This window comes from Rhizobium sp. BR 315 (assembly GCF_050577975.1).
GTDB lineage: Bacteria > Pseudomonadota > Alphaproteobacteria > Rhizobiales > Rhizobiaceae > Rhizobium > Rhizobium miluonense.
Map to the genome: position 1 here is coordinate 114,887 of NZ_JARWKZ010000004.1, position 56,282 is coordinate 171,168.

The 56,282-nt window shown below is 59.2% G+C and carries 56 protein-coding genes, 5 tRNA genes and 1 pseudogene (2 of these 62 running past the window's edge); 26 read left to right on the top strand and 36 right to left on the bottom strand.

Annotated elements, in window-relative coordinates:
* Positions 1-460: the final stretch of a citrate synthase gene (gene gltA / locus QD409_RS06605; RefSeq protein ID WP_092845187.1), read on the top strand. Its footprint begins 830 nt before the window's first position; only the last 460 of its 1,290 coding nucleotides appear in the window; its start codon lies off the left edge, out of view; the stop codon is at positions 458-460.
* Between the two features lie 28 nt (positions 461-488).
* Here gltA and lpxB read toward each other — a convergent pair whose 3' ends face one another.
* From lpxB to QD409_RS06695, 18 genes are all read right to left on the bottom strand, one after another.
* The gene (lpxB, locus tag QD409_RS06610; protein WP_430762151.1) at positions 489-1,670 is read right to left on the bottom strand and encodes a lipid-A-disaccharide synthase; all 1,182 of its coding nucleotides are present in this window, start codon (positions 1,668-1,670) and stop codon (positions 489-491) included.
* Entirely contained in the window at positions 1,667-2,548 is an 882-nt protein-coding gene (locus tag QD409_RS06615; RefSeq protein WP_430762152.1) for an LpxI family protein, read from the bottom strand. The genes lpxB and QD409_RS06615 overlap by 4 nt, the downstream gene beginning before the upstream one ends.
* Position 2,549: 1 nt before the next feature.
* A complete protein-coding gene (gene lpxA, locus QD409_RS06620) occupies positions 2,550-3,365 on the bottom strand; it encodes an acyl-ACP--UDP-N-acetylglucosamine O-acyltransferase (protein WP_430762153.1) in 816 nt (271 codons plus the stop codon).
* A complete protein-coding gene (fabZ, locus tag QD409_RS06625) occupies positions 3,362-3,835 on the bottom strand; it encodes a 3-hydroxyacyl-ACP dehydratase FabZ (RefSeq protein ID WP_092845179.1) in 474 nt (157 codons plus the stop codon). The genes lpxA and fabZ overlap by 4 nt, the downstream gene beginning before the upstream one ends.
* Positions 3,828-4,895 carry a UDP-3-O-(3-hydroxymyristoyl)glucosamine N-acyltransferase gene (lpxD, locus tag QD409_RS06630; protein WP_430762154.1) on the bottom strand — a complete coding sequence of 356 codons (1,068 nt, stop codon included), beginning with the start codon at positions 4,893-4,895 and terminating at the stop codon, positions 3,828-3,830. The genes fabZ and lpxD overlap by 8 nt, the downstream gene beginning before the upstream one ends.
* A 51-nt stretch (positions 4,896-4,946) precedes the next feature.
* A complete protein-coding gene (bamA, locus tag QD409_RS06635; RefSeq protein ID WP_430762155.1) occupies positions 4,947-7,280 on the bottom strand; it encodes an outer membrane protein assembly factor BamA in 2,334 nt (777 codons plus the stop codon).
* A gap of 201 nt (positions 7,281-7,481) precedes the next feature.
* Positions 7,482-9,155, bottom strand: coding sequence for an RIP metalloprotease RseP (gene rseP / locus QD409_RS06640; RefSeq protein WP_430762156.1), 1,674 nt, complete (start codon positions 9,153-9,155; stop codon positions 7,482-7,484).
* 23 nt (positions 9,156-9,178) lie between these two features.
* A complete protein-coding gene (locus QD409_RS06645; RefSeq protein WP_092845171.1) occupies positions 9,179-10,012 on the bottom strand; it encodes a phosphatidate cytidylyltransferase in 834 nt (277 codons plus the stop codon).
* Positions 10,012-10,758: an isoprenyl transferase gene (locus QD409_RS06650; RefSeq protein WP_092845169.1), complete on the bottom strand. Its 747-nt coding sequence runs from the start codon at positions 10,756-10,758 to the stop codon at positions 10,012-10,014. Before QD409_RS06650 ends, QD409_RS06645 begins: the two co-directional genes overlap by 1 nt.
* Before the next feature lie 105 nt (positions 10,759-10,863).
* A complete protein-coding gene (frr, locus tag QD409_RS06655; protein ID WP_092845167.1) occupies positions 10,864-11,424 on the bottom strand; it encodes a ribosome recycling factor in 561 nt (186 codons plus the stop codon).
* Between the two features lie 55 nt (positions 11,425-11,479).
* The gene (gene pyrH, locus QD409_RS06660) at positions 11,480-12,199 is read right to left on the bottom strand and encodes a UMP kinase (RefSeq protein WP_092845165.1); all 720 of its coding nucleotides are present in this window, start codon (positions 12,197-12,199) and stop codon (positions 11,480-11,482) included.
* Between the two features lie 136 nt (positions 12,200-12,335).
* On the bottom strand, positions 12,336-13,262 hold the full coding sequence (gene tsf / locus QD409_RS06665; protein ID WP_430762157.1) for a translation elongation factor Ts: 927 nt from the start codon (positions 13,260-13,262) through the stop codon (positions 12,336-12,338).
* 377 nt (positions 13,263-13,639) lie between these two features.
* A complete protein-coding gene (gene rpsB, locus QD409_RS06670; protein ID WP_092845161.1) occupies positions 13,640-14,407 on the bottom strand; it encodes a 30S ribosomal protein S2 in 768 nt (255 codons plus the stop codon).
* 187 nt (positions 14,408-14,594) lie between these two features.
* The gene (locus QD409_RS06675) at positions 14,595-15,701 is read right to left on the bottom strand and encodes a hypothetical protein (RefSeq protein WP_430762158.1); all 1,107 of its coding nucleotides are present in this window, start codon (positions 15,699-15,701) and stop codon (positions 14,595-14,597) included.
* Positions 15,701-16,318 (bottom strand): 5-bromo-4-chloroindolyl phosphate hydrolysis family protein, encoded by a 618-nt coding sequence (locus QD409_RS06680; protein ID WP_430762159.1) that lies wholly within the window; start codon positions 16,316-16,318, stop codon positions 15,701-15,703. Before QD409_RS06680 ends, QD409_RS06675 begins: the two co-directional genes overlap by 1 nt.
* 7 nt (positions 16,319-16,325) lie before the next feature.
* The gene (locus tag QD409_RS06685) at positions 16,326-17,900 is read right to left on the bottom strand and encodes a VWA domain-containing protein (protein WP_430762160.1); all 1,575 of its coding nucleotides are present in this window, start codon (positions 17,898-17,900) and stop codon (positions 16,326-16,328) included.
* Positions 17,901-17,905: 5 nt separating this feature from the next.
* On the bottom strand, positions 17,906-18,985 hold the full coding sequence (locus tag QD409_RS06690) for a toxic anion resistance protein (RefSeq protein ID WP_430762161.1): 1,080 nt from the start codon (positions 18,983-18,985) through the stop codon (positions 17,906-17,908).
* Between the two features lie 207 nt (positions 18,986-19,192).
* Complete coding sequence (locus QD409_RS06695) at positions 19,193-20,020, bottom strand: cell envelope integrity EipB family protein (protein WP_430762162.1); 828 nt, start codon at positions 20,018-20,020, stop codon at positions 19,193-19,195.
* Between the two features lie 135 nt (positions 20,021-20,155).
* On the opposite strand from QD409_RS06695, the gene QD409_RS06700 reads away from it, so the two are divergent.
* From QD409_RS06700 to QD409_RS06715, 4 genes are all read left to right on the top strand, one after another.
* Entirely contained in the window at positions 20,156-20,623 is a 468-nt protein-coding gene (locus QD409_RS06700) for a RidA family protein (RefSeq protein ID WP_430762163.1), read from the top strand.
* Entirely contained in the window at positions 20,623-21,342 is a 720-nt protein-coding gene (locus tag QD409_RS06705) for a glycerophosphodiester phosphodiesterase (protein ID WP_430762164.1), read from the top strand. The genes QD409_RS06700 and QD409_RS06705 overlap by 1 nt, the downstream gene beginning before the upstream one ends.
* A 125-nt stretch (positions 21,343-21,467) precedes the next feature.
* Positions 21,468-22,655, top strand: coding sequence for a GNAT family N-acetyltransferase (locus tag QD409_RS06710; RefSeq protein ID WP_430762165.1), 1,188 nt, complete (start codon positions 21,468-21,470; stop codon positions 22,653-22,655).
* Positions 22,656-22,797: 142 nt separating this feature from the next.
* Positions 22,798-23,229, top strand: a complete 432-nt coding sequence (locus QD409_RS06715; RefSeq protein ID WP_430762166.1) for an HIT family protein — start codon at positions 22,798-22,800, stop codon at positions 23,227-23,229.
* Positions 23,230-23,334: 105 nt separating this feature from the next.
* Here the strand turns inward: QD409_RS06715 and clpA are convergent, their stop codons facing one another.
* From clpA to cysE, 5 genes are all read right to left on the bottom strand, one after another.
* Positions 23,335-25,872 carry an ATP-dependent Clp protease ATP-binding subunit ClpA gene (clpA, locus tag QD409_RS06720; RefSeq protein ID WP_430762167.1) on the bottom strand — a complete coding sequence of 846 codons (2,538 nt, stop codon included), beginning with the start codon at positions 25,870-25,872 and terminating at the stop codon, positions 23,335-23,337.
* 10 nt (positions 25,873-25,882) lie between these two features.
* Positions 25,883-26,236: an ATP-dependent Clp protease adapter ClpS gene (gene clpS / locus QD409_RS06725; RefSeq protein ID WP_092845145.1), complete on the bottom strand. Its 354-nt coding sequence runs from the start codon at positions 26,234-26,236 to the stop codon at positions 25,883-25,885.
* 286 nt (positions 26,237-26,522) lie between these two features.
* Positions 26,523-26,888, bottom strand: a complete 366-nt coding sequence (locus tag QD409_RS06730; RefSeq protein WP_092845143.1) for a phasin family protein — start codon at positions 26,886-26,888, stop codon at positions 26,523-26,525.
* A 389-nt stretch (positions 26,889-27,277) separates the two neighbouring features.
* Positions 27,278-27,481, bottom strand: a complete 204-nt coding sequence (locus QD409_RS06735; protein WP_037152189.1) for a DUF3126 family protein — start codon at positions 27,479-27,481, stop codon at positions 27,278-27,280.
* A gap of 124 nt (positions 27,482-27,605) precedes the next feature.
* Positions 27,606-28,469 (bottom strand): serine O-acetyltransferase, encoded by an 864-nt coding sequence (cysE, locus tag QD409_RS06740; protein ID WP_430762168.1) that lies wholly within the window; start codon positions 28,467-28,469, stop codon positions 27,606-27,608.
* 76 nt (positions 28,470-28,545) lie between these two features.
* Here cysE and QD409_RS06745 point away from each other — a divergent pair, with 76 nt between their 5' ends.
* The gene (locus QD409_RS06745) at positions 28,546-29,346 is read left to right on the top strand and encodes an enoyl-CoA hydratase-related protein (protein WP_430762169.1); all 801 of its coding nucleotides are present in this window, start codon (positions 28,546-28,548) and stop codon (positions 29,344-29,346) included.
* Between the two features lie 8 nt (positions 29,347-29,354).
* Here the strand turns inward: QD409_RS06745 and QD409_RS06750 are convergent, their stop codons facing one another.
* Complete coding sequence (locus QD409_RS06750) at positions 29,355-30,140, bottom strand: alpha/beta fold hydrolase (protein ID WP_430762170.1); 786 nt, start codon at positions 30,138-30,140, stop codon at positions 29,355-29,357.
* A gap of 199 nt (positions 30,141-30,339) precedes the next feature.
* Between QD409_RS06750 and QD409_RS06755 the strand changes: the two genes are divergently transcribed.
* Entirely contained in the window at positions 30,340-30,585 is a 246-nt protein-coding gene (locus QD409_RS06755; protein ID WP_037152186.1) for a zinc-finger domain-containing protein, read from the top strand.
* Between the two features lie 29 nt (positions 30,586-30,614).
* Positions 30,615-31,781 (top strand): FAD-dependent monooxygenase, encoded by a 1,167-nt coding sequence (locus QD409_RS06760; RefSeq protein ID WP_430762171.1) that lies wholly within the window; start codon positions 30,615-30,617, stop codon positions 31,779-31,781.
* On the opposite strand, the gene QD409_RS06765 is transcribed toward QD409_RS06760, so the two are convergent.
* Positions 31,782-32,972 (bottom strand): cystathionine beta-lyase, encoded by a 1,191-nt coding sequence (locus tag QD409_RS06765; protein ID WP_430762172.1) that lies wholly within the window; start codon positions 32,970-32,972, stop codon positions 31,782-31,784.
* A 373-nt stretch (positions 32,973-33,345) separates the two neighbouring features.
* Between QD409_RS06765 and QD409_RS06770 the strand changes: the two genes are divergently transcribed.
* From QD409_RS06770 to QD409_RS06785, 4 genes are all read left to right on the top strand, one after another.
* Positions 33,346-34,371 carry an amino acid ABC transporter substrate-binding protein gene (locus QD409_RS06770; RefSeq protein ID WP_092845131.1) on the top strand — a complete coding sequence of 342 codons (1,026 nt, stop codon included), beginning with the start codon at positions 33,346-33,348 and terminating at the stop codon, positions 34,369-34,371.
* A 94-nt stretch (positions 34,372-34,465) separates the two neighbouring features.
* Positions 34,466-35,656, top strand: coding sequence for an amino acid ABC transporter permease (locus QD409_RS06775; RefSeq protein WP_430762173.1), 1,191 nt, complete (start codon positions 34,466-34,468; stop codon positions 35,654-35,656).
* 1 nt (position 35,657) lies between these two features.
* On the top strand, positions 35,658-36,812 hold the full coding sequence (locus QD409_RS06780) for an amino acid ABC transporter permease (RefSeq protein ID WP_430762174.1): 1,155 nt from the start codon (positions 35,658-35,660) through the stop codon (positions 36,810-36,812).
* Positions 36,813-36,830: 18 nt separating this feature from the next.
* Positions 36,831-37,604, top strand: a complete 774-nt coding sequence (locus QD409_RS06785) for an amino acid ABC transporter ATP-binding protein (protein ID WP_092845125.1) — start codon at positions 36,831-36,833, stop codon at positions 37,602-37,604.
* 81 nt (positions 37,605-37,685) lie between these two features.
* On the opposite strand, the gene QD409_RS06790 is transcribed toward QD409_RS06785, so the two are convergent.
* Complete coding sequence (locus QD409_RS06790) at positions 37,686-38,147, bottom strand: Lrp/AsnC family transcriptional regulator (protein ID WP_092845123.1); 462 nt, start codon at positions 38,145-38,147, stop codon at positions 37,686-37,688.
* A gap of 110 nt (positions 38,148-38,257) precedes the next feature.
* On the opposite strand from QD409_RS06790, the gene QD409_RS06795 reads away from it, so the two are divergent.
* Together QD409_RS06795 and QD409_RS06800 are read left to right on the top strand one after the other, a co-directional pair.
* Entirely contained in the window at positions 38,258-38,866 is a 609-nt protein-coding gene (locus QD409_RS06795) for a LysE family translocator (RefSeq protein ID WP_430762175.1), read from the top strand.
* Between the two features lie 91 nt (positions 38,867-38,957).
* The gene (locus tag QD409_RS06800; RefSeq protein ID WP_430762176.1) at positions 38,958-39,119 is read left to right on the top strand and encodes a hypothetical protein; all 162 of its coding nucleotides are present in this window, start codon (positions 38,958-38,960) and stop codon (positions 39,117-39,119) included.
* An 81-nt stretch (positions 39,120-39,200) separates the two neighbouring features.
* Here QD409_RS06800 and QD409_RS06805 read toward each other — a convergent pair.
* From QD409_RS06805 to QD409_RS06825, 5 genes are all read right to left on the bottom strand, one after another.
* Positions 39,201-39,277, bottom strand: a tRNA-Arg gene (locus QD409_RS06805).
* 89 nt (positions 39,278-39,366) lie between these two features.
* Positions 39,367-39,672, bottom strand: a complete 306-nt coding sequence (locus QD409_RS06810; protein WP_092845121.1) for an ETC complex I subunit — start codon at positions 39,670-39,672, stop codon at positions 39,367-39,369.
* A 320-nt stretch (positions 39,673-39,992) separates the two neighbouring features.
* Positions 39,993-40,069, bottom strand: a tRNA-Pro gene (locus QD409_RS06815).
* A gap of 151 nt (positions 40,070-40,220) precedes the next feature.
* Positions 40,221-40,706, bottom strand: coding sequence for a DUF192 domain-containing protein (locus tag QD409_RS06820; RefSeq protein WP_430762177.1), 486 nt, complete (start codon positions 40,704-40,706; stop codon positions 40,221-40,223).
* Between the two features lie 28 nt (positions 40,707-40,734).
* A complete protein-coding gene (locus QD409_RS06825; protein WP_092845117.1) occupies positions 40,735-41,313 on the bottom strand; it encodes a cold-shock protein in 579 nt (192 codons plus the stop codon).
* Positions 41,314-41,510: 197 nt separating this feature from the next.
* Here QD409_RS06825 and QD409_RS06830 point away from each other — a divergent pair, with 197 nt between their 5' ends.
* The 5 genes from QD409_RS06830 (at position 41,511) to QD409_RS06850 (ending at position 43,549) form a co-directional block, all read left to right on the top strand.
* A complete protein-coding gene (locus tag QD409_RS06830; protein ID WP_430762178.1) occupies positions 41,511-41,951 on the top strand; it encodes a VOC family protein in 441 nt (146 codons plus the stop codon).
* 204 nt (positions 41,952-42,155) lie between these two features.
* Positions 42,156-42,950 (top strand): hypothetical protein, encoded by a 795-nt coding sequence (locus QD409_RS06835; RefSeq protein ID WP_092845113.1) that lies wholly within the window; start codon positions 42,156-42,158, stop codon positions 42,948-42,950.
* Between the two features lie 173 nt (positions 42,951-43,123).
* Positions 43,124-43,198 (top strand) — tRNA-Glu (locus tag QD409_RS06840).
* An 82-nt stretch (positions 43,199-43,280) separates the two neighbouring features.
* Positions 43,281-43,355: transfer RNA gene (locus QD409_RS06845), tRNA-Glu, on the top strand.
* Positions 43,356-43,474: 119 nt separating this feature from the next.
* Positions 43,475-43,549: transfer RNA gene (locus QD409_RS06850), tRNA-Glu, on the top strand.
* Positions 43,550-43,609: 60 nt separating this feature from the next.
* On the opposite strand, the gene recJ is transcribed toward QD409_RS06850, so the two are convergent.
* The 4 genes from recJ to QD409_RS06870 all read right to left on the bottom strand — a co-directional run bounded on the left by recJ (position 43,610) and on the right by QD409_RS06870 (position 48,748).
* Positions 43,610-45,415 carry a single-stranded-DNA-specific exonuclease RecJ gene (gene recJ, locus QD409_RS06855; protein WP_430762179.1) on the bottom strand — a complete coding sequence of 602 codons (1,806 nt, stop codon included), beginning with the start codon at positions 45,413-45,415 and terminating at the stop codon, positions 43,610-43,612.
* Positions 45,416-45,472: 57 nt separating this feature from the next.
* On the bottom strand, positions 45,473-46,792 hold the full coding sequence (locus QD409_RS06860; RefSeq protein WP_430762180.1) for a homoserine dehydrogenase: 1,320 nt from the start codon (positions 46,790-46,792) through the stop codon (positions 45,473-45,475).
* Positions 46,793-46,851: 59 nt separating this feature from the next.
* Positions 46,852-48,072 carry an LL-diaminopimelate aminotransferase gene (locus QD409_RS06865; protein WP_092845111.1) on the bottom strand — a complete coding sequence of 407 codons (1,221 nt, stop codon included), beginning with the start codon at positions 48,070-48,072 and terminating at the stop codon, positions 46,852-46,854.
* A 223-nt stretch (positions 48,073-48,295) separates the two neighbouring features.
* Entirely contained in the window at positions 48,296-48,748 is a 453-nt protein-coding gene (locus QD409_RS06870; protein ID WP_430762181.1) for a hypothetical protein, read from the bottom strand.
* Between the two features lie 158 nt (positions 48,749-48,906).
* Here QD409_RS06870 and QD409_RS06875 point away from each other — a divergent pair, with 158 nt between their 5' ends.
* The 7 genes and pseudogenes from QD409_RS06875 (at position 48,907) to QD409_RS06905 (ending at position 55,869) form a co-directional block, all read left to right on the top strand.
* Complete coding sequence (locus tag QD409_RS06875; protein ID WP_430762182.1) at positions 48,907-50,754, top strand: PHA/PHB synthase family protein; 1,848 nt, start codon at positions 48,907-48,909, stop codon at positions 50,752-50,754.
* A gap of 13 nt (positions 50,755-50,767) precedes the next feature.
* Entirely contained in the window at positions 50,768-51,517 is a 750-nt protein-coding gene (gene sfsA, locus QD409_RS06880; RefSeq protein WP_430762183.1) for a DNA/RNA nuclease SfsA, read from the top strand.
* A gap of 2 nt (positions 51,518-51,519) precedes the next feature.
* Entirely contained in the window at positions 51,520-52,356 is an 837-nt protein-coding gene (gene map, locus QD409_RS06885; protein ID WP_092845103.1) for a type I methionyl aminopeptidase, read from the top strand.
* 3 nt (positions 52,357-52,359) lie between these two features.
* Positions 52,360-53,176, top strand: a pseudogene (radC, locus tag QD409_RS06890) (RadC family protein).
* A gap of 255 nt (positions 53,177-53,431) precedes the next feature.
* Positions 53,432-54,019: a dual specificity protein phosphatase family protein gene (locus QD409_RS06895; protein ID WP_430762317.1), complete on the top strand. Its 588-nt coding sequence runs from the start codon at positions 53,432-53,434 to the stop codon at positions 54,017-54,019.
* A gap of 108 nt (positions 54,020-54,127) precedes the next feature.
* Positions 54,128-55,531, top strand: coding sequence for a Si-specific NAD(P)(+) transhydrogenase (gene sthA, locus QD409_RS06900; protein WP_092845097.1), 1,404 nt, complete (start codon positions 54,128-54,130; stop codon positions 55,529-55,531).
* A 116-nt stretch (positions 55,532-55,647) separates the two neighbouring features.
* Positions 55,648-55,869, top strand: a complete 222-nt coding sequence (locus QD409_RS06905; RefSeq protein ID WP_430762318.1) for an endonuclease domain-containing protein — start codon at positions 55,648-55,650, stop codon at positions 55,867-55,869.
* Between the two features lie 140 nt (positions 55,870-56,009).
* Here the strand turns inward: QD409_RS06905 and tig are convergent, their stop codons facing one another.
* A protein-coding gene (tig, locus tag QD409_RS06910) for a trigger factor (protein WP_430762184.1) crosses the window boundary here: on the bottom strand, positions 56,010-56,282 show its final stretch. 1,218 nt of this gene lie beyond the right edge of the window; 273 of the gene's 1,491 nt are visible here — the last part of the coding sequence; its start codon lies off the right edge, out of view; it ends in the stop codon at positions 56,010-56,012.

Consider the following 56,282-nt stretch of genomic DNA (forward strand, 5'->3'; position numbering starts at 1 on the left):
CGAAATCGGCTCGGTCGACCGCATTCCGGAATACATTGCCCGCGCCAAGGACAAGAACGACCCGTTCCGTCTGATGGGCTTCGGTCACCGCGTTTACAAGAACTACGACCCGCGCGCCAAGATCATGCAGAAGACGGCGCACGAAGTTCTCGGCGAACTCGGCATCAAGGACGATCCGCTGCTCGACATCGCAATCGAGCTCGAGCGCATCGCACTGACCGATGAGTACTTCATCGAGAAGAAGCTCTATCCGAACGTCGACTTCTACTCCGGCATCACGCTGAAGGCTCTGGGCTTCCCCACGACCATGTTCACCGTTCTGTTCGCTCTCGCCCGCACCGTCGGCTGGATCGCTCAGTGGAACGAGATGATCGAGGATCCGCATCAGCGCATCGGCCGTCCGCGCCAGCTCTATACCGGCGCACCGCTGCGCGAATACGTTCCGGTTTCCAAGCGTTAAGCCTCGGAAATAACATTAGAAAAGCCGGTCAGAAATGACCGGCTTTTTTGTTGGACAAGACCTCAAGAACGATTGCCGCCGCCTTGTCGCCGGGCGGCTCCTCCGTCTGCATGCGCTGCCACACCAGATCGTAACCGGCAAGCATTGCCGCTTGCTCGGGAGTGTCGGTCGAAAGACGCTCCATGTATCGGGCAAGCAGGCCGGGCCGCAAGACATCATTGATGAGCTCGGGCAGGACGGCGTAGTCGGCAATGAGGTTCGGCAGGGCTGCCGTCCATACCTTGATGCGCGACATCACGAACTTGGCGAGCCACTCCGTCTTGTAAGTCGAAACGACCGGAACGCCGGCCAGACCCAACTCCAGGATCACCGTGCCTGATGCAGCCATTGCGGCATCAGCGAGGGCGAATGCTTGCCACTTTGCACGCTGGCCCACAAGAACTTCCGGCTTGGCACTCCAGCTCTCAAGCAGAGAACGCACCAGAGCCTCCTGCTTCGGCACAGTCGGTAGCAGATAGCGTACGTTATCGTTTCTCCGGCTAAGCTCTTCGGTAGCCCGCTCAAAAACAGGCAGAAGCTGGCGTATTTCCGAGCCACGCGAGCCGGGCAGGAGAAGGACGGTCTTCAGGTCGCTTCCCGCCTTTATATCGCGCAGTGCGCGCTGACGGCGTGTCTCGAGCAGATCGGCATCGACAGTCAGCCGATGGCCGACATAGGTCGTCGCCGGGCCGCCCAGCCGTTGCATGGCTTCCGGCTCGAACGGGAGCACCGCCAGCACATGATCGACATAGGCGAGCATTTTCTGCGCGCGATATTCCTTCCACGCCCATACACTAGGGCAGACGTAGTTGACGATCGGCAGATCAGGGAGCGCCTTGCGCACCCTTTTCGCCACGCGATGCGTGAAATCCGGGCTGTCGATAATGAGGAGAATGTCGGGTTTCGCGGCGATAATGGCATCAGCCGTCTGCCGGATGCGGGCCAGCAGCTTCGGCAGGCGCTTGATCACCTGGATGAAGCCCATGATCGAGAGCTCGGAATAATCGAACAGCGACCGGAGACCCTGGGCCTCCAGCGCCTCACCACCGACGCCGATCAACTCCACAGGGCCGTCATACTGTCGCTTCAGCGCAGCAACGAGATCGCCACCCAGCAGGTCGCCGGAAACCTCTCCCGCTATGACGGCAAGTTTTAGAGGCGCTCCGCTCAAAAGAAGCTCCCTGCGCTCAATCCTCGGTCGATACCGCAGACAAAAATGCCCGCGTTGTCCGCAGCGGCAATCACGGCCTCGCGGTCAAGAACCAGTGCCCTGCCCGCTTCGATCGCGACGCCAGCAAGCCCTGCTTTCTTGGCGTTGAGCACGGTCGAGACGCCGATCGACGGCAGATCGGCACGAACATCCTGTTGCGGCTTGCAAAGCTTGACCAGTACGCCACGACGGCGCCTCGATATGCGCCCTTCGGCGCGCAGTTCGGCAACACGCTCGATCATCTTATCGGTGCCCTCGGCACCCTCGAGCGCGACAACCCGACCACCGACGCTGACTGCGCCCTGCCCGATGTCCAGAAGTCCGAGCGCATCGGCCGCCTTGGCACCCTGCGCGATATCGCGCAGATCCTCATCTGACGGGGAAAGCCTGCCCAGAGGGCCCGTGGTCGCCAGTAAATCGGGGGCAATTTCATGCGCGCCCACGACGCGAACGCCGCCGGCCTCGATCAGACGAATGACCATTTGCAGAACGGCATTGTCGCCGCCGGAAAGAAGCGTTCGTACGGTCGAGGGCAATTCCTTGATGACACGCCACGTGGGATGCACTTCGCGCCAGGCGGGACGCCGCGCCACGCCGCCGGACATGACGACACGATCCACGCCGTAACGGCGAAACGTCGCTTCAAGTCCGGCAAAATTGCCGACACCGAGATTGGCGTGATCGAAGCTGGACCAATCACGATCCGCCTCATTCGTCAGCGCGATGACGACCGGGTCTTCGCCAGCCTGACGAGCGGCCTCGGCGACATAAACGGGCAAAAAGCCACTGCCTGCGATGATCGCCAGCCTGCCCCCGCCGTTTTGGCTGGCCGAAACCACGTCAGCTCTTGCCGCGATTGGGGGACGACAGCGCGCGATCGCTATCGGCTGCGATGAAATCAAGGATCTCCATCGCTTCCTTGCAATCGGCATATTCCTCGCGGATCGCCGCTGCATTGTCCCTAATCGAACCTTCGCCCTCGAAAATGCTCTTGTAGGCACGTCGAACCCGGTGAATGACCGCACGGTCTGTGCCCGCACGCGTCATGCCGACGATGTTGAGACCGGAAAGTACGCCCGGATTTCCGTTCAGCATGCCATAGGGAATGACATCGTAACTTGCGGCAGAAAGGCCGCCGACGAAGGCTTGCCGGCCGATGCGGGTAAACTGATGCACTGCGCAGCCGCCCCCGAGGATGGCCCGGTCTTCAACGACCACATGTCCTGCCAGCATGACGTTGTTCGACATGATGACATTATTGCCGACGCGGCAATCATGCGCCACATGCGAATTAGCCAGGAACAGATTGTTGTTGCCGACAATCGTCTTGCCGCCGAAATCGGCCGTGCCGGTGTTCATCGTGACACCCTCGCGGATCGTGCAGTTCTCACCGACATCCAGCGTCGTCTCTTCGCCGCCGTGGTGAACGCTTTGCGGGTCGCCGCCGACAACCGCCATCGGGAATATCTTCGTTCCCTTGCCAATCGTCGTGCGACCGGTAACGACGGCATGTGTCAGCAAACGAACATCGTCATGCAGCACAACCTTGGAGCCGACGTGGCAGAAAGGTCCGACCTCGACGTTCTCGCCTATAATGGCACCATCCTCAACGACCGCGAGCTTATGGATGCGCGCGCTTTTTGCGATGCTGCTCATGCCTCGTTCTGATCCTTCCGCACGATCATCGCCCCGATATCCGCTTCGGCAACCAGGTTGCCATCGACCTTGGCGTCGCAATGGAATTTCCAGATGGTACCGCGCTGCTTCAGTTTGGCGACATGAAATTCGACACGATCACCCGGAACAACCGGTTTGCGGAAACGGGCGTTGTCGATCGTCATGAAGTAGACGAGATTTCCGCCGATACCATCTTTCCGTGCACAGATCGCACCGGCCGTTTGCGCCATGCCTTCAATGAGCAAAACGCCCGGCATGATCGGCGACCCCGGGAAATGTCCGGTGAATTGCGGCTCATTCGCCGTTACGTTCTTGATGCCGATCGCGGAGTTATCGCTATCGATCTCGATGATCTTGTCGACCATCAGGAAAGGATAGCGATGCGGCAACAGCTTCATTATTTCCAGAACATCGGCCGACGACAATGACGTCTTGGCTTCCTCAGTCATGCTCCGCACTCCCGTCTTTCTTGTCTCTGGCTCCTGACCGCTTCGCGATCTCCGCCGACTCTCTCAGAAAATCCCATAGCGGCCGCGCTGGAATACCAGCATAGCGCTCGCCCGCCGGAATATCATTCATAACACCACTCTTGGCGCCGATCTGCACGCCATCGCCGATGTGGATATGCCCGTTGAGGCCAGCCTGGCCACCGATCTGCACACCATCGCCAACCACCGTACTGCCGGCGATACCGACCTGACTGACGATAGCACAGTGGCGACCGATGCGGACGTTATGTCCGATCTGCACCTGGTTGTCGATCTTGGTGCCCTCACCGATCACGGTGTCATCCATCGTGCCCCGGTCGATCGTCGTATTGGCGCCGATCTCGACGTTGTCCTGGATGATGACCCGGCCAATCTGCACGATCTTGATCATGCCGCGCGGCCCCGGCGCATAGCCGAAGCCATCCTGACCGATGCGCGCGCCATTGTGGATGATGACACCATTGCCGAGATATGCGCAGAGCACGCTCGCGCCGCCGCCGATGCTGCAATTGCGTCCGATCTTCACGCCCGGCCCGATAAGGGCATTGGCGCCGATATAGGTCCCCTCGCCGATCTCAGCGCCCGCACCGATGACCGCACCAGGCTCGACGCCAACATTGGCCTCCAGCTTCGCCGTCGCATCGATTACCGCTGCGGGCGATACGGTCGCCGGATTAGACGTGAACGTAACGGGGCGCATTGCTTCCGGATGCAGCAACGCACCGGCAAGCGCAAAATCCGTATGCGGCTTTTTGGATAGAAGCACCGGAATATGCTCGGGGATGAAAGACTTCAGCGCCGGCAAACAGATGATTGCCGAAGCCTTGCAGGTCTCCAGCTCAGCGCGATTCTTCCGAGAAAGAATGTAGCAAATATCGCCCTCGCCTGCGCGATAGACGGGAGCAATCGATCTGATGACGACCTCCGAAGAGGCCTCATCAGCAAGCTCCACCCCAAGATGCACAGCCAGTTGTTTCAAGCTGACGCCACCATGGGGTGGGAAAAAACCAGTATGTTCCATAAGCACCAGCTCCAGAACGGTGTTCAAGCCCGCAGTTCTGGACTGCCGATATCAGAACTGATTGGCGATGCCAAACCGGAAATTCTGAACCTTGTCGTAGCTTTCCTTGGCGACCGGCACTGCGTAGTCGACACGGATAACACCGAACGGCGAAGACCAGATCAGACCAGCACCGAGCGAAGCTCGAAGCGAGCTGTCGTTGTTCAGCGTATCACCGAAGAGGTTTGCCTTATTGCCATAAAGCGTACCTGCATCAGCGAAAGCTGCTATGCGAAGGCCGATATCCTGCGGGACGCCCGGCATCGGCATGCTCGCTTCAGCCGAAGCGGTGAAGTAGGTCGTACCACCGAGCGGGTCGCCATGCGACGAACGCGGGCCGATACCAGCATTCTCGAAGCCGCGGATTTCACGACCACCGAGGGTGAACTGATCGAAAACGTTCAGCTTGCCATCCGTCGGCATCACGTAACCCGCACCGACCGTCAGCGAGCCGATGATATCGGCTTCGTCGCTGATCATGTGGTAGTAACGAGCCTTGCCGCTCAACTTGTAGAAGTTGGAGTCGCCGCCGAGGCCTGCAAATTCATGCGTGAACTTGGCGATGAGACCTTCACGCGGCAGATTCTGGTCGTCCAGCGTGTTGTAGGTAAAGGTCTGCGAAACCGTCGACTGGGTCCAAGGACCGTTATTGACAAGATTCAGATACGGAGCCGAAAGATTGTTCTGCCAATCATTCGTGCCATCATAGGTCAGACGCTTGTAGTTGTAGCGCAGGGTCGTCGCCAGGTTCTCGGTGATCGGCGCAGTGACGCGCAGCGAGAAGCCTTCTTCCGAATAGTCGTAGAAGTCGTCGCTCGAGGTCTGGTTCTTGAAGATATCAAAACCGGCAGCCAGACGATAACCGAGGAAGTAGGGCTCGGTGAACGAGATATTGTAGGTACGATTGCCTTCCGTACCGGCACCTGCGGCGACGCGGATGTACTGACCGCGGCCGAGGAAGTTCTTTTCTTCAACCGAGGCTTCCAGCAGCAGACCGCCGTTGTTGCCGACAGCGTAACCAGCACCGATCCCGAACGAGCCGGTCGGCTGGTCTTCGACGTTGACGATTACGACGACACGATCCGGAGCACTGCCCTGTGCCGTCGAAACATCGACCTTCGTGAAGTAACCAAGCGCATCGAGGCGACGCTTGGCGCGCGTGATCATTTCCTGGTTGAACGCATCGCCTTCGTTGAGATCGAACTCGCGACGGATGACGTAATCGCGCGTGCGGGTGTTGCCGCGGATTTCGATACGCTCGACATAGGCACGCTCGCCCTGGTCGACCAGATATTCGATACCGATCGTGTGGCCAGTCAGATCGCGGTTGCCGCGCGGCGTGATGCGGGCGAACGGATAACCGGCGGAAGCTACGCGCTTGGAAATGTTCTCGATCGAGGTCTGGATATCCTTGGCGCTGTAAACAGAGCCCTTCTGGGTGATAACGAGACCTTTCAGCTCGTCGGCGTTGATGCCGTCGACCGTCGAAACGACGTTGATATCGCCATAGGTGTAGCGCGGACCTTCATCGACATTGAAGTTCAGCGTGTATTCGTTGCTCTGCTCGTTCAGCGTCGCATCCGCGCTCACGATGCGGAAGTCCGCATAGCCGTGATTGTAGTAGAACTGGCGCAGAGCGTCCTGGTCGGCCTGCTGGCGATCCGGGCTGTAGACGTCCTTACGGGTCAGGAACGACAGGAAGTTGCTCTTCTTGGTGCTGATCACCGAAGCAAGACGGCCGCTGCCGTAAGCCTGGTTGCCCGAGAAGTTGATCTTGTCGATCTTGGTACGATCGCCTTCATTGATGACGAAGGCCACGTTGAGGCGGCCCTGCCCGACCTGCGCGGTCTGCGTCGTCACCTGCACATCGTTACGACCGATGGAGGCGTAGGCGTCCTTGATGGTCTTGATATCGGCCTGGACGGTAGCTTCGTTGTACGGGCCGGCAGAGTGCGTCTGGACGATGCCCTGAAGCTTGTCGTCCTTGATCTTGTGGTTGCCGTTGAAGACCACAGCGTTGATGAGCTGGTTTTCCTTGACCGAGATGACAAGGGTGCTGCCCGAAACGCTAATATGGACATCGGAGAAATATCCGGTGGCATAGAGCTGCTTCACCGAAGAATCGATGTCGCTGGGAGAGAAGCTCTTGCCGGGCTTAATCGTGATATTGTCACGGACAGCCGTTGCCCCGACGCGTTCTGCGCCCCGGACATCGACCCGCTGTATGACAGCGGCTTCCGCGACTGAGGCAGAGGCAAGGGTGATAACACCAGCACCCGACGCAACAACACCAGCAGACAGCGCTACCGCCGACACTGCGTTCAATAATCTTGAACCAGCCTTCATTTTCACTTCTTACCTTTTTTTCAGTCGTCCCCAGCCCCGAGCGAACCCGATTCCGGCCACGTGTGTCGTTTTACCCGCTTTTGACATACAAGCAAGGGAGCAAGTTAATTTCCGTTTACTTCATTTCAAAGCGTGACCCATTCGCCACTACAGCTTTGAAACATCGTAAATAAATCGTAATTTTCCTCTCGCTTTGCCCCTCTAGCCCAGCCGGGAACTAATATCATTCCATGTCGCAAACACCATGAGTGAGAGCACCATCGCAAATCCAATTCGGAAAGCGATATCCTGCGCCCGTGCACCCAGAGGTTTTCCCCTTACGGCTTCAATCGCATAGAACATCAAGTGCCCGCCATCAAGTACCGGCACAGGCATCAAATTTAATAACCCTATTGAAACAGAAAGTATGGCGGCAAACTGGAGCACCGCAGCAAAACCCAAGGTTGCCATTTGTCCCGACATTTGCGCAACCCGAATCGGGCCACCAAGCTGATCGGCCTTCATGTAGCCGCCGATGACGTTGCCGAGATACTCGAAAGTACCGGAGACGATGTTGACGGTCTGCTTCACGCCTTCGCCAAGCGCGCGGAACGGTCCATATGCCTCGTAGCGCAGTTTCAGCGGCTTCTGGCCGTCCGTGATGCCGATGGTGGCGATCTTCGCCGGCGCACCAAAGATATCCGTCTCTTCGGACGTCTTCGGCGTCACTGTCACATCGCGCGTCTGGCCGTTGCGCTCGACGGAGAGCTTGATGGGCTTGTCGGCGTGGGAAGCGGCAAAACGCTGCACTTCGCCGATGGAGCCGACTGCGTGGTCATCAACAGAAAGAATGCGGTCGCCGAGTTCGAGACCGACTGCCGCGGCAGGGCTATCGGAGGCGATCGAGCCAACCAGAGGGTCGATCGGCCCAATGCCGATGCTACCGACATTCTTCTTGTTGCCGGAAGCATCGATATCGGTGAGGGTCCCGGCAACCATCGCAAAATCGCGCATTTGGCCGTTGCGCTGCACCGTCAGCACGATGTTCTTGGCTGGGCGTTCGCTGACGTAGCGTCCGATATCGTAATAGGTCGCGACATTATGGCCGTCGATGGCGATCAGCCGATCTCCGGTTAAGAGGCCGGCCTTGGCGGCCGGTCCGGCCGGCTCGACGGTAGTCACCAGCGGATCGACGAGTGCGATGCCGATGCGGCCCATCTCCATCTTGTTGCCGAATTGATCGGTGTCTTCGACCAGCTTCGGAACGATGCGGAAATCGCGTTTCTGACCGTCGCGCTCGACCGACAGAACGATCGTGCGACCCGGACGCAGACCGACATAGCGCTGCACCTCGTCGAACGTGGTGACATTGACGCCGTCGATGGCCATCAGCCGGTCGCCGGGCTGGATGCCGGCTTCGGCAGCCGCACCATCACGCGTCACCATGGCGACGACGGGATCGGCTGCAGTGCGGCCATAAATACTGAAAAGCGCGGCAAAGATGACGATGGCGAGGAGGAAATTCGCGATCGGGCCCGCAGCAACGGTTGCCGCTCTTTTCCAGAGCTTGGCACCGGCAAAGGACTGGGCGCGCTCCTCTTCCGTCATGGCCGCAAGCTGATCCGCGTCGGTCTTGCTGGAGGCATCTTCGTCGCCAAAAAAGCGCACATAGCCCCCGAGTGGAACAAGCGAAAGCTTCCAGCGCGTGCCGTGCCGGTCGGTAAATCCCGCAATCTCGGGACCGAAGCCGATCGAAAAGGCCATGATGCGGATGCCGGACCAACGGCCGATCAGATAGTGGCCCATCTCATGCACGAAAACGAGCAGCGACAGGACAAAAACAAACGTAATGACGTTGTTCGTCAAGAAACCGATAAAGCCAGCCGCGCTACCCATGCAACGATCCTGTTCGTATTAATTCAGACACCGAGCAGAACGCCGCCCAATGACAAGGTCTCGCCGCTCTTTGTCAGCGATATTACGATAGCCAACAAAAACGCCGCAAAACAAGCAAAAATTAGTCCATCGACCCGATCCATGACGCCGCCATGGCCCGGAATCAGATGGCCGGAATCCTTCACGCCGAAACGGCGCTTGATGAAAGACTCGAATAAATCGCCGATTTGGCTGCAAACGGACAGTGCCAATGCGAGCACCGGAATCCGCAAACCATCGGCGGAAAAGTAACTCCAGACGACAGCGGTTCCGGCCATGACGGCAGCAATGGCGCCACCTATGGCACCCGACCAGGTCTTGCCCGGCGATATGCGCGGCGCAAGCTTTGGGCCGCCAATCGCACGGCCGACGAAATAGGCGAAGATATCGGTTGCCCAGACGGTGGCGAAGATGAACAGCATCAGCACGAAACCGCGAAGATCGTCATCGCGAATCTCGGCAAGGGCGATCGCGGTCAATCCGGAGTAGAACACCCCTGCAGGCAGCCACCAGCTCTTTTGGCGAATGGCGACCATGATCGCGGTGACGATGACAAAGGCAGCCAGCACCTCGAGGGAATAGACCGATTCGCCGGTCACGGTTGCACCGGCAATCACGAGGAGGCCGACCCAGCCGAGCGCATTTCCTTGCGGATCGCTTCCGTGCAGGTCAGATATCGTCGACCACTCGTAATAGACAAGCAAGCTGATCGCCGCCGCCAGGAGCCGGAAACTCAAGCCGCCATACCAAGCGGCCGCAAGAACAAGGACGGCAAGGATGATGCCGGAGATGATGCGCAGCCTAAGTTCGCGGCTCATCAGGACCCCACGGCCGCCGCCGGCTTGGCGGAAAGACCGCCAAATCGCCGATCGCGCGCGGCATATTTCTCCAGCGCTGCAAAGAAAAGATCGCGGCTGAAATCAGGCCAGTATTCCGGCATGAACATGAATTCGGAATAGGCGGCCTGCCAAAGCAGGAAGTTCGACAGCCGCTCCTCGCCGCTCGTGCGGATAATGAGGTCAGGATCGGGAATGCCGGCGGTATCCAAACGCGCGCCAACCAGCTCAGGGCCGATGTCCTGCGGACGCAGCCGCCCGGCCTCCACATCCTTTGCCAGGCTCACGAAGGCACGCGCAATCTCGTCGCGCGAGCCATAGTTGAACGCGATCACCAGCGTAAGAGCAGTGTTGTTCCTCGTGGTTTCCTCGGCTTCGAGCAGCAGCGGCAGGATATCGCCGCGCAGATTGCTGCGGTCGCCTATGACGCGGATCCGCACATTCTGTCGATGAAGCTCGGCAAGGTCTCGCCGGATGAATGCTTTGAGCAGACCGAGCAGATCGCTCACCTCGGTCTCCGGACGACGCCAGTTCTCCGAGGAGAAGGCAAACAGCGTCAGATACTTTATGCCGACATCGCCAGCTGCCCGTACCGTCTCCCGTACCGCCTCCACGCCCTTGCGATGACCCATGGTGCGCGGCAGACCGCGCGCATTGGCCCAACGCCCGTTGCCATCCATGATGATGGCAACGTGTTCAGGTACGACAGAGAACGTAGGAGCTGACATTTGGATCCGGTTTCGTTCGGCAGAAGATGCTCTGGCCTCGTAATCTAGGGCGCCGTCACCGCTTTCAATGTTTCCAACCCGAAAGCGCGACGCCCCAGCGTACGATCAGACGTGCATGATTTCCTTTTCTTTATCGGCTAGCAAGCGGTCGATCTCGGAAATCGTCTCATCCGTCATCTTCTGCACACGCTCGGAGAGGGATCGGCTCTCGTCCTGGCCGATCACGCCGTCCTTTTCGGACTTCTTGAGACCGTCCATACCGTCACGGCGGACGTGGCGAATCGCGACCTTGGCCTTCTCGGCATATTCATGGGCGACCTTCACCAGCGAACGGCGACGCTCTTCGTTGAGCTCCGGCAGCGGGATACGCAGGTTCTGGCCATCGACGATGGGGTTGAGGCCGAGATTGGACTCGCGGATGGAGCGCTCGACGGCGCTGACCATCGACTTGTCCCAGACCGATACGGTCAGCATGCGCGATTCAGGCACGGTGATGTTGGCAACCTGGTTCAGCGGCATGCGCGAGCCATAGGCTTCGATCGTCACCGGATCCAAAATATTGGCGGATGCGCGCCCGGTGCGCAACGAGGCGATGTCGCTCTTGAATGCCGCAATGGCGCCGTCCATGCGACGCTTCAGTTCCTTGAGATCGGTGGCTTCACTCATGTCTATGCTCCCCTGTAACAAGGCGACACCGGTCTCGTCCGGCGCCACAGGAATGTCAGTTGTCTGATACGATGGTCTTGCGGCCGCCGCCGGTCAAGATTTCCGCGAACTCGCCCTTCTCGTGAATGGAGAAGACGATGATCGGAATTGAGTTTTCCCGCGCAAGTGCAACGGCGGCGACGTCCATGACTGCCAGCCCCTTCTCGAGCACCTGACTATGGGTCAGATGGTCGAAACGCTCCGCATCGGGGAACTTCTTCGGATCGGCGGAATAGATTCCGTCGACCTGCGTGCCCTTGAATATGGCCTGCGCGCCCATTTCTGCGGCGCGCAGTGCGGCCGCCGAATCGGTGGTAAAAAACGGATTTCCCGTGCCGCCCGCGAAGATCACCACGCGCCCCAGCGAGAGATGATAGAGCGTGGCGCGCTGCGAGAAGCTCTCGCAGATCTCCGGCATGGAAATGGCCGAGAGCACGACGGTCTCGATGTCGAGCTTGCGCAGCGAGGTTGCCAGCGCCAGCGCATTGATGACGGTTCCGAGCATTCCCATGTGGTCGCCGGTCACGCGGTCGCCGCCCTTGGAAGCCACGGCTACACCCCGGAAAATGTTGCCGCCGCCAACCACGACGCCGACCTCGACCCCCATGGCGCGCGCCGCCGCGATGTCGGACGCAATCCGGTCCGCGACGGTAACGTCGATGCCAAACCCCTGACTGCCCATCAGAGCTTCACCGGAGGCCTTGAGCAACACGCGCTTGTAGATCGGCTGGGACATGGTAGCTCCTTGAAGTGATCACCGGGGGAATGATTGTGAATGCCGGATACACGAAGGGCACCGCGTTGTCACGCGATGCCCTGATGTTTTCCCTGATATGGTTTCACCAAACCGGGAGATGGTTTCTTTTTGCCAATCAGCCCTTGGCGACAGCTGCAACTTCGGCAGCGAAGTCGGTTTCTTCCTTCTCGACGCCTTCGCCGAGGAGCAGACGGGCCATGCCGACGACTTCGATCGCGGCGCCAGCGGTCTTTTCAGCTTCCTTGATGGCAGCACCAACCGTCAGGTCCGGGTTGATGACGAAAGCCTGCGAGAGAAGAGCGACTTCCTCGAAGAACTTGCGCATGCGGCCTTCCACCATCTTTTCGATGATGGCTTCCGGCTTGCCGGATTCGCGGGACTGCTCGATGAAGACGTTGCGTTCGCGCTCGGCGACTGCGGCGTCGACTTCTTCGGCGCGGATAGCCAGCGGGTTGGTAGCAGCAATGTGCATGGCAACCTGGCGGCCGATCGAGGTCAGAACGGCCTTGTCGCCAACCGACTTCAGGGCGACCAGAACGCCGAGCTTGCCGATACCGTCGCCGGCAGCGTTGTGGATGTAGGTCGCCACGACGCCGTGCTCGACTTCCAGCTTGGCCGCACGACGAAGCGTCATGTTCTCGCCGATGGTTGCGATCGCGTCCTTGATGGTGTCGGCGACCGGCTTGCTGGATGCCGGATAGGTCGCAGCCGAAATGGCCTCAACAGTGCCGTCGGTGGACAGCGCAACTTCGGCGATGCCGCGAGCGAGGTCCTGGAAGGCATCGTTGCGGGCAACGAAGTCGGTTTCGGAATTGAGCTCGACGACAACGGCCTTGTGACCGGCGCCGGCAATGGCGACCAAGCCTTCAGCGGCGGTGCGGCCGGACTTCTTGTCGGCCTTGGAGATGCCCTTGGCGCGCAGCCAGTCGATCGCTGCTTCGATATCGCCGTTGGTTTCGGTCAGCGCCTTCTTGCAGTCCATCATGCCTGCGCCAGACTTTTCGCGCAGTTCCTTCACCAGTGCAGCCGTAATCTCGGTCATAAGCTTCCTCTTGTCGGTTCATACGGTGCGGCATGCGGCTTTGAGCTGAAGCGGCACCGATTTGAGGGACGAAATGTACCCGTAAGTATGACAGCGTTATGAAGCTGCGTCATACTTTGGAATTCTTGATTGGAACATGCCTGGATTTACCGCCTACAGCGCCGCGCGTCACAAGTGACGTGCAAAGGTCGCTGTAGCACTTTAAATCTGCTGCATAATTTTACCCTTAAATCGATTCCGATTTAAGGAATTATGCAATAGGCAAGGCGTTATGCAAAACGCGATAAGGCCGCTCGAACTTGTTGAAGTCGCAAACGGCCTTATCCCGGATGTCATTGCGCTTGGGCGGACAGTCTACTGCCCGCCTTGAGGCGCGATCAGGCTTCGGTGCCGTCCGCCAGGGTCGGCTCGATCGGGGCTTCCTCGGAAGCGCCGAGATCACGGCCGGATGCACCCTGCTGGCGAGCGATGCCGTCGATGGCAGCGCGCGAGATCAGGTCGCAGTAAAGAGCGATGGCGCGCGAAGCGTCGTCGTTGCCCGGGATCGGGTAGTCGATCAGGTCCGGATCGCAGTTCGAGTCGATGATGGCGACGACCGGGATGCCGAGGCGCTTGGCTTCGTCGATCGCGATCTTTTCCTTGTTGGTGTCGATGATGAACATCAGGTCCGGCGTGCCGCCCATGTCCTTGATACCGCCGAGGGCCTTGTCGAGCTTTTCGCGCTCGCGCTCAAGGTTCAGACGCTCCTTCTTGGTGAAGCCCTGGGCTTCGCCGGAGAGGATCTCGTCGAGCTTGCGCAGACGCTGGATCGAATTGGAGATCGTCTTCCAGTTGGTCATCATGCCGCCGAGCCAGCGGGCGTTGACGTAGTACTGAGCCGAGCGCTTGGCGCTGTCGGCGATCAGTTCGGACGCCTGACGCTTGGTGCCGACGAACAGAACGCGGCCGCCACGAGCAACGGTGTCGCTGACAACCTGCAGGGCGCGGCTGAGCAACGGAACCGTCTGAGCGAGATCGATAATGTGGATGTTGTTACGATCGCCGAAAATGTACGGCTTCATCTTCGGGTTCCAGCGGTGTGTCTGGTGGCCGAAGTGAACACCTGCTTCGAGAAGCTGGCGCATAGAAAAATCGGGCAATGCCATGCCTTTGTATCCTTTTCCGGTTGAACCTCCGCAAGGCGAACAGCACCCTCTTCGAGAATGCCACCGGGCGGAACGATCCGGATTTCTCCCGGACAATCCCATGCCTTACGTGTGGAATGCGGCTGCCCATACATTCGATTTGCCGGGAATGCAAGGCTTTCGTCAAAAAAATAGCCCTACCCCGCCCTCATGCGGCCAGTTTATCGAGCAAGGCCAGCATGACATTGGCGTCCGGCATCGGCAAGACGGCATCGATTTCCGCCGGCAGCAGGCCGGCAATGGCGCTGTCGGCATCGCCCGTCGCCGTGCCGAGCGGCCCGCGAAAACCGTGCTTGGTCCAGGCGAGCTGCTGCAATCGCGGGCTGATGAGCGCTTCGATCACGCGATCGGCCTGTTCGTCGATGGCGATAAGGGGATGGGCGGAATAGACGGTCGGATGCGGATAGAGCACCACGGGCTTTGCGCCATTGCTGGCCTGGACCCTCTTCCAACGCTGCGGGTCGGCGAGGATCCATTCCACCAGCTGATTCTCGTACCCGATGATCATCGGCTCGCCACCTATGCCGCCTGCCAGATATTGCTCGAAGAGCTTGCCCGACGACGACGATTTGAAGCCCATGTTGCGGAAAATGGCCTGCGCCTTGTCTCCGAACTGCGCGAGACCGGCAGCACTCGCCACATTGCCACTCAGAAGGCTGAGCACCAGACCGGAGAACATGAAGCCGGAGTTGGAGCGGTTGGGATCCGTCGAGACGATTCTCGCCTGACCGTAGAGCGAATTGACGCCGAGCTTCGACCAGTTCGTCCCGGCAAGCACGGCATCCAGCAGCGCCTTGAGGTCGAGCTGGTGATGTCCCTCCGCCGTCGTGGTGACAAGCCCTGCCTTCGTCAATCCTTCGACGACAGGCTGCCAGGAATAGACGACGACAGGCGTGTTGAGGATGACGCGATCATTGCGGATCTTGATGCCGTTCTGCCGGGCGATATCGACCATGATCGACGAGGACGGCCAGAGGAAGGCGGGGTTCTGCGACAGAAGCACCTGCTCCCGCACCATTTCCACGGAGCCCGCGACACGGCTGTTGATCTCAAGTCCGTGGCTGTGCAGCGCCGAAATCACATCCTGATCGGCAAGGAATGCTTCCTTCTCGCCACCGATGAAGCCGAACAGCTTCGTGCGATTGCCGAGCAACCCCTGCAGTTCCGGCCGATCCTTGACGGCGAAATAGCCGCCGGTCCCTGCAACACCAGCAGCTAGAAGCCCTACTCCAAAAGCGCGGCGGGAAATGGCCATCAGGGTCCTATATCCTCTTTGAGCGAGGCCTGTATGAGGCGCAGCTCCGTATCAAGCGTATCCAGCCTGTCTTCGACCAGGCTGTCGGAATAGTGCACGAAAGCGTCTTCCAGCTTGGTCAGAACGAGACCGACCTCCTGCAGGCGCGCAGCATCCGGCTGACGCTTCGCTTCGATTGTGGCAAACCCCTCGGCCACCTCTGCCGCGCGCGGCAGATAATAGCTGAGGAACCGCCTGACGGTACCGGCGCTTTCCGGATTGGCCTCCACCTTGGCGAAGACATCGGCGGCGATCTCCGCCAGATGTCGCACCCGTTTTGCCGTTTCCTTGCTGGCGATCTGGCCCGCCGACGCTTCCAACCTTTGGGCGGCGGGTGCCGCCGCACTCAACAAGTCACGGGCGAACTCAAGGCGTCCCCTGCCGACCGCCTTGGCATCCAGCCCTTCGAAGAGGCGCTTCGGCGCGAGCACGAAGATCAGGCCGACGAAGACCAAGAGCCCGATGATCGCCGCGATCCATATCGGCATGCCGGCAAAGAAGCTGAGCATGGGAACGACAATCGCGGCGGCGAGCCCCGCCACGATCCAATTCCAGTCATTGCCGAACCAGTTGCGCATTATCGTCCTAGTTATAGCCGCGCACCGCCCGGAATGCGCTGACCAGATCGCCGCGGCCATCGAAGACGCGTGCCGAGGTCTCTTTCGCAAGAGCATCGAGCTGCCGCTTGTCCGCATCGCCGAAGGTGATGCCGAACACCGGCACATGCGGGCTTACCGAAGTCCACTTGCCCATGAAATCACGATTGGCATCATCGGACTTTCCGTCGGTCATGATGACGATCGCCGGCAGATAAGACGACAGATCCCGCGTCGCGTTCATCCAGTCAAGCGCCCTGCTCGCGCAGGCATACATATCCGTACCGCCGCCGGCATGCTGGCGCGAAACCTTGTCGACCAGCATTTTCTGCTGGGCCGGATTTCCGGTGCCCTCGAAAGTCGTCCGCACATCGGCGTCGAAAGGGATAACCATGATGCGATCAGCCGGTGTCCACTGTGCCAGCACCTTGCCGGTCTCATCGGGATTGAACAGGAACTGCATCGCCGCTTGCAGCTGGCTCTCTCCCTTGCCTTCCATCGACCCGGAAAAATCCAGGCAGAGGGCCGTCAGCGAGGGTTTTCGCAATGCCACCTGATAGAGATCGAGTGCCTGACGGATCACGGCGGGTTCCGGCATGCGGATCGCGGTCACCAGGCGCGTGGGATCGAAATTCCATGACGGGTCCGGCTTGGCAGAGACATCGGCGAGCGGAATGCGGCGGCCGGTATCGGCGATACGCTTCTGTACGGGTGCGGATCGCAAGTACTCGCCGAGCTGATTGAAGAAGGTCTCGACCTCCTGCCCTCGCCCGTGATCGACGAAGCCGATCGGTGAATCGGCGACCACGACGCCATCGGCCGGATAGATGGCATAGAGCGGCTCCTTGCCCATGCCCACCAGCTTGTCGTTGGTCTCTTTCAGCAGCGCCTCGTAGTTCCACATGGCGTCATAAAGCACGCCCTTTGTCGCCGACTCCGTATAGAGATCAGCAAGCCAGCCCGACGAGCCCGAGGAGCGCTCGACGCCGGCAAGCAGCGAGCGGACGGCACCCTGCACGTCCGGCTTATCGAGATCGCCCGGCTCTATGACGGGCTTGTTGCCCAGCGCGCTCGACAGCATGCCGAGATAGGCGCTGGCGCCCGAATTGGATTGCGTGGCTGACGTCATGAGGAATTTCAGCGAACCGCTTTTCACGGCCGCCAATATATCCCTCATATAGACCGGCTTGCCGACCCAGCCGAGCGCCTGGGCCTTGGATTTACGCACACCGAGAATGACGGGCATCTGCGCGACTGAAGTCAGCAACTTCACGCGGCGCTTGGCATCGAACATGTCGACCCAGACGCTCGATGCCGGCCAGACGGCGTCCTGCTCGACGCCCTTCTCGCTCTGAAGGGCAAGGCCGATATCCAGCGTGCCCTCATAGGTGAAACTGCAGCTCGCCTTCTTTTCCTTGCAGAACTCCTCGATGATCGGCTGCAGCACGGTGTTTTCCGAGCCGGAAACGATCGAAAACTTCGGGCCCTGCCCGCCGACATTGCAGCCGCTCAGCATGAATAGGCCTGCCAGTGTCAGCCCGGTAACGAAAGTGCGCATCGCCATGGCCTTCAACGCACCTCGATCATTGCCTTTTTGAGCTCAACGGTCATTTTCTGCATCCGCTGTTCGGCCTCGGCTCGCTTGGCGCGGCCATCCTCCTGCACCTTCAGGACACCGTTGATGGTGTCGATGAGATCGCGATTTGCGGCGGCCAGCGTGTCGATATCTACGATACCGCGCTGCGATTGCTGTTCTATGGCAATCGCCTGATCCTTCATCATTTTCGATGCCTCGCGGATCATGTCGTTGGTGGCGTCGGTGACCGTCTTCTGCAATTCGAGCGCGGATTTCTGCTGGGTGAGGCCGAGCAGGATCACCATCTTCTGCTTCCAGGCCGGCACCGTCAGCGCGGAGGTCGCCTGCAGGTTTTCGATCAGGGTTTCGTCGCCGGACTGGACGATACGGATCTGCGGCAATTGCTGGATGCCGAGCTGGCGCGCCTGCTGCAGGTAGAAAACCCGCTTCTCCAGCCGATCGAGGGCCTGCAGGCTATCTTGGTAGACCTGTGCCTCCAGTATGCCGCCACCGGGATGGGCGGAGGCCGCGTCGGCGACGCTCTTCAACCGCGGAAGTTCGGTGGTGCGAAAACGCTCGGCAAAATCCTTGCCAGCCTGCACATAGGCGTCGAGCTGCACGATGGACTGCTTGGTCTCTTCATGCAGATCGTCCAGAAGGGCGATGTCGCGGCGCAAAACATCCTTGTGGCGGTCGAGCTCCAGCCCGATGCGGTCGATCTGGCCGGCCACATCCTCGAACTGTTCCTTGAAACGCTCCAGCCGCGCCCGGAACGAGGAAAACATCCGCGACAGGAAGCCCTCATCCTTTAGCGAGGCCGGGTCGAGCTTCTTCGACTTGACGATGATATCGGTCAGCAGCTTGCCGACCTCACCGAGATCGCGATTGCGGACCTCGCGCAGGACGCGGTCAGAATAATCGGAAACCGCTTGCTGAGCACGATCTCCATAGACGGAAATGCCGGCACGATCGGTCAGATCGATGCTGTCACCGATGCGAGCGATTTCCGCCGGATCGGCGGCGACAACCGGCAGAGTATTGCTGGAACCGGTGGAGATATCGATATTGCTCATAGGTCGCGCTTTCCTGTCCATCAACACGGAGCCGACCGCAAAAACTTCCAATCGCCCCAAAGACGATCATTCCCCGCGCGCCCGACTACAATTCCAGATCGGCACGGGCGATGGCTAGACTCACCCACGCGTGCCGATCGTTTCACACAATAGTGAAACTTGGATCACAGTTTTATGACAATGAATTCGCGCTTTGAGAGCAGATAGCTATTGGCACGCCTTGCTATCGAGAACCTCGAGCTTCGTGAGTTTGCCTGTCAGGGCGAAGTCGCCGTAGTCCATGGTGAGATCGCGCGTTATGCCGTTCTCATAAAGCTTGAACGACATGCGGTAGACCGGCATGGCGTCGCCGCTGGACTTCTCGTTGAAATAGGCGATGCTCACCGGCCAGAAAGCCGTCTGCGCGAAAGGACCGGCCTTGTCGGCGTCAGGGTCATCCTTGGCTGGCGTTTGCTGCTTGCCGACGACGGTGGTGGCGATCAGCGACTTGTCACCATCGTCCGAACCATCGAAGACTTGAGCTTCGAAGAAACTCTTGCCGAGCTTGGCATTGTGGATGATGTCGAGCATGTGCTCGGTCGGGAAGCGGCTTTCGATGAGCTCAATCTGCTTGCTCTGCGGCTGGCTCAGATCGACCTTTATGCCCTTCTGGTCGTCGGTGGCAGCACCGCGCACGTCCTTGTCGAGCTGGCTGTCCGTGTAGGACTTGGTCTCAAAACGAAATATCCGCTTGCCGAGATCCTCGAAGGTAGTCGTTTGCTGGTCGCTAACGCGGGTGGAATCGCCAGTGTCGATCTTCGTCACGAAGCGGAAATTGGTGGTGAAGCCGGCGCAATCGGAGCCTTCGAATTCATAGACCATGCGTCCGACCATGCCGGCAATGCCGGAGCGATCGGATGCATCCTTCAGCTCGAGATCGTAGACGGCGCGATGTGCGATCAGTCCGCTTGGGCCGGCTGCATGGGCCGCGGGCGTCGCCAGTGAAAGAATGCCCAGCCCCGAAACGACGGTGGCAGCAATACTCGAGCGGAACATTCATTATCTCCTGTTGGACTCGCACGCGATGTTATAAGAACGCTTTCGGCTGAAACGAGGCTGCCGGTTCCAGTTGTCGGAATTGAGTCTTGATGCCGGATTTTTGAAGTTTTTACAACAAAACGGGAGATGAAAATGTCCGCTGCCATAGAGGCTCGCCTGAAGGAACTTGGTATCGCTTTGCCGCAAGCCGCAGCACCGGCCGCCAACTACGTTCCCTATGTCATCAGCGGCAATCTTCTCTATCTGTCCGGCCAGCTGCCGATGGAAAACGGCAAGATCGGCGTGACGGGCCATCTCGGCAAGGACGTCGATGTTGCCGGCGGCCAGCGCGCAGCTGAACTCTGCGCCATCAACATTCTCGCCCAGGCGAAGGCTGCTCTCGGCGGCGATCTCGGCCGCATCAAGCGGCTGATCAAGCTGAGTGGCTTCGTCGCCTCGACGCCGGATTTCGTCGAACAACATCTTGTGATCAACGGCGCCTCCAATCTTCTGGCAAATGTGCTGGGCGAAGCCGGCAAGCACGCCCGAGCCGCCGTCGGCATGGCCGCTCTGCCGCTGAATGCCGCCGTCGAGATCGATGCCATTCTGGAAATCGCATAATGAGCAAGCTTGCCTGGCTGACCGAGCGCCCCGTCGCTCATCGTGGCTATCATGACATGAACAGGCAGGTCTGGGAGAACACGCTCTCGGCCTTCAGCCGCGCCATCGAGGCAGGTTTTGCCATCGAGTGCGACCTGCATTACGCCTCGGACGGCGTTCCGGTCGTCTTCCATGACGACGATCTTCAGCGCGTGTGCAACCTGCCCGGAGAGGTACGCGAGCGCACCTCGGCCGAGCTCGGGCTGCTCTCGATCGGCGGCACCAAGGACAAGATCCCGACCTTGAAGCAGCTTTTGCGGCTCTGTGACGGCAAGGTGCCGCTCGTGCTGGAACTCAAGGGCCGCGAAGGCGATGACGAAGGCTTTGCCGAATCCGTGCTCGAAGTCCTCGAAGGCTACAAGGGACATGTCGCGCTGATGAGTTTCGACCAATGGCTGCTCAAGGACCTCAAGGCCCTGGAATCGCCCTACCCGGTCGGCCTCACGGCTGAGGGAAACAAGCCTGAGACGTTTTTTCAGCATGACGAAGCCATGCATCTTGGGCTAGACTTCATATCATACTTCTTTGGCCACCTGCCGAACCCCTTCATCACGGCGCAGCGCCAGCGCGGCATTCCGGTCATCACCTGGACCGTGCGCGACGAAGCGGCCCGCAAGCAAACATTTGCCAATGCAGACCAGATGACCTTCGAAGGTTTTGACCCGCGCACAGCCTCGTAAATCGGGATCGATCGAAGGAGAGGCTGCGGGCAAACCTGAAATTCCGCTGCGCTAGTAGCGCATCCTGCCGGATGCATAGCGCAGCGGCGAAAGCCCAGCCCTTCCTTCTTAGCGCCAAGAGTTTGATGACAGACGAATTATCTATTCGAGTCGAACGATCCTTCAAGAATATCGCTCCGGAGAGCTGGTCCAAGCTGGCCGGGGCGTCCAAAACCGGTAGCGTGCTGCCATACAACCCCTTCGTCTCGCACGCCTTCCTGTCGTCGCTCGAGGAGTCCGGCTCCGCGACGGACAAGACGGGCTGGCTCGGCAATCATCTGCTGCTCGAAACCGACGACGGCGAATTGCTCGGCGCGGTGATCGGCTATCTGAAGAGCCATAGCCAGGGCGAATATGTCTTCGATCATGGCTGGGCCGATGCCTTCGAGCGTGCCGGCGGGCGCTACTATCCGAAACTGCAATGCTCCATTCCCTTCACGCCCGCGACCGGGCCGCGGCTTCTCGTCGCCGAGGGACAGGACCGGAGCGTGCTGCAGCCGGCGCTTGCCGAAAGCCTGAAGGAAGTCACCCGTCAGCTCGGTGCTTCCTCCGCGCACATCACTTTCCTGCCGGAGGACGAAGCTTCGATCTTCGAGGGCAACGGCTATCTACATCGTACCGACCAGCAGTTTCACTTCATCAATGAAGGTTATGCCGATCACGATGCCTTCCTGGAGACGCTGGCATCCCGCAAGCGCAAGGCATTGAAGAAAGAACGGCGTGCGGCGCTGGAGCATGGCATCAGCATCGACTGGCTGACCGGCAGCGATCTCACCGAAAACATCTGGGATCAGTTCTTCGCCTTCTACATGGATACCGGCAGCCGCAAATGGGGCCGGCCCTATCTGACCCGGAAATTCTATTCGCTGATCGGCGAGCGCATGCCCGAGGATGTCCTGCTTGTCATGGCCAAGCGCGAGGGGCGCTATATTGCCGGCGCCATCAATTTCATCGGCGGCGAAACGCTCTATGGCCGGCACTGGGGCTGTATCGAGGATCACCCCTTCCTGCATTTCGAGGTCTGCTATCATCAGGCGATCGATTTTGCGCTCAGCAAGGGATTGAAGCGCGTGGAGGCTGGAGCCCAGGGCGAGCACAAGCTGGCCCGCGGCTATCTTCCGGTCATCACCCATTCGGCGCATTATATCGGCCATCAGGGCCTGCGGCGCGCCGTTGCCGACTATCTCAAGCATGAGCGCGAACAGGTGGAGGAGATGAGCGAAATCCTCACCGAACACAGCCCCTTTCGCAAAGGCGAACGGCAGGATATCTAGAGCCTTTCCGCTTTTCTTCGAATCGCGAAAACGCTCTATCTTTTTGTTTTTACGCAATTCCGACCGGAAAACCGCTATAAACTTTTCGTGGAATTGCTGTAGCCGCTCAACACGATCACAAAGCAAGACGAGGAGATCCTGGATGACCAGCCCCGCCTATGACGACAACAATATCTTCGCGAAGATCCTGAAGGGCGAGATCCCTTCCTATCGCGTCTACGAGGATGAGCACACTGTCGCCTTCATGGATGTGATGCCGCAGTCGCCGGGCCATACGCTGGTTCTGCCGAAATCCCCGTCGCGCAATATTCTCGACGCCGATCCTGCCGCATTGCAACACGCAATCACCGTCGTCCAGAAAGTCGCCGTCGCGGTTCAGGAAGCCTTCGATGCCGATGGCGTCTATATCGCCCAGTTTAACGAACCTTCCGCCGGCCAGACCGTGTTCCATCTGCATTTCCACGTTATCCCGCGCCTCGAGGGCGTCGCGCTGAAACCGCATTCGGGCAAGATGGAAGATGGCGCGGTATTGGCTGAGAATGCCAAGAAGATCATCGAAGCACTGGGCGGATGAGGCGCGGTCGCGCCTTGTGAGATTTCACATCAAGAATTCCATTTAACAAAATGAAAAGGCTGCATTGTTTCCAATGCAGCCTTTCGTTTCAGCTAGTTTCACCAGTTACTTACGCGGAACCTTCGGAACCGTGCCACCGCCCTTACGCGGCGACTTGCCTTCCGGCTCTTCATTTTCACTGGCTGCCGCCGCAGCCTTGGCGGAACGGCGCGCGGCGGCGGCGGCACCGGCCTTGCTGACGCGGCTTCTGGTCTTGACGGCAGTATCGCCGTCATCCTCTTCCACCTCGACGACCGGTTCACCGACCTCCGCCTCCGGCTTCGGGCGGATCGGCGTGGTATCGGCGGTCGCGTTGAGCACGATGCCGGTACTGCCGTCTTCTTTCTCGCCGACCGTGACGGTGACGACGCCGCCCTTCTTCAGCTTGCCGAAGAGGATTTCGTTCGCCAGCGGCTTCTTGATGTTTTCCTGGATGACGCGCGCGAGCGGACGGGCGCCCATCTTGTCGTCGTAGCCCTTCTCGGACAGCCAGGCGATAGCATCCTCATGCAGGTCGAAGGTAACATTCCGTTCGGAAAGCTGTGCTTCCAGCTGCATGATGAACTTCTGCACGACCTTGTGGATGACCGTCGTCGGCAGCGCTGCGAAGGGAATGACCGCATCCAGACGGTTGCGGAATTCCGGCGTGAACAGGCGGTTGAGCGCCTCTTCATCCTCGCCCGTACGCTTGGACGAACCGAAGCCGATGGCGGCCTTGGCCATTTCCGAGGCGCCCGCATTGGTCGTCATGATCAGGATGACGTTGCGGAAGTCGATCTTCTTGCCGTTGTGGTCGGTCAGCGCGCCGTGGTCCATGACCTGCAGCAGGATATTGAAGATATCCGGATGCGCCTTCTCGATTTCGTCAAGCAGAACCACGCTGTGCGGGTGCTGGTCGACGCCATCGGTCAAGAGGCCGCCCTGGTCGAAGCCGACATAGCCGGGAGGTGCTCCGAGCAGACGGGAGACCGTATGACGCTCCATATATTCCGACATGTCGAAGCGCAGCAGTTCGACGCCGAGCGACGAAGCAAGCTGCTTGGCGACTTCCGTCTTGCCGACGCCGGTGGGGCCGGAGAAGACGTAGCAGCCGATCGGCTTGTTCGGTTCGCGCAAGCCCGCACGAGCCAGCTTGATCGAGGTCGAAAGCGCTTCGATCGCCGTATCCTGGCCGTAGACGACCGAACGCAGTTCCTGCTCGAGGTTGGCGAGAACCATCTCGTCATCCTTGGAAACCGTCTTCGGCGGAATACGGGCCATGGTCGCAACCGTCGCCTCGATCTCCTTTTCGGTGATCAGCTTGCGGCGCTTGGACGGCGGCAGTAGCATCTGAGCCGCACCCGTCTCGTCGATCACGTCGATCGCCTTATCCGGCAGCTTGCGGTCGGAAATATAGCGAGCCGACAGCTCGACTGCCGTCTTGATGGCGTCGTTCGAGTAGCGCAGGTGATGATACTCTTCGAAATAGGGCTTCAGGCCCTTCATGATTTCGATGGCATCCTCGATGCTCGGCTCGTTGACGTCGATCTTCTGGAAGCGGCGGACAAGCGCCCGGTCCTTCTCGAAGAACTGACGGTATTCCTTATAGGTGGTCGAACCGATGCAACGGATCGCACCCGAGGAAAGAGCCGGCTTCAGCAGGTTCGATGCATCCATCGCGCCGCCGGAGGTGGCACCGGCGCCAATGACGGTGTGGATCTCGTCGATGAACAGCACGGCGCCCGGATACTCTTCGAGCTCCTTGACGACCTGCTTCAGGCGTTCTTCGAAATCGCCGCGATAGCGGGTGCCGGCAAGCAGCGTGCCCATATCGAGCGAAAAGATCGTGGCATCGGCCAGAGCTTCCGGGACCTTGCCTTCGACGATCCGCTTGGCAAGACCTTCAGCAATCGCCGTCTTGCCCACGCCGGGGTCGCCGACATAGAGCGGATTGTTCTTCGAGCGGCGGCACAGCACCTGGATGGTGCGGTTGACCTCCGAGTGGCGGCCGATCAGCGGATCGATCTTGCCGTTCTTGGCCTTCTCGTTGAGGTTCACGCAATAGGCCTTCAGCGCATCCTGCTGCTTCTTGCCATTGCCTTCCTCCTGCTCGCCGCGGGAGGTCGGCTTGCTCTCGGATTCGCTTTCCTCGGCGCCGCGCGGCGTGCGGGTCTGGGTGGAGCCCGGACGCTTGCCGATACCGTGCGAGATATAGTTGACCGCGTCGTAGCGGGTCATTTCCTGCTCCTGCAGGAAGAATGCGGCATGGCTTTCCCGTTCCGCGAAAATCGCGACGAGAACATTGGCGCCCGTCACTTCCTCGCGACCGGACGACTGCACATGGATTACGGCACGCTGAATGACACGCTGGAAGCCGGATGTCGGCTTCGAGTCCTCATCATAGCCCGTAATCAGGTTGGAAAGTTCATTATCGACGTATTCAGTCAGAGTCTTACGGAGCGCGTCGAGATCAACATTGCACGCGCCCATGACAGCTGCGGCATCGGCGTCGTCTACCAGCGCCAAAAGCAGATGTTCCAGCGTGGCATACTCGTGATGCCGCTCGTTCGCGTAGGTCAGTGCCTGATGCAGCGCCTTCTCAAGACTAGGCGAAAATGTTGGCACGTTCAGATCCTCACTTCTTTTCCATAACACATTGCAGCGGATGCTGGTGCTCCCGGGCAAAATCCATCACCTGGCTCACCTTCGTTTCCGCCACTTCATATGTATATATCCCGCACTCGCCGACGCCGTGGTTGTGGACATGAAGCATGATGCGGGTGGCACTTTCGAGATCCTTTTGAAAGAAACGCTCCAGGATATGGATCACGAAGTCCATGGGCGTGTAGTCGTCGTTCAGAAGCAGCACACGATACAGGTTGGGCTTTTTGGTTTTGGGCTTGGTGCGTGTAATCACCGAGGTCCCACGATTTCCGTTGTCCCCATTCCTTTCGTTGTTGTTTTGCATCCGGATCGGCTCAGCGATCATTTCATTCTTCCTCAAATCATCCGGCAGAAGCTATCGCATTCCGACTTGGCAACTCGGTTGGTTTCTTTATTTGGTCGGGCCGAATATCCGAACCTCTAACTTAGTTCATATCGGCGCGATTTTAAGCCCCTTACGGGACACTGCAATCACAATTCGCTGACAAAATGGGCTGCGACCAAAAAAGTCGCGGCATATCTTCGGTTCTTGTCCGGTATGCGAAAAAATAAAAGACCGGCCACGCATCGCGTAGCCGGTCCTTCCGGAAATCTTTGTTTTTAGCGAGAGATCAGGCAGCCGTTGCCGGTGCCACAGCCTTGCTGGCAGCCTTCGTCGCAGCGGCGACGGGCGCTTCGTAAGGCTTGTAAGCAACCTTGGCGATATCGGCATACATTTCGCCGAGCTTGGTGGCTTCGGCAACGAAGTTTTCGTAGGCGGACTTCACATAGCTGCTCTGGAGTTCGAAAGCCGCTTCGAAGCTCTTGACGCCGGCGAGCGTTTCGAAATGCGTAACGCCGTCCTGGAACGACTTCTTGGAATATTCTGCAGCTTCAGCGGCAATCGCCTGGAAGCCCTTGCTGACGTCGGAATAGCTCTTCAGCGCCGTGTCCATAGCTTCCTTGCCCTTCTTGTTCGCTTCGTCGAAATTAAACATGCTCTCCGTCCCTTGTTGGCCTGTTGTTGGCCGGCCGGCGGCCGGTTTACAGGCAGGAAACTTAAATGCGACGCACAATTAGTCAAGTAGTCTTGTGCGATGCAACATCCATCCAAGGTTGTATTTCCGGTGACAATGTCATGTCAGCGGCGGCATTTGCGCTGCATCATTTTGTTTTCGCTAATATATGTCATTGCCTCCTACAACCGCAGGCTTTGGCAGAAATATTGCCGTTGCTGGGAAAATCACGGTCGAGCCGATGACAAACTCAATCGGTACTCAGGAGCGCCTGACGATGGCATTTCCCGCCATCTTCAAAGAAAAGAGCCGTATTTCAATGAAATACGGCTCAGGAATTCGGTTGCAATATCGGATATTGCCCACGCGGACTAGAGATCGACGTCCAGGATAGCCATCGAGAAATTGTAGGAACGATCGCCATCTTCATCGTCGATGTAGACGACGCCCAGAAATTCTTCGTCAAGATAAACTTCCGCCGAATCGTTCTTGCGCGGACGGGCCTTCACCACGATCTGCGGGTTGAACGTGCGCTTGAAATAGGCGTCGAGTTTCTTGATTTCTTCAGGCTTCACAATGCTTCTCCGTGAGGATCTCGGTTGGCCGCTTCTTGCATAGGAAAAGCGGCGGTGTAAAGACCGGAACCGCGCATACCTCCCCGGCGACAGCGCAAGCCTCGGAATGTCTGGCTGGATTTCTCTAGATTCCGGCACCCATAATCTGATCCACGACCACACGTTCGGCAAGCAGCTGATCCATGGAGCGGGACGGCTCGGAACAACCGGCTTCGCCGACGACCTTGGCCGGAACGCCGGCAACCGTCGTCTTCGCAGGCACTTCCTTCAACACCACGGAGCCGGCGGCAATGCGCGAGCAATGACCGATCTGGATATTGCCAAGGATCTTGGCGCCGGCGCCGATCAGGACGCCATGGGCGATTTTCGGGTGGCGGTCGCTGCCCTCCTTGCCGGTGCCGCCGAGCGTGACGCCATGCAGGATCGATACGTTGTCGCCGATCACAGCCGTTTCGCCAACGACGAGACCCGTCGCGTGGTCGAGGAAGATGCCCTTGCCGATACGTGCCGCCGGATTGATGTCCGTCTGGAAAACGCTTGAGGAGCGGCTTTGCAGATAGAGCGCGAAATCGCGGCGGCCGCGATTATAGAGCCAGTGGGCGAGACGATGCGTCTGCAGGGCATGGAACCCCTTGAAATAGAGCACGGGCTCCAAGAAGCGCAGGCAGGCAGGATCGCGATCGTAGACGGCCTGGATATCGACGCGCAGGATCGCGCCCCATTCCGGCCAGTCAGCCAGCATTTCCTCAAACGTCTGGCGCAAGAGAATGGCCTGCATGTCCGGATGGTCGAGGCGCTCGCAGATGCGATAGATCACGCATTCTTCCAGCGAACGATGGTTGATGATGGTCGAATAGAGGAAAGCGGCAAGGAGCGGGTCACGCTCAGCGGCCGTGCGAGCCTCGTCGCGCATGCTATCCCATATGGGATCCACGACCTTCACCGCGCCTAAGCCCTCCAAAGGGCGAATATCCGTTACTGCGACCATTGGCGGTCTCCCGATTTTCTGTCAGGCGTGCATTATATAGAAGAAATGCCACACAAGACAAATGGATCGAGCGAGCATGAATTTCGAGCACGATTTTGCCGGCGGTCTCCTTCGTGTCACCAGCAGTGATGCCATAGGCACGATCACGATCAACAACCCCGACAGGAAGAATGCCCTGACAGCCGCCATGTGGCGAGCAATCCCCCAAGCTCTGCGCATGCTGACCGACAAGGCACATGCCCATGTCATCATTCTGCGCGGTATCGGCGCGGATTTTTCCGCTGGCGCCGACATCCGCGAATTCGACAGTCTGCGCAAGAATTCCGAGACCGCCGTCGCCTATGAAGCCCTTAACAGCCAGGCTTTCGAGGCTATCCGACATTGCCGCGTGCCGACGATCGCGGCGATCCGTGGCACCTGCTACGGCGGCGGTTTCGGACTGGCCGCTGCCTGCGATCTGCGGATCGCCGAGCAAGGCGCACGCTTCTCCGTCCCCGCAGTTCGTCTCGGCATCGCCTATCCCGCCGACGCCGTGCAGGACATCGTCAACGCGCTTGGACCTCAGATGGCCAAGGTCGCGCTCTTTACCGGCGCGCAGATGTCGGGCGAGAAGATGGCGGCGGCCGGATTTTTGCTGGAGGAAATCGAGGCCGGTTCGTTCGATGACGAAGTATCCACCCTCGCCCACGCTATCGCCGCCAATGCGCCGATTGCGTTGCATGCTTCCAAACTCGCGGTCCGTGCCGTCCTGGAGCAGGATGGCGATCTGTTGCGCGAGGCGGAAGTGATCGGCGCCGAGACTTTCGATAGCGACGACTATGCCGAGGGCCGTGCAGCCTTTACCGAGCGGCGAAAGCCGCATTTCACCGGCAAGTGACTTGAGGACTAGCGCTTGTCGAGGCGACGATAAAACTCGAGAACCGCCGTCTTGAAGACCTTATCGCCGACGGCGAGCATGTGATCGCGGTTCGGGATGTCGACGGCCTCGGCGTGCGGCATCAACCCGGCAAGCTCCTGCGCCGAGCCGGCAATATCGTCCTTGGTGCCGACGGCGATCAGGGTCGGCGCTTGGATCCTCGCCACATCCTCTCTTGTCGCCAGATCGCGTGAGCCCTGGATACAGGCTGCCAGCGCCTGCCGGTCGCTTTTCGTCTGTTCGGCAAAGGCGCGGAACATGCGCCCGCGGGCATGCGTGACTTCATCGAGCGACGGCGCAACCAACGCATCTGCGATCGGATCCCAGTCGCCGACGCCCTCGACCATGCCGATGCCGAGGCCGCCGAGCACCAGCGAACGAACGCGATCGGGATGCGCCATCGCCATGAACGTCGAAACGCGGGCGCCCATGGAATAGCCCATGACATGCGCCTCGGGGATGCCCAGATGATCAAGCAAGGCAACGGCATCTTCGGCCATGATCCACGGATGATAGACATCGGCGTCATAGAACTTGTCGCTCACGCCGTGACCACGATTGTCGATAGCGATCACACGATAGCCCGCGTCGCCGAGCGTTTTGAGCCAACCCGGATGGACCCAATTTGCAATTGCCGTCGAGGCAAAGCCGTGAATCAGCAGCACCGGCGGGCCGTTCGGATCGCCCTCATCGAAAAAGGCGAGCTTCAATCCGTCTCTGACGAAATAGGACATCGAAGGAGCATTCAAATTCATGGCACTATCTTTGCAAACAGGGTCTTCCTGGCGCCGGACCATATTTTATCGGTGATATCAGGTGAACCCCGCATCGGCGAAAATCTCTGCTGCGAGCCGGACTTTCGCACTACACAATCGATGCGAAGGACTATAAAGAGGGGCTATCAAGTCTGGCGCAATTCATGCCGCTCAAGGCAAGACGCATTTGGAGATCATCATGGCCGGTCACAATATTCCCCATTTCCAGAACGACGGCGGACACCGTGCCATCGAAATCGGCGTGAAGGAATTCATGTGCACTGGCGCGTCGGTTCCCTACGATCATCCGCATATCTTCATCGATCTCGGCGACGAGACCGAGAAGGTCTGCTCCTATTGCTCGACGCTGTATCGCTACAATCCGTCGCTGAAGGCGGATCAGACCAACCCTGCCGGCTGCGTCTTCCACTTCAAGGCAGCGTGACGCCGTAGAGTCCGATCGGACAGAGAAGAATGCCGATCAAGACAGCCGCGATTATCGGCGCCGGAATAGCCGGATTGACCACGGCGCTGGCGCTGGCGAGACATGGCATCCGCTCCGAAATTTTCGAACAGGCCGAAGCGCTGACCGAAGTCGGCGCCGGCTTGCAGATTTCCCCGAATGCTTCCCGTATCCTCGACACGCTCGGCGTGCTCGACACACTTCGGTCGCTCTGGCTGGAGCCAGAGGAAATTCGGCTGGTCTCCGGTACATCGCTGCGGCCCGTCACCTCCGTTCCATGCGGGAATTTTGCCATACAGCGATGGGGTGCGCCCTACGGGGCCGTGCATCGCGCGACGCTGCAAAAAGTGCTTCTCGACGCCGTGACCGCCAATGCGCTTTGCACGCTGCGTCTCGGCCAGCGCATCGACGTAAAAGACCGGCAGGCGCTGGCTGGAATCGCCGGCCGGGATCTGGATGTTATCATCGGTGCCGATGGCGTCTGGTCCAAGGCACGCATGCTGGTACCCGGTGCCCCCTCGCCCATCTTTTCCGGCAACACCGCATGGCGCTTCACCATTGCGGAATCTGCGGCGCCGGCGGCCATGAACAGGACCAGCGTCACCGCATTTCTCGGTCCAGCCAGCCATCTCGTCTGCTACCCGATCCGGGAAAATGCCGCCTTCAACATCGTCGCCATCGTTTCCGGCAGCAGCAGCACCGGTCACGACTGGAACGCGGCCGGCAGCAAGGCGCAGCGGGACAGCATGCTTGAGGGCTTTTCCGGCTGGAACAATGCGATTCGGGGAATGCTGGAAGCGCAGGCTCAGACAAGTTTCTGGCCGCTTTATGCCATGGGCGCCGGTCGTTGGCACAATGGCGGCGATACGATCCTGATCGGTGATGCCGCGCATGCGATGATGCCGTTTGCGGCTCAGGGCGCGGCCATGGCGATCGAGGATGCGTTCGAGCTGGCGGGCATGCTGGCAAAGCACATACCGGCGGAAGCATTCGATCTCTTTGAAAAACGTCGTGCGCCGCGCATCGCTCGCCTGCGCCAGCGCGCCGCCTTTAATCAATTCGCCTACCATGCCCGCGGACCGATCCGCATGGCGCGCGACCTCGTTCTCTCCCTGCGACCGCCGCAAAGCCTTGCGGCGGATATGGACTGGATTTACGGCTATCGAGCCATCGGCTGATCAAACTTCCTTGACTGCCGCAAAGCCCTTTTCGATATCCGCCTTGATATCGGCGACATCTTCGAGACCGATCTGCAGACGGATCACCGGTCCCTCGGTTGGCGCCTTGGCGACTCGCCGATCGTTGAGGTTCACCTGCAATGCAAGGCTTTCGAACCCGCCCCAGGAATAGCCGAGGCCGAAAATCCGCAATGCATCGAGGAAGGCATGCGCCTTGACCTTGAATTTCTCAGCACTGTCGACGGCCAGCACGAACGAGAAGATGCCGCTTGATCCCTTGAAGTCACGCTTCCAGATCTCATGGCTCGGGAAGCTTGGCAGCGCCGGGTGCAAGACGCGGGCGACTTCTTGCCTGCCCTCGAGCCATCGGGCAATCTCGAGCGCGCTCTCCTGATGCCGCTCCAGGCGCACACCCATGGTGCGCAAGCCGCGCAGTACCTGGTAGGCGTCATCCGGTGCGCCGCAGATGCCGAGCTGGCCATGCGCATCCAGCAATCGCTGCCAATGCGTCTCGTTGGCGGAAACGGTTCCCATGACGATATCGGAGTGGCCGGCCGGATACTTCGTCACTGCGTGGATGGAGACGTCGACACCATGATCGAGCGGCTTGAAATAGAGCGGGGTCGCCCAGGTATTGTCCATGGTGACGACGCATCCATGCCGGTGAGCCGCCGCCGAAATGGCCGGAATATCCTGCATTTCGAAGGTATTGGAACCTGGCGCCTCGGTATGAACCAGCCTGGTGTTCGGCTTGAACAGTTGCTCGATACCGGCACCGGCCAAAGGATCGTAATAGTCGACCTCAACCCCGAGTCGCTTCAGCATGGTATCGCAAAAAAAGCGAGTCGGCCCGTAGACCGAATCAACGATCAACGCGTGATCGCCGGCGGACAAGTAGGCAAGAAACGGCACGGTAACCGCCGCAAGACCGGACGGAACGATGACGGTTCCAGCCGATCCTTCCAGTGCGTCCATGGCCTCGCACAGCGCGTCCGTCGTCGGCGTGCCGCGGGTCCCATAGGTGTATTTCTGATCGTGCGTCTCCATCACCCGGGCATTGGGAAACAGCACCGTCGAGGCATGCACTACGGGCGGATTGACGAAGCCGTGAAAATCGAGAGGCGAATAGCCGATGTGGGATAAACGTGTGTTGATGCCGGCGTTCTGCAGGAAGGTGTCTTTGTCTTTCATGTCCGGATATGCCTTTGGCGCTGTAGGAAGCTGGATTTGTGGCGAGCAAGTCCAGTTGGGTCAACCCCGATCCTATCGATCGCATCATATTATTATAGGACTAAAATACTGAAAACTGTGCCTAAAACCCCATTTCCGTGCAGTTTTTTGGCAAAACCCTGCTCATTTTGGCGCCAAACGCCCGATTTCCAGCCTAACAGGGTGAAATTTTGGAATAAATCGGCAATAATGGGGTCAATCTCTTGACCGGAAATCCATTTGCGACTGTGATAGGATCACTCGCCTCAAGAGAGTGAGGAAACATGGTTCCCCGTGAACCAGCTTCAGAGGTGATACAGTTTAACTATAAAACAATAGAAGAAGGTTGGGAAAGATGAAAAAGTTTGCTCTCTCCGCGTTTCTCGGAGTCGCAGCATTGGCCTACACCGCGTCCGGCGCCTCCGCCTCGACGCTCGGCGATGTAAAGGCCAAGGGCTTCGTTCAGTGCGGCGTGAATACGGGCCTTCTTGGCTTCGCACAGCCGGACGCATCCGGTAATTGGGCCGGTTTCGACGTCGACTTCTGCAAGGCCGTCGCTTCCGCCGTCTTCGGTGATGCGACCAAGGTAAAGTACACTCCCCTCAGCGCGAAGGACCGCTTCACCGCGCTGCAGTCCGGCGAAATCGACGTGCTTTCTCGTAACACGACTTGGACCATCAACCGCGACACCGCTCTCGGCCTCAAGTTCCGCCCCGTCACCTATTATGACGGCCAGGGCTTCATGGTTCGCAAGGAATTGAACGTGAAGTCGGCGCTTGAGCTTTCCGGCGCGGCCGTCTGCGTCCAGTCCGGCACGACGACCGAGCTCAACCTCGCCGACTATTTCAAGACCAATAACCTACAGTACAATCCGGTCGTCTTCGACAAGCTCGAGGAAGTCAACACCGCTTACGACTCCGGCCGTTGCGACGTCTACACCACCGACCAGTCCGGCCTTTACTCTCTGCGCCTGACGCTGAAGAATCCGGACGACAACGTCGTTCTGCCTGAAATCATCTCCAAAGAGCCGCTCGGCCCGGCCGTCCGCCAGGGCGACGACCAATGGTTCAACATCGTCAGCTGGACGGCCTATGCGCTCGTCAATGCCGAGGAATTCGGCATCACGCAGAAGAACGTCGACGACATGAAGAAGTCCGCAAACCCGGATATCAAGCGTTTCCTCGGCGCCGAGCAGGGTTCCACGATCGGCACTGACCTTGGCCTCACCAGTGACTGGGCCTACAACGTCATCAAGGGCGTTGGTAACTACGGCGAAGTCTTCGACCGCAACATCGGCGCAGGCAGCCCGCTGAAGATCGCCCGCGGCCTCAACGCTCTCTGGAACAAGGGCGGCATCCAGTACGCGCCTCCGGTACGCTAAGCTTCAACAAGCTCACTTTTGGAGAAAGGCGGCATCCGCCTTTCTCCCCTCAAGAAAACAAGCCTGAAACAGGCACATTGGGGAAAAAATTTGCATGGCAATCACAACGAATTCGCCTGAGGGCGGGAGCGCATTCGTATCTGCGCTGAACAACCCCAAAGTCCGGGGTGTTTTTTACCAGGTCCTGGCTATCGTCATTCTCGTAGGCATCGGCGCGGTCATCTTTTACAATACAGCGCGCAATCTCCACGACTTGAACCGCTCCTTCGGCTTTGGCTTTCTCGAAGGTCGCGCCGGTTTCAATCTGGGACAGGCTCTCATCCCCTATTCCAGCGATTCCACCAATACCGATGCGCTAATCGTCGGCCTGCTCAACACGCTGCTTATATCGGTCGTCGGCATTGTTGCGGCAACGATCGTCGGCTTCATCATCGGCATCGGCAGGCTTTCGAACAACTGGCTGATCGCGAAGCTCTCCCAGACCTATGTCGAGATCTTCCGCAACATTCCGCCGTTGCTCGTCATCTTCTTCTGGTATAGCGGCGTCTTGGTACTGCTGCCGCAGGCGCGCGATGCCGTGCATCTGCCGTTCTTCAGCTATCTCAGCAATCGTGGCCTCGCCTTCCCCAGCCCGATTTTCGGTGCAGGCATGCGGGTCGTCGGTATTGCTCTCCTTATCGCGATAGCGACCGTGTTTTTCGTGGCACGCTGGGCGCATAGGCGTCAGGCGGCGACCGGCCAGCAATTCCATACGATCTGGGCGTCGATCGGCATCTTGATCGGCCTGCCGCTACTGGCCTTCCTGGCAACGGGCATGCCGCTTTCCTTCGACTATCCGATTGCTGGCAAATTCAACCTCACCGGCGGAACGGTGGTGGGGCCGGAGTTCATCGCTCTTCTGCTGGCTCTTTCCCTCTATACCGCAACTTACATTGCCGAAATCGTGCGCGCCGGTATTCGCGGTGTGGCAAAGGGGCAGTCAGAAGCGGCAGGCGCGCTCGGTCTTCGAGCCTCAGCCATCAATCGGCTTATCGTCATCCCACAGGCAATGCGCATCATCATCCCGCCGCTGACGAGCCAGTATCTCAATCTGATCAAGAACTCGTCGCTCGCGATCGCCATCGGTTATGCCGATCTCGTCGCCGTCGGCGGCGTGATCCTCAACCAGTCCGGTCGAGCCGTCGAAGTCGTCGTCATATGGATGGTCATCTATCTCGCCTTGAGCATCGTAACATCGCTGTTCATGAACTGGTTCAATGCCAAGATGGCCCTGGTGGAGAGATAAGATGTCCAGTGTAGATCAGAGCTTCGTCAGCAAGGCACTTTTGTCGGGACAGCCTGCACCCGCCAGTGAAAGAGGCGTGTGGCATTGGGTCCGCAACAATCTCTTTGCCACGCCGAAGGACGTCGTCTTGACTGTCCTCGCCGTCGCCTTTCTGGCCTGGGCAATCCCTCATTTGGTCAATTGGCTGTTCATACACGCAGTCTGGAGCGGAACCGACCGCACCTTCTGCGCCACGACCGTGCAGGGCGGGACCCAGCCGGACGGCTGGAATGCCGCCTGCTGGGCCTTCATCCGCTCGAAATTCGTCGTCTTCATGTTCGGCCTTTATCCTCCGGACGAGCGCTGGCGGCCGGTGCTCGTCGCCATCTTGATGATCGTCAGCTTCGCACCGCTGCTGATGCCGTCGGTTCCCAGAAAAGGGTTGAATGCGATCGTGGCATTCTTCGTGCTGCCGGTTATCTCTTTCTTCCTGCTCCATGGCGGCTTCGGCCTTGAGGCCGTGGAAACGGAGAGATGGGGTGGCCTGATGGTGACGCTGGTGATTTCCTTCGTCGCAATCGCGGTCTCCTTTCCGTTCGGCATCCTGCTTGCGCTAGGGCGCCGCTCGAAAATGCCCGTCGTACGCATGCTGTGCGTGGTATTCATCGAAATTATCCGCGGCGTGCCCCTGATCACGGTGCTGTTCATGGCCAGCTACATGCTGCCGCTCTTCATGCCGCAGGGCTGGACGGTGGATAAGCTGCTGCGCGCCGTGGTCGGCGTTGCGATCTTCACCTCGGCCTATATGGCCGAAGTCATTCGCGGCGGCCTGCAGGCAATACCGAAGGGTCAATTCGAGGGAGCCGACTCGCTCGGCCTTGGCTACTGGCAGAAGATGCGGCTGATCATTTTGCCGCAGGCGATCAAGCTGGTCATCCCCGGCATCGTCAACACCTATATCGGCATGTTCAAGGACACGTCGCTCGTTGCCATCATCGGCATGTTCGATCTGCTCGGCATCGTCCGTCAGAATTTCTCCGACGCAAATTGGGCAAGCGCCGTTACGCCAATCACTGGCCTTGTCTTCGCCGGCTTCATTTTTTGGCTGTTCTGTTTTGGAATGTCGCGCTATTCAGGTTTCGTGGAGCGCCATCTCGACACCGGCCACAAGCGATAAAATTGAGGGAATGAAAATATGGCTGAAGCCCAACCCAAAAAACTGACCATCTCCGAGACGGAAGTCGCGGTTGACATGATCAACATGAACAAGTGGTACGGTGATTTCCATGTACTGCGAGATATCAATCTGAAGGTCATGCGCGGCGAGCGCATCGTCATTGCCGGCCCGTCCGGTTCGGGAAAATCGACGATGATCCGCTGCATCAACCGTCTGGAAGAGCACCAGAAGGGCCAGATCATCGTTGATGGCGTCGAACTGACCAACGATCTGAAGAAGATCGACGAAGTGCGCCGCGAAGTCGGCATGGTGTTCCAGCACTTCAATCTCTTCCCTCACCTGACCATTCTGGAAAACTGCACGCTGGCGCCGATCTGGGTGCGCAAGATGCCGAAGAAGCAGGCGGAAGAAATCGCCATGCACTTCCTCACCCGCGTCAAGATCCCGGAGCAGGCGAAGAAATATCCCGGCCAGCTTTCCGGCGGTCAGCAGCAGCGCGTGGCGATCGCCCGCTCGCTCTGCATGAACCCGAAGATCATGCTGTTCGACGAGCCAACTTCCGCGCTCGACCCGGAAATGATCAAGGAAGTGCTCGACACGATGGTGGGCCTTGCCGAAGAAGGCATGACCATGCTGTGCGTGACCCACGAAATGGGCTTCGCGCGCCAGGTCGCCAACCGCGTCATCTTCATGGACCAGGGCCAGATCGTCGAGCAGAATTCGCCGAAGGAATTCTTCGACAATCCGCAGCATGAGCGCACCAAGCTCTTCCTCAGCCAGATCCTGCACTAATCCGGCCAGGATCGAATGAGAAAAACCCGCCGCTGCATCGCAGCAGGCGGGTTTTTTATGGCTTGTCGACGCTCGGGACCATCAGCGCAAAGGCAAAGCGTAAGTCTGCTTGACGACCTGGCTCGGCACATCCGTCTTAACATTCTGGATGCCGTTGACCTTCGTCAGATGGGTGGATTGGAACTGCCGGTAGTCGTCGAGATCGGATACGGCGACGCGAAGAAGCGCGTCGCTTTCGCCCAGCATGATATAGCACTCCATCACCTGCGGCAGCTTCTTCATTGCCGCCATGAAGTGATCGATCGTTTCAGCATCCTGGGCGGTCAGCCAAACGCGGGCAAACAGCGAAAGCGGCAAGCCGGCTTTGACCGGGTTCAGCACCGCCACATAGCGATCGATGATGCCGGCATCCTCAAGCAGCTTCACGCGCCGCAGGCAGGGCGATGGCGACAAACCGACTTCCCTTGCCAGTTCCACATTCTGAATTCGCCCGTCGCGTTGCAGTACGCTGAGAATACGCTTGTCTATCTCGTCCAGCTTCATTGGCATCCTCTACCAACAGAATGCATTTCGTGAATTCTAATGCCAATTATTCGATAAAAGCTGGCATCTACGCAAGCCAATTGCGTTCACAAAGATCTAAGCTTTCATTCATGGAAAGCGCCAATCTCCTTCTCTTCACCGCCACCGTCCTGCCCCTCATCTGCACGCCGGGGCCGGACATGCTGTTCGTAGCGTCACAGACAATGTCCGGAGGCGCAGGCGCCGGGCTGCGATCGACGGCCGGCATCTGCATCGGCTACGTCATCCATTCCATGCTTGCAGCCCTCGGGGTCGCAGCCATCATTGCCGCCTCTCCCGCCCTGTTCATGCTCCTGCGCTGGCTCGGCATCGCCTATCTCGGCTACCTGGCATCCCGCCTCATCAGCTCCTCAATGAAGGCCGGCAAGGTCACGCCGAAGGCGACAGCGGCGGCAGACGGGCTTCGGCGCGGCTTCCTGACGGCCGTTCTCAACCCAAAGGGCATGATGATCTATTTCGCCATCCTGCCGCAGTTCATCAGCCACAATGGGAGCGTAGCACTGCAGGCGTCCCTGCTGTCAGCCGTATTCATCGGGTTGTGCGGGGCATTCTATGCTATTCTCAGCCTCACCCTTGCGGCACTCGGCGCGCGCGCGACAATCAGCGATCGCCGCCGCCGATGGACCGAAGGCATAGCCGGTTGCCTTCTGCTTGTTGCCACGGGACGACTGGCGGCGTGAGCAAGCCATATGGCGCTTCCTGCAAAACGCGATATACTGCCTGACAATCACAAAATATGCGGCATTCACAAGGCGTTAGGGGAAGCGGACTGTGAAGAAGAGCGACAGGATCATCGGCGGACTTGCACTTTTGAGCGCGGCCATCATCGTCATCAAACTGGCCGGAGCAATGTTCGGCTACGATCTCATTCAGATGGCGGTCGATGCGACGAGACCTGCAGGTGCTGGTGGCTGGTCGACAGCGGCGAATTGAGATTGAGCCCGGCGCGGGCAAAATTCGAACGTTCTCCAAATGCTGCGCTCACACAGCCATGCTACAGATCATTAAGAGAAATGGCGACCCCTACAGGATTCGAACCTGTGACCACATGCTTAGAAGGCAAGTGCTCTATCCAGCTGAGCTAAGGGGCCGTGAAGCCTGCCGCATCGTGCGTGCGGCGGCCAACACATGCCTGAAACCGCCGTCCAACTCAATGGGCAGGGTTCAATAAGTTCCTGCCTCAGTGAGTCCAGGGCTGGATGCGCGAAAACCGGAAATTGTCGGAGTAGGAAACCGTCTGGCGAATGGCATCCTTCGGAGCGATGACGCGATATTCGATGCCGTTGCGCTGGGCATAGGCCTCCGCCAATTCCTGCGTGTCGAACGTCAGCTTCAGCTGCTGGCGCGTATCGGCAGAAGAGGTATAGCCCATGATCGGATCGATCTTGCGCGGAATCTCCTGGTCGAATTCCAGAACCCATATATGGGTCTTGGCCTTGCCGGATTGCATGGCGGTCTTTGCGGGACGATAGATCTTGGCAGGCATCGCTGCAGCGCCTCCGAATAAAGCGGGAACGCCCCGCCTCTTTGCTTCTCTTACCTTGGCACGGCCCTTGCGAGCCGAGCGCACGTAAAGTTTGATTAGCCGCGATTCCCTTTGCTTTCAAGCAAAAAGGCGGGCGATGCCGCCGGATAAGGCGCGTTCGCTGACAGCTCGCACGATCGCTCCGCAGATAGTTCACCGGCACCGGCCATGTCACGCCCGATGTCGCACGACGGCCGCTGGCGCAGATTTGAAATGGGCCGTTTCGGCGAGGTCCGCGACTTCCACCGCTCTCAGATCAAAAGATTGTGGGATTGTTTAAATGGTCGGAGTGGAGAGATTCGAACTCCCGACCCTCTGGTCCCAAACCAGATGCGCTACCAGACTGCGCTACACTCCGTACCGTCAGCATGATCGCCGAGTAAAAGGGATCATGACTTAAGTTTTGCACCACCGAACACCTATCCGGCGGAACGAGTGGGGAGATACACGGTTCATCTGCCCGCTGCAACAGGTAAAATCACACCGGGCGGATCTTCCCCGAGGAAAATCTATTTTTTGAGTTTCGCCGAAATGGTGGCGCTCGTCACCTTGTCGCCGGCGGCAAGGCCGAGTTTCTTGACCACTCCGCCGTTCAGCTCGATGACATAGGCGACCGGGCCGCCGGAGTTGATGATCGTTTCCGAAAAGGGCACGGCGTTTTCCTGGATGTGGGTGACGACACCCTTTTGGTCCAGAAAGAGCATGTCGAGCGGCAGCTCGGTGTTCTTCATCCACATCATCACGGGCCGCGACGTGCCGAAATCGAACAGCATGCCGTGGTCGGCCGGCATCTTGTCGCGATACATCAGGCCGAATTCCAGCTGCGGCGGCGTCAGTGCCAGCTCCACGGTGAATTTATGAGCCTGGCCCTTGGGCGATGCGATCGAAAGCGGCTCCGAATCAAAGGCCATCGACTGCTGCGCTGCCGTCTGAGCCGCAAAGGAGGATGAGACGGCGGCCCCAACGAGAAAAAGCGCCAAAATGGCGCTTTTCATAAGTCCGAGAGACCTGTCTCTTTTCATATCAATGCGGCCGCGTAACCGGGCTCGGCGCATCCGGATGGATTTCCGCCGCCATCAGGCCCTTTTCGCCTGGCCCGAAGCGAACAAGCACCACCTGCCCCGGCCGCAATTCGGCCAGGCCGAAGCGACGCAGCGTTTCCATGTGCACGAAGATATCCTCCGTGCCCTCGCCACGCGTCAGGAAGCCGAAGCCCTTGGTCCGGTTGAACCATTTCACGAGCGCGCGCTCGAGGCCGCTGGTGGCGGTCACCTGCACATGTGTGCGCACCGGCGGCATCTGCGATGGATGCACGGCAGTCGACTGATCCATGGAGAGGATCTTGAAAGCCTGATAGCCGCGTTCCCGGCGCTGAATCAGCGCAACAATGCGGGTTCCTTCGAGAATCGTCTGATAACCATCGCGGCGCAGGCACGTCACATGCAGCAATACGTCCTGCATGCCGTTGTCAGGCACTATGAAGCCAAAGCCCTTGGCCACATCGAACCACTTGACGACGCCGGAGATTTCGATGAGCTCGACGGCATCGCCGGACATCTCCTCGAAGTCGTCAACTCCCTTCGATGAAATTCTGTCACCCATCCTAGCCAGCCCTCGATTACGCGTCACACTGTTACGGTTAACTGATTCCCTGATATCAAGATTAACATCTTGGTAACGGAAAAGCGCAAGTCCTAGTTTTCGTTTATTCCCACCCTAAGATTATTGCTCCAAGACTTGCGCGAAGCTGGTGCTTCGAACGAAAATCCGGTCGGCTCAATATTAAGAGAGGAAATAGAATGCGTTATCTCCACACAATGGTTCGCGTCACCGATCTCGACGCCTCGTTGCATTTTTATAGTACCCTGTTCGGGCTTGTCGAAACCCGCCGCTACGAAAACGAGAAAGGCCGCTATACGCTCGTATTCCTTGCAGCTGGCGAAGACGCCGAATCGTCCCGCAGCAACGGCGCCCCCAGCCTGGAACTGACCTTCAACTGGGATCCGGAAGAATACACCGGCGGACGTAACTTCGGCCACCTCGCCTATGAGGTCGACGATATCTATGCGACCTGCCAGAATCTCATGGACAATGGCATCACGATCAACCGCCCGCCGCGCGATGGTCACATGGCTTTCGTGCGCTCCCCCGACGGCATTTCCATCGAGATCCTGCAAAAGGGCGCAAATCTTCCGTCTGCCGAGCCCTGGGCCTCGATGCCCAATACCGGCGCCTGGTAAGGGGCAAGCTTTCGCGAGGCTTACGGCACGCGCGGAGCCATCCGTTTCGCGCTTGCCGCCCATGCCCATCCTCCGGCATGCTTGGACGACTCGAAGCATCATGCATCGGATATCGCGCGGTCATCGTTCCCGGTCGGCGCGTGCGATATCGTCGTCCCTCGCAGGAGGCCGTTCCGATGCAAACCTTTTTGCGGGGAACGTCCCATGTGCGATCAACAGATTTTATACGGCAGGAAGAAGCTAGCAAGCACTATTGCCGTCTTCGCCTCATTTGTGATGCTTGCGAGCTGCGCGACCGCCGGCAAACAGTCGACAGAGACTGCGGAAGCCGCGCCCGCGGCGCAGCCGACGGCGGCTGAACAACTCGCGGCCGACATGAACAGCAAGGCAGATGCTCGCCGGCGCAAAGCCGACGGCACTTACCGCGATCCGATGGTGCATAGTGTCAGCGGCACGCGCCAGCAGATCATCGCCCAGCAGAACCAGGCGCTCTATCCCGCCCCGACGGCGACGCCCACGGAAGGACAGCCCAATATAGGCGGCCTGGTCACGCAGCCGACCGGCGTGAACGCGAACAGAAGCAGCATCTTCTCAGCGCCGCCGCCCGTCGCCGTCAATCCGGACGGGACGCTCGCCAATAACCAGTCCCAGGGCCCACAGACCATCACGCCGATGATGCGCAGCGTCTACAGCACGCCGCCCGGCATGCAGCAGCCCGCCACACAGCAGTCGCTTGGTGCCACCGCCGCGCCGAACGGCCTCACCTCGGCCGATGTGTTGCCGCCGCCCGTCATCCGCAATGCCACCGCCCCCGTGGCCAATTCGCCGCAGCCGATTGCGCAGGTGACCTCGTCGGGCGTTATGGCCGCTCCGAACCCGAATGTCCGCGAATTGAACAGCAAGCAAGCCGCTGCCCTGGCACAATTCATCGCGGCGAAAAACCAACCTCAGAACGGCAAGCTGCTGGTGCAACCGATACAAGGTGCCGGCGGCCAGTAAGGAGCCCGCGTTTCCAGGGAATCTTCGATGTCGTCGGCAACGTCCTGTTAAGTCTCACTTATTCAGTGCCGGCGGCAATTTCATCCAGCTGTCATTTTTTCCACAAAAAAGCAAAATTGGCGCTTGCAGGATTGAAATCACCCCGCTATAAGCGCGCCACACAACAGCTGCATGCGCCCTTCGTCTATCGGTTAGGACGACAGATTTTCATTCTGTAAAGAGGGGTTCGACTCCCCTAGGGCGTGCCACTGTTGTTCCTCTCCCCATCATGAATTCATAAGCTACCGCTTGCGGATGCTATATGTCGTTCTTATCTAGCCTATGCAGCATGCGCCCTTCGTCTATCGGTTAGGACGACAGATTCTCATTCTGTAAAGAGGGGTTCGACTCCCCTAGGGCGTACCAAATCGCGATGGTGCAAAGTTTTCCACAATCGCCTCAAAAAATCTGCGTCTAGTCCTGGATTTTTCTCGATTTTCCGCTTGCGGGAATGAAAGGTGCTGACTATAAGGGCGCCACAGCACGCGCCCTTCGTCTATCGGTTAGGACGACAGATTTTCATTCTGTAAAGAGGGGTTCGACTCCCCTAGGGCGTGCCACTGTCTCTCTCCTTAAATCGATGATTTTGCATCCGAAATTGGGAAAACCCAATTCTGCTCTTAGACGGCTTTTGCCGCATCGATGACCCGAAGCTGCACGCGCCTGCTGCCCTGCCAGTGATCGGCGCCGAGCGTGCCCGCGACATGGATCTGCGCGCCGCGGGAGGACATCAGCAACTCGCCCAACGGCGTCTCTGCCGCGCGAAACGCGATGCCATCGACCCGGCCGCCATCCTGCGCTTCAAGCGTGATCTTGATATGCGACTGGCCGACAAGGCGGGAATCGCGCAGCCTGTGGCTCGGCAGAGCGAAGATAGGTTGGGGATGGCCGGAGCCGTAGGGGCCGGCCGTTTCAAGGCGGTCTATCAGCTCCACCCTCGCGCCGCTTGCGCCGATCGCGCCGTCGATCTTCAGCGTCTCATTGGCGACCAGGCCAGCCACCTGCCTCTCGGCCTTCTCGGTGAAGAAGGTACGCAGCTTTCCGAGATTGCCTCGCTCCACCGTCAAACCGGCCGCCATAGCATGTCCACCGCCCTTGACCAGCAGGCCGGCATCGACGGCGGCGCGGACCATGCGACCCATGTCGAAGCCATTGATCGAACGGCCGGAACCCGTGCCCTTGCCCGACGAATCGAAGGCAATGGCGAAAGCCGGCCGGCGAAACTTGTCCTTCAGCCGTGACGCAATGAGGCCGACGATGCCAGGGTGCCAGCTCTCCCGCGCCGTGATGATCACGGAAGCGCCATCGCCATTGCCATATTCCGCCAGTGCTTCGGCCTCCGCCTCCTGCAGCATGGCGGCTTCCATGGCTTGCCGTTCGCGATTGAGCTCATCGAGCTTCGCGGCGATCGTCTCGGCCTCACCGGTCTCATCCAAGGTCAGAAGGCGTGCTCCAAGCGCAGCATCGCCGATGCGGCCGCCGGCATTGATGCGCGGGCCGATCAGGAAGCCGAAATGATAGGGCGTTACCGGGCCACCTAGCCCCGCCTTGCGGAACAGTGCGGCAAGGCCGGGATTGCCCTGATGGCGGGCGGCGATCAGGCCCTTGACGACGTAAGCGCGGTTTAGGCCCTTCAGCGGCACGACATCGCAGACGGTCGCAAGCGCGACGATATCGAGCCATGCCAGCAGATCGACGGAGCGCACCCGCGGATCGCCCGCTTCGCGTAGCTGCTTGAGGGCGGCGACCAGAACCAGGAAAACCACACCGGCAGCGCAAAGATGCCCCTGCCCGGACAGATCGTCCTCGCGATTCGGATTGACCAGCGCATGGCACGGCGGCAATTCGTGTGCGACCTGATGGTGATCGATGACGACGACATCGATATTGCGTGCCCTCGCCGCGTCAAGCGCTTCAAAACTGGTGGAGCCGCAATCGACGGTCACGATGAGATTCGCGCCATTGTCGATGAGCTGATTGATGGCGTTGGGATTGGGGCCGTAGCCTTCGAAGATGCGGTCGGGGATGTAGATGCTTGCGGGAACGCCGAAATGCGTCAGAAAGCGATAGAGCAGCGCTGACGAGGCGGCGCCGTCGACGTCATAGTCGCCGAAGATCGCGACGGTCTCGCCCGTCTTGATCGCACGCAGCAGCCTCTGCGCTGCCTTCTCGCAATCGGTCAACAAATATGGATCAGGCATCAGAGCGCGGATCGTCGGATCGAGAAAGGCCATGGCCTCATCGATGCCGACACCACGCCCGGCAAGCACGCGGGAGATCAACTCCGGCAAGCCGTGCACCTGAGCGATGGCGAGCGCTCTGTTCATGCCGGCCTGATCGAGCCGGGAAACCCAGCGATTGCCGGAAACGGACCGCTCGACGCCCAGAAAGGCTCGCTGAACTGGATCGACCGGTTGTTCCACCATCTCTCCCAAAATTGGCAGACGGCAGCGCTCCTTTGAGCTGCGCCGCCGTCTATCAGCCTATTCCTTCGGCCGCTCGATGCGGATGACTTGCGGTTCGCCGACGAGATAGCCTTCGTTCCTGATGGAGGCAACAGCCTTGCGCACCGAATCCTCCATCGTCGCATGGGTGACGAGGATGATGGTCTGGTGTGTCGAGGGCGACAGGTGCTGCGTCGACCGCTGCACGATCGATTCGAGCGAAATCTGGTTCTCCGCCATGCGGGTGGCAACGCTCGCGAAGACGCCCGTGCGGTCGAGAACGGTCAGGCGAATGAAGTAGCCGCCCTCATGGCTCTGCATCTGTGCCTTGCGGTACGGCTCGAGCGCCTTGGCGGGGTGGCCCAATACCGGCACGCGCTGCTCGCCAGGACGGCTCTTGGCGATATCGGCAATGTCGCCCAATACGGAAGAGGCCGTTGCATTGCCGCCGGCGCCGGGGCCGACCATCAGCAACTCGCCGAGAATATCCGATTCGATCGCCACCGCGTTGGTGACGCCATCGACCTGGGCGATGACCGAATCGAGCGGCACCATGGTCGGGTGCACGCGCTGTTCGATGCCGCTTTCGGTGCGCTGGGCAACGCCGAGCAGCTTGATGCGATAGCCGAGATCGGCAGCGGCGCGAATATCCTCGATGGAGACGTTGGTGATGCCCTCGAGATAGATGTCGTCGGCTGCGATGCGGTTTCCGAAGGCAAGCGTCGTCAGGATGGCGAGCTTGTGGGCCGTATCATTACCTTCGATGTCGAAAGCCGGATCGGCTTCGGCATAGCCGAGGCGCTGGGCTTCCTTCAGGCAATCGGCAAAGGACAGACCTTCCTTCTCCATCCGGGTCAGGATGTAGTTGCAGGTGCCGTTCATGATGCCGTAGACGCGCGAGATCGTATTGCCGGTCAGCGATTCGCGCAGCGCCTTGATGACCGGAATGCCACCGGCAACGGCCGCTTCGAAATTCAGCAGCACGCCCTTCTCTTCGGCGATCTGCGCGAGCTCGACACCGTGGTAGGCAAGCAGCGCCTTGTTGGCGGTAACGACGTGCAGGCCGCGTGCAAGTGCCGCGCGCACGGCGGCATTGGCAGCACCTTCGGAACCGCCGATCAGCTCCACGAAGACATCGATATCGGCCTTCTGAGCCAGATCCACCGGACCGCCGTACCACTCGATGCCCTGGAGATCGATGCCCCGATCCCGCGTGCGATCGCGCGCAGTGACGGCGACGATCTTGACGGGGCGGCCGCAGGTGACAGCAAGTTCGTTGGCACGACTCTGGATGATGCGGACGAGCGAGGCACCGACGGTGCCCAAGCCCGCAATGCCGATTTTGAGGGCATCTGCCATGAAAAATTCCTGATCGGTATTTTTGGGACGGCAGCCGCCGGAGCGGCTGCCGCGTAACATTATGAACGATGTGCGTTCAGCGAAATCACATTATGCATCGTTTCATCCGCGGCGGAGAGGAAGCGCTTCAGATTGCGCGCTGCCTGGCGGATGCGATGCTCGTTTTCAACGAGCGCGATGCGGACATAATCGTCACCCTGCTCGCCGAAGCCGATGCCCGGAGCAACTGCGATGTCGGCCTTCTCGACCAGAAGCTTGGAGAATTCCAGCGAGCCGAGATGACGGAACTTTTCCGGGATTTTCGCCCAGGCGAACATGGTCGCCGCCGGCGGCGGCACTTCGAAGCCGGCCTTGCCGAAGCTTTCGACCAGAATGTCGCGACGGCGCTTGTAGATGCTGCGCACTTCCGCAATGTCGGAGCCGTCGCCGTTCAGCGCATGCGTCGCCGCCACCTGGATCGGCGTGAAGGCGCCGTAATCGAGGTAGGACTTCACGCGCGTCAACGCCGCGATCAGCCGCTCGTTGCCAACGGCAAAACCCATGCGCCAGCCGGGCATGGAGAAGGTTTTCGACATCGAAGTGAACTCGACGGTGACGTCCATCGCGCCCGGAACTTCCAGCACCGACGGCGGCGGCGCGTCATCGAAGTAAATCTCCGAATAGGCGAGGTCCGAGAGCACGATGATATCGTGCTTCTTGGCGAAGGCGATGACTTCCTTGTAGAAATCGAGCGTTGCCACGTAGGCCGTCGGGTTCGACGGATAGTTCAGAATCAAAGCCAACGGCTTCGGGATCGAATGACGCACGGCCCGCTCCAGCGGCGGGAAGAAGCTGTCGTCCGGCTCGACCGACATCGAGCGGATCACACCACCCGCCATCAGGAAGCCGAAGGCGTGGATCGGATAGGTTGGGTTCGGGCAGAGGATGACATCGCCCGGCGCCGTGATCGCCTGTGCCATGTTGGCGAAGCCTTCCTTGGAGCCGAGGGTGGCGACCACCTGCGTATCCGGATTGAGCTTCACGCCGAAACGGCGTGCGTAATAGGCGGCCTGCGCCCGGCGAAGGCCGGGAATGCCCTTGGACGAAGAGTAGCGATGCGTGCGTGGGTCCTGCACCACCTCGCACAGCTTATCGACGATGGCCTTGGGAGTCGGAAGATCGGGATTGCCCATGCCGAGATCGATAATGTCCGCGCCGCCCGCTCGCGCGCTCGCCTTCAAACGGTTGACCTGTTCGAAAACGTAGGGCGGCAAACGCCGGACTTTATGAAACTCTTCCATTTCTTTCCCCATGGGACAGCGGCCCTCAAAACCGCGTTGAAGTTCGTTGATCTACCGGTCAGCCGCAATACGAACTCCGGAATCGCGGCGCCGCAACCATGTTTTCTCGAAAGATGAGGTGAATCTTGGGCGGCTGCGCACGCGAAGTGCACTTAACCGATAAAGATGCATCCAAACCCGGTCTATCCGAACGCTTTGCGTCCAAATCGCCTGAAACGCAAGGCTAATTCTGCGTCTGGCCCGGTTGGCCGCTGCTCTCTTTCTGAATTTCCTGCAGCGTATCCTGGCCATGTTCGGCCGCCAGCTTGCGCATCTCGGCGACGCGCTTCTGGTATTCAGCCTCCGAGATAACGCCTGCCTTGCGCTGAGATCCGAGAGCCGACAGCTGCTTGACCATGTCGCCCGCCTGCTGATCGTTGATCTGCACGTTAGCAGCCGTCGGTGGCGCGTTGAAGGAAGGATAGCCGTCCTTATAGTGCTGCTGCGTGCTGGTTTCCGTGATCTGGGTGCCTTTTGCGGGCTTTACGATCACTGCCTCGGGCGGCTGCTTGCGCTTGGCGTAAGCAGCCTTTTCCTCGGGCGTCGAGCAGCCCGCGAGCGTCAATGCGAAAATCCCGCACATTGCACCGCAGAGTACGGAATATCGGTTCAGTCTTGCCACCATGCCGCTGCCCATAATTGTCTTTCTGCCAATTCCTTGCCGTGGGTTGAGACTGTTAAATTTGTCGCAGCGGCAAAGCAAGAGCAGGCTTGTGTTTCATTCGACTTGTATTCCTTTTCCCGCAAGATGTACAAATGGAAAACAAGACATAGCTGCCGCCGGGAGGATGATGCGTGACCGACAGCAAGCGCGATAACAATGAAGGTAATGGCGGCTTCCCTGGCTTTGATCCAAAGTCAGTCGAGCCTTACATCGTCAGGGATCCCGAGGCGATGGCTGTCAACTTTGCCCGCGCGCTGGAAAATCTTGGCAAGGCGGCCTCTGCATGGCTTGCGCCGCGCGAGCGCGGCGAGAAGATCGATACGGTCGCCGATCCTTTCACCGACATGGTCAAGACGCTTTCCAAGGTCGGCGAATACTGGCTCTCGGATCCCCGACGGACTCTGGAGGCGCAAACGCATCTTCTGTCCGGCTATTTCAGCCTTTGGACGAAAACCATGCAGCGCCTGAGCGGCGATTCGTCCGCAGCGCCTGAGGTCGAGCCGGTCAAGGACAAGCGCTTCGCCGACGAGGACTGGCAGAAGAACCCCTTCTTCGACTTCCTGAAACAGACCTATCTCCTGACCGCCGGCTGGGCGGAAAAGCTGGTCGGCGACGCCGAAGGAATGGACGAGCATACGCGTCACAAGGCGGTATTCTATACCAAGCAGATCACCGCAGCCTTTTCGCCAACCAATTTCGTGGTGACGAACCCGCAGCTCTATCGCGAAACCATTGCGTCCAATGCCGAAAATCTGGTGCGCGGTATGAAGATGCTGGCCGAGGACATCAGTCTCGGTCACGGCGAGCTGCGCCTGCGGCAGACCGACATGACAAAATTCGCGGTCGGCCGCGACATGGCGCTGACCCCGGGCAAGGTGATCGCGCAAAGCGATGTCTGCCAGGTGATCCAATACGAGCCGGCGACGGACAAGGTGCTGAAACGGCCCCTGCTGATCTGCCCGCCCTGGATCAACAAATTCTATATTCTCGACCTCAACCCACAGAAATCATTCATAAAATGGTGCGTGGAACAGGGTCACACCGTCTTCGTCATCTCCTGGGTGAACCCCGATCAACGGCATGCGACGAAAGACTGGACCTCCTATGCCCGCGAAGGCATCGATTTCGCTCTGGAGACGGTCGAGAAGGCCACGGGAGAGCAGGAGGTCAATGCTGTCGGATATTGCGTCGGCGGCACGCTGCTGGCAGCCACGCTTGCCCTGCATGCCAAGGAAAAGAACAAGCGCATCCGCACGGTGACTTTCCTGACCACGCAGGTCGATTTCACCTTTGCCGGCGACCTCAAGGTTTTCGTCGACGAAGAGCAGATCGCGTCGCTCGAGCAGCAGATGAATGCGATCGGCTATCTCGAAGGCTCGAAGATGGCGACGGCCTTCAACATGCTTCGCGCCTCCGAACTCATCTGGCCCTATTTCATCAACAGCTACCTGAAGGGTCAGGACCCCCTGCCCTTCGATCTGCTGTTCTGGAATGCCGATTCCACGCGCATGGCGGCGGCCAACCACTCCTTCTACCTGCGCAATTGCTACCTCAACAACGCGTTGAGCCAGGGCAAAATGGTCCTCGATGGCAAGACGCTATCACTGAAGGACGTGCGCATTCCCGTCTACAATCTGGCAACGCGCGAGGATCATATCGCGCCGGCCAAATCGGTCTTCATGGGCAGCCAATATTTCGGCGGGCCTGTGGAATTCGTTGTGACGGGCTCGGGTCATATCGCCGGCGTCGTCAACCCGCCGGACAAACATAAATATCAGTTCTGGACCGGCGGCCCGATCAAGGGCGACTACGAGAACTGGCTGGCCGAGGCGAGTGAGACACCGGGCTCGTGGTGGCCGCATTGGCATGCCTGGATCCGCGCGCAGGATCATCGCATGACGGCAGCGCGCCAGCCGGGCGGAACTGCCCTCAACGCGCTCGAAGAGGCACCCGGCAGCTTCGTCATGGAACGGGCGTGACGACCGCAAGATCATGCTCTTCCCTTCGCCTCTGGTCCCTGCCCGCCTGATCGCGCGCTACAAGCGCTTCCTCTTCGATGCCGAGTTGGAGGACGGTACCTTCATCACGGGCTCCTGCCCGAATACCGGATCGATGCTCGGTCTGACTTCGCCCGGCTCGCGCATATGGCTTTCCGAACATGAAAGTGCGAAGCGAAAATACCGTCATGTCTTCGAGCTGATCGAAGCCGACGGTACGACAGTCGGCGTCAATACCGCGATGCCGAACCGTATAGCAGCGGAAGCGATTGCTCTCGGTCAAATCTCCGATCTCGGCGACTATACGACGGTCAAGCGCGAACAGAACTATGGCCGCAACTCCCGCATCGACCTGCTCTTGACCGATCCTTTGCGGACAACCACCTATGTCGAGGTGAAAAACGTCCATTTCATGCGACGACCAGGTCTTGCGGAATTTCCCGATACGGCAACGGCACGCGGCGCCAAGCATCTGGAAGAGCTTGGCGATATGGTGGAGGCGGGCCATCGGGCCGTCATGCTGTTCGTGATCCAACGCAATGATTGCGATCGCTTCCGCATTTGCGGTGATCTCGATCCGGTCTACGCCAAGGCCTACGATCGCGCTTTGGCGCGTGGCGTCGAAGTGTATGCGCTGAAATGCAGGGTTTCGCCGATGGAAATAGCGCCTGCCGGGTTGATCCCGATAGACGAACCCGGCATAGCTGCATTAGATACCAGTATAAAGATTTCTGCTGAAGGCTAACCATGGTGAACTACATCGAAGCGGCAACGGCGCCGGCGAAAAATACGGGCGCTATCCGCCTCTACGGGCAAGATGCGTTTGCCGGAATGCGCAAGGCATGCCAGCTGACCGCCCGTTGCCTCGATGAACTCGCCGCCATCGTCGAGCCGGGCGTGCCGACCGATGTCATCGACCGCTTCGTCTTCGAGTTCGGCATGGATCACGGCGCCTATCCGGCGACGCTGAACTATCGCGGCTACATGAAATCCTCCTGCACCTCGATCAACCACGTCGTCTGCCACGGCATTCCCAACGACAAGCCGCTGCGCGAAGGCGATATCGTCAATATCGACGTGACCTATGTGCTCGATGGCTGGCACGGCGATTCCAGCCGGATGTATCCGGTTGGCGAAATCAAACGTTCGGCCGAGCGGCTTCTCGAAGTCACCTATGAGTCCCTGATGCGCGGCATCGCCGCGGTGCGCCCCGGTGCCCGCACCGGCGCCATCGGCGAAGCGATCCAGACCTTTGCCGAAGGCGAACGCTGCTCGGTCGTGCGCGACTTCTGCGGCCATGGCGTCGGCAGCCTGTTTCATGACTCGCCGAATATCCTGCATTACGGCCGGGTCAATGACGGCCCGGAACTGCGCGAAGGCATGATCTTCACCATCGAACCGATGATCAATCTCGGCAAGCCGCATGTGAAGGTGCTGGGTGACGGCTGGACGGCCGTCACCCGCGACCGTTCTCTCTCCGCACAGTACGAGCATACTGTCGGCGTCACCGCAACGGGCTGCGAAATCTTTACCCTGTCGCCCGGCGGCCTCGACCGCCCCGGCCTGCCGCCGCTGCAGGGGTAATTCATGGCGAAACGTCCCGCTGCTTCCAACGGACATGCCGCTCGAAACAGGCGGAAAGACGGAGGCTTTGCAAGAGGCGCCGCTCCTGGACGAGCGACTATTCTTCGCCCAATCACCGGTGGCCGCCAAAGCTGTGCCCACGAATACCGAAGCACACTATCACGGCCATCGCGAGCGGTTGCGCAACCGCTATCGTGACGGTGGCGATGCCGCGCTCGCCGATTACGAAATTCTCGAACTGTTGCTATTCCGGCTGATCCCACGCCGAGACACGAAGCCGATCGCCAAGGCATTGCTAGCCCGCTTCGGTACGCTGGGTGGCGTGTTTGGTGCTCCAATCAATCTGCTGACGGAGGTCAGTGGTGTCGGAGATGCCGTCGCCCTCGACCTGAAGCTGATCGCCAGCGTCGCGCAACGCATGCTGAAAAGCGAGTTGACGGGCAAGCCCGTGCTCTCCTCCTGGAAAGCGCTTATCGACTATTGTCATGCCGCCATGGCGCACGAAGCGCGCGAGCAGTTCCGCCTGCTGTTTCTTGACAAGCGCAACGCCCTGATCGCGGACGAGGTGCAAGGTTTCGGTACGGTCGACCATACGCCCGTCTATCCGCGCGAAGTCGTCAAACGCGCGCTCGAGCTTTCCGCTTCGGCAGTTATTCTCGTGCACAATCATCCATCCGGGGACCCGACACCGTCTCGCGCCGATATCGACATGACGAAGACGATCATCGATACGGCCAAGCCTTTAGGCATTACCGTTCACGATCATATTATCATTGGCAAGAACGGCCACGTCAGCTTCCGGGCATTGCGGCTGATTTGAAATAAAGTATTACATTAGAATAAATGCATATCATGCCAATATATATTAGTTTTCTTACTTAGCTAATATCACACTTCCTCCTGAAATCGTTCAGTCTAGCCCCTCCGCCTCCATTTCCATTTTTCAGTTCGGCGTCAGGATGATCTGGCAGAAGGATCGCCGCATCCGGAACGGCAGATCCGTCGGCGGAAGCTATTGGTTTGATATGGCCTGTTTGCCCGAGAATTCAGTCGGCCCGGAGATCACATGCAGAAGATGTCGCCAAGGCTTGCTCGTTACCTCCTTCGCGCGGCACGCGGCGCAACTGTCGCTTTGGGAGTCGTCCTGGCGGTTGCCGGCGGCTTCTATGCCCATATGATCTGGACGACGAACTTCCATCCTGTCATCGCTGGCGAGCTTTATCGCTCCTCCCAGCCGTCGGCAGAGACGATCGCAGAGTTTCAAAAGCAGTACGGCATCAAGACCATCATCAATCTGCGCGGCGACAACAGCGGCCATAATTGGTACGACCGGGAAGTTGCCCAGGCCAAGCAGCTCGATATCAACCATATCGATTTTCGCATGTCTTCCGGCCGGGAGCTGACGCGGGAGCAGGCCGCGCAATTGGTCCAGATCATGCGCGATGCGCCGAAGCCGATCCTCATTCACTGCCAGGCGGGAGCCGACCGCACAGGGCTTGCTTCCGCGCTCTATCTTGCCGCCATCACCAAGACGAACGAGGCGACAGCCGAGCGCCAGATGTCAATTGTCTACGGCCATCTGTCGCTTTCCTTCACCCGCGCCTATGCGATGGACCGGACCTTTGAGAAACTCGAACCCTGGCTTGGCCTCCCGGCGTCCTGAGAACCGCAATTCCCGTTAGATAATCTGTAACATTGAGCCGCTACCGGTTGACGGACAACATGTTGCGTTGCGACATTGATTCCCTGTCCAATCATCCGAGGCTTCCCGATGGACCAATTCGATCTCCTAGTCGTGGGTAGCGGCCCCGCCGGCCGCAGAGGCGCCATTCAGGCCGCCAAACTCGGCAAGAAGGTGCTCGTCATAGAACAGGGCAAACGCGTAGGCGGCGTCTCGGTCCACACCGGCACCATTCCCTCGAAGACGTTGCGCGAAACCGCGCTCAACCTGTCCGGCTGGCGCGAACGCGGCTTCTATGGACGCGCCTATCGCGTCAAGCAGGAAATCAGCGCCGAAGATCTGCGCCGCCGCCTGCTGATCACGCTCGACCACGAAGTCGAGGTGCTGGAACATCAGTTTGCGCGCAATCGCGTGCAGCACATTCGCGGCAAAGCGAGCTTCGTCGACCCCCAGACCATGCAGGTGGTCAAGGACGACGGCGAGGTGGTCACGGTATCCGCCGCCAGCATCCTGCTCGCGGTCGGCACCAAGCCGTTTCGTCCCGATTACATACCCTTCGACAGCAAGACGGTGCTCGACAGCGACGAGTTGCTCGAGATCGCGGAATTGCCGCGGTCTATGGTCGTCATTGGTGCAGGCGTCATCGGCATCGAATATGCGACCATCTTCAGCGCGCTCGATACGCAGGTGACGCTGATCGATCCGAAATCCACCATGCTCGATTTCATCGACAAGGAGATTGTCGAGGATTTCATCTATCAGCTGCGCGACCGCAACATGAAGCTGCTGCTTGGCCAGAAGGCCGAGAAAGTGGTTCGGGAAAACGGCAAGGTCGAGCTGACGCTCGACAATGGCCGGCGCATCGTCACCGACATGGTTCTGTTCGCTGCCGGCCGCATGGGCGCGACGGATACGCTCAATCTTGACGCCGCCGGCCTTGAAGCCGACGCCCGCGGCCGCCTGAGCGTCAATCCGGAGACCTTCGCCACGAAGGTTCCGCATATCTTTGCGGCAGGCGATGTCGTCGGCTTTCCGAGCCTAGCGTCCACCTCGATGGAACAGGGCCGCATCGCCGCGCGGGTCGCCGTCGGCGCGATCGCCAAGGAGCCGCCGAAATACTTTCCTTACGGCATCTATGCCGTTCCTGAGATTTCCACCTGCGGCCTGACCGAAGAAGAGGTCAAGGAGCGGCACATTCCTTACGAGTGCGGCATCGCGCGCTTCCGCGAGACTTCACGCGGTCACATCATGGGCCTCGACACCGGCCTTCTGAAGATGATCTTTTCGTTGAAAACCCGCCGGCTGCTCGGCGTCCACATCGTCGGCGAAGGCGCGACCGAGCTGGTCCACATCGGCCAGGCCGTGCTCAACCTCAAAGGCACTGTCGAGTATTTCGTCGAAAACACCTTCAACTATCCGACGCTCGCCGAGGCCTACAAGATCGCTGGTCTCGATGCCTGGAACCGCATGGGCGATATCAAGTCAGAGATTTGAGCAATATTCCCCGGATACGGCAATTGCAGGCTGATCCCCTCTCCCCGCCTGCGGGGAGAGGGTTAGGGTGAGGGGCTATTCACGGGAACAGTCGATTGCGTGGTCCTAAACTCGTTGTGGAGCTCGATGGGAGCCAACATCTTGATAGCTCCTATGATCTAAGGCGCGACGCCTTTGTGAATCATGAGGGTTGGTCCGTGGTCCGTTTCTGGAATGTTGATGTCTTAACAACAATGACGTCAGTTCTTGAAACTATTGTTGCCATTTGCGACGGCCTGCTCACAGAGACAGTGAAAGCCCCCAATCTCCGGTTCTTTCCCACGCGAAGCAAAACATAAGTCTCTGTCGGGCCGAGAGTTCGTTGCCCCTCACCCCAGCCCTCTCCCCGCAAGCGGGGCGAGGGAGTCTATTGGGTCGGGAAAACAAAAAAGCCCCGCCGCGAACGGCAGGGCTTAATTTTAGTCCGGGAGAGAACCGATTACTCGGCGCTGTCTTCAGCAGCCTTCTTCTTCGGAGCGGCCTTCTTCTTCGGAGCGGCAGCTTCTTCGCCTTCAGCAGCAGCTTCCGTTGCTTCGGCCTTGGCAGCCTTCTTCTTCGGAGCAGCCTTCTTGGCAGCCGGCTTACCTTCTTCTTCCTCGTCGTCAGCCAGCAGCGCTTCCTTGGAGACGGTCTTGTCCGTGACGTCGACTTCGGTCAGCAGGTGATCGATGACCTTTTCTTCGAAGATCGGCGCGCGCAGGTTAGCGGAAGC

Excerpts from the sequence above, each read along its gene's own strand:
- lpxA (WP_430762153.1), bottom strand. The coding sequence starts at position 3,365 with ATGAGCAGCATCGCAAAAAGCGCGCGCATCCATAAGCTCGCGGTCGTT.
- fabZ (WP_092845179.1), bottom strand. The coding sequence starts at position 3,835 with ATGACTGAGGAAGCCAAGACGTCATTGTCGTCGGCCGATGTTCTGGAA.
- lpxD (WP_430762154.1), bottom strand. The coding sequence starts at position 4,895 with ATGGAACATACTGGTTTTTTCCCACCCCATGGTGGCGTCAGCTTGAAA.
- bamA (WP_430762155.1), bottom strand. The coding sequence starts at position 7,280 with ATGAAGGCTGGTTCAAGATTATTGAACGCAGTGTCGGCGGTAGCGCTG.
- rseP (WP_430762156.1), bottom strand. The coding sequence starts at position 9,155 with ATGGGTAGCGCGGCTGGCTTTATCGGTTTCTTGACGAACAACGTCATT.
- QD409_RS06645 (WP_092845171.1), bottom strand. The coding sequence starts at position 10,012 with ATGAGCCGCGAACTTAGGCTGCGCATCATCTCCGGCATCATCCTTGCC.
- QD409_RS06650 (WP_092845169.1), bottom strand. The coding sequence starts at position 10,758 with ATGTCAGCTCCTACGTTCTCTGTCGTACCTGAACACGTTGCCATCATC.
- frr (WP_092845167.1), bottom strand. The coding sequence starts at position 11,424 with ATGAGTGAAGCCACCGATCTCAAGGAACTGAAGCGTCGCATGGACGGC.
- pyrH (WP_092845165.1), bottom strand. The coding sequence starts at position 12,199 with ATGTCCCAGCCGATCTACAAGCGCGTGTTGCTCAAGGCCTCCGGTGAA.
- tsf (WP_430762157.1), bottom strand. The coding sequence starts at position 13,262 with ATGACCGAGATTACGGCTGCACTGGTGAAGGAACTGCGCGAAAAGTCT.
- rpsB (WP_092845161.1), bottom strand. The coding sequence starts at position 14,407 with ATGGCATTGCCCGATTTTTCTATGCGCCAGCTTCTCGAAGCAGGTGTT.
- QD409_RS06675 (WP_430762158.1), bottom strand. The coding sequence starts at position 15,701 with ATGGCCATTTCCCGCCGCGCTTTTGGAGTAGGGCTTCTAGCTGCTGGT.
- QD409_RS06680 (WP_430762159.1), bottom strand. The coding sequence starts at position 16,318 with ATGCGCAACTGGTTCGGCAATGACTGGAATTGGATCGTGGCGGGGCTC.
- QD409_RS06685 (WP_430762160.1), bottom strand. The coding sequence starts at position 17,900 with ATGGCGATGCGCACTTTCGTTACCGGGCTGACACTGGCAGGCCTATTC.
- QD409_RS06690 (WP_430762161.1), bottom strand. The coding sequence starts at position 18,985 with ATGAGCAATATCGATATCTCCACCGGTTCCAGCAATACTCTGCCGGTT.
- QD409_RS06695 (WP_430762162.1), bottom strand. The coding sequence starts at position 20,020 with ATGTTCCGCTCGAGTATTGCTGCCACCGTCGTTTCGGGGCTGGGCATT.
- QD409_RS06700 (WP_430762163.1), top strand. The coding sequence starts at position 20,156 with ATGTCCGCTGCCATAGAGGCTCGCCTGAAGGAACTTGGTATCGCTTTG.
- QD409_RS06705 (WP_430762164.1), top strand. The coding sequence starts at position 20,623 with ATGAGCAAGCTTGCCTGGCTGACCGAGCGCCCCGTCGCTCATCGTGGC.
- QD409_RS06710 (WP_430762165.1), top strand. The coding sequence starts at position 21,468 with ATGACAGACGAATTATCTATTCGAGTCGAACGATCCTTCAAGAATATC.
- QD409_RS06715 (WP_430762166.1), top strand. The coding sequence starts at position 22,798 with ATGACCAGCCCCGCCTATGACGACAACAATATCTTCGCGAAGATCCTG.
- clpS (WP_092845145.1), bottom strand. The coding sequence starts at position 26,236 with ATGATCGCTGAGCCGATCCGGATGCAAAACAACAACGAAAGGAATGGG.
- QD409_RS06730 (WP_092845143.1), bottom strand. The coding sequence starts at position 26,888 with ATGTTTAATTTCGACGAAGCGAACAAGAAGGGCAAGGAAGCTATGGAC.
- cysE (WP_430762168.1), bottom strand. The coding sequence starts at position 28,469 with ATGGTCGCAGTAACGGATATTCGCCCTTTGGAGGGCTTAGGCGCGGTG.
- QD409_RS06745 (WP_430762169.1), top strand. The coding sequence starts at position 28,546 with ATGAATTTCGAGCACGATTTTGCCGGCGGTCTCCTTCGTGTCACCAGC.
- QD409_RS06750 (WP_430762170.1), bottom strand. The coding sequence starts at position 30,140 with ATGAATTTGAATGCTCCTTCGATGTCCTATTTCGTCAGAGACGGATTG.
- QD409_RS06755 (WP_037152186.1), top strand. The coding sequence starts at position 30,340 with ATGGCCGGTCACAATATTCCCCATTTCCAGAACGACGGCGGACACCGT.
- QD409_RS06760 (WP_430762171.1), top strand. The coding sequence starts at position 30,615 with ATGCCGATCAAGACAGCCGCGATTATCGGCGCCGGAATAGCCGGATTG.
- QD409_RS06765 (WP_430762172.1), bottom strand. The coding sequence starts at position 32,972 with ATGAAAGACAAAGACACCTTCCTGCAGAACGCCGGCATCAACACACGT.
- QD409_RS06770 (WP_092845131.1), top strand. The coding sequence starts at position 33,346 with ATGAAAAAGTTTGCTCTCTCCGCGTTTCTCGGAGTCGCAGCATTGGCC.
- QD409_RS06775 (WP_430762173.1), top strand. The coding sequence starts at position 34,466 with ATGGCAATCACAACGAATTCGCCTGAGGGCGGGAGCGCATTCGTATCT.
- QD409_RS06780 (WP_430762174.1), top strand. The coding sequence starts at position 35,658 with ATGTCCAGTGTAGATCAGAGCTTCGTCAGCAAGGCACTTTTGTCGGGA.
- QD409_RS06785 (WP_092845125.1), top strand. The coding sequence starts at position 36,831 with ATGGCTGAAGCCCAACCCAAAAAACTGACCATCTCCGAGACGGAAGTC.
- QD409_RS06790 (WP_092845123.1), bottom strand. The coding sequence starts at position 38,147 with ATGAAGCTGGACGAGATAGACAAGCGTATTCTCAGCGTACTGCAACGC.
- QD409_RS06795 (WP_430762175.1), top strand. The coding sequence starts at position 38,258 with ATGGAAAGCGCCAATCTCCTTCTCTTCACCGCCACCGTCCTGCCCCTC.
- QD409_RS06810 (WP_092845121.1), bottom strand. The coding sequence starts at position 39,672 with ATGCCTGCCAAGATCTATCGTCCCGCAAAGACCGCCATGCAATCCGGC.
- QD409_RS06820 (WP_430762177.1), bottom strand. The coding sequence starts at position 40,706 with ATGAAAAGCGCCATTTTGGCGCTTTTTCTCGTTGGGGCCGCCGTCTCA.
- QD409_RS06825 (WP_092845117.1), bottom strand. The coding sequence starts at position 41,313 with ATGGGTGACAGAATTTCATCGAAGGGAGTTGACGACTTCGAGGAGATG.
- QD409_RS06830 (WP_430762178.1), top strand. The coding sequence starts at position 41,511 with ATGCGTTATCTCCACACAATGGTTCGCGTCACCGATCTCGACGCCTCG.
- QD409_RS06835 (WP_092845113.1), top strand. The coding sequence starts at position 42,156 with ATGTGCGATCAACAGATTTTATACGGCAGGAAGAAGCTAGCAAGCACT.
- recJ (WP_430762179.1), bottom strand. The coding sequence starts at position 45,415 with ATGGTGGAACAACCGGTCGATCCAGTTCAGCGAGCCTTTCTGGGCGTC.
- QD409_RS06860 (WP_430762180.1), bottom strand. The coding sequence starts at position 46,792 with ATGGCAGATGCCCTCAAAATCGGCATTGCGGGCTTGGGCACCGTCGGT.
- QD409_RS06865 (WP_092845111.1), bottom strand. The coding sequence starts at position 48,072 with ATGGAAGAGTTTCATAAAGTCCGGCGTTTGCCGCCCTACGTTTTCGAA.
- QD409_RS06870 (WP_430762181.1), bottom strand. The coding sequence starts at position 48,748 with ATGGGCAGCGGCATGGTGGCAAGACTGAACCGATATTCCGTACTCTGC.
- sfsA (WP_430762183.1), top strand. The coding sequence starts at position 50,768 with ATGCTCTTCCCTTCGCCTCTGGTCCCTGCCCGCCTGATCGCGCGCTAC.
- map (WP_092845103.1), top strand. The coding sequence starts at position 51,520 with ATGGTGAACTACATCGAAGCGGCAACGGCGCCGGCGAAAAATACGGGC.
- QD409_RS06895 (WP_430762317.1), top strand. The coding sequence starts at position 53,432 with ATGTCGCCAAGGCTTGCTCGTTACCTCCTTCGCGCGGCACGCGGCGCA.
- sthA (WP_092845097.1), top strand. The coding sequence starts at position 54,128 with ATGGACCAATTCGATCTCCTAGTCGTGGGTAGCGGCCCCGCCGGCCGC.